This window comes from Mesorhizobium sp. M1348, assembly GCF_040317925.1.
Classification (GTDB): Bacteria; Pseudomonadota; Alphaproteobacteria; order Rhizobiales; family Rhizobiaceae; genus Mesorhizobium.
On the sequence record NZ_JAMYLH010000037.1, the window covers coordinates 1 to 49,974 of the forward strand.

The window sequence follows — 49,974 nt, forward strand, 5'->3', positions numbered from 1 at the left end:
CCGCGAAGCTCGCCCACGCCGCCGGGCGCGAAGTGTCGATGACCTTGTCGGACTCGTTCTGCGTCGACCGCTACCGCGACGAGTTCCTCGACCTGATGCGCTCCGGCACCGTCGATATCGTCTTTGCCAACAGTCACGAGATCAAGTCGCTCTACCAGACCGCGTCTTTCGACGAGGCGCTGGCCCAGATCCGCAAGGATTGCAAGATCGCCGCCGTTACCCGCTCGGAAAAGGGCTCGGTGATCGTGCGCGGCGACGAGACCGTGACCATCAATGCGACCAGGATCCGCGAGCTGGTCGACACCACCGGCGCCGGCGACCTCTATGCCGCCGGCTTCCTCTACGGCTACACGCAAGGCCGCAGCCTCAAGGATTGCGGCGATCTCGGCTCGCTGGCAGCCGGGCTGGTCATCCAGCAGATCGGCCCAAGGCCACGGCAGAATCTGCGCCGAGAGGCCGAGCAGGCGGGATTGCTGTAGGTGGCGAGCCAAGAACCAGCTGCCCAGCCTCCTTAATCCAGCCCGAGCCTTTTCTTCAGTTCCGCATTCTCCTTGCGGAGACGATCGGCAAGCAGGCTCTTTAGCCGCTTGTTTTCTTCCTCGAGCGCGACGAGATCCTTCAGCCCGTCACTGTCCGCCGCCGGCGCCGCCGCCTTCTTCCAAAGATAATATGTCTGTTCCGAGATGCCGGCTTGCTTCACCGCGCTCTTGAGAGTAGCGCCGCCGCCGATCGAGGTCTCGATCTGCGCCAGCTTCTGGGCACGATCCTTCGCGGAGTAGCTCTTTCGGCCTGTTCGCGCTGACGGCGGTGCTTCAGTGGTCGCGGATATCGGCTTGGCGCCCTCCTTGCGGGCAGGCGCGCTCGCCTCAGCTTCTGGCTTCCTCGACCGCCGCGCTCTCGTCTTCGGTTTTGGCGTTTCCGCTTTGTCTGCCGGTGCGCTAGGAACTACTGCTGACTCGGTTTCCAGGGGATTGGCCATGAAATGCTCCACTCGCGGTTTTTGCAAAGGTTCAGCATCAAGGGCCACTACAGTAGAGTCAATAAGCTGACGATTTAACGGCTCGACTTCCTTTGTTGTCTCGGCCATCGCCGCGGCGATGTCGAAATTGCCCCAGATGGAACGTGCGGATTTTTGATAATTGCGCTTTTGTTTGACTTCCACGGTGAATGGTCGCGTCTGCCGCCTCATAGTTCCTTCCTGAATAGGAGAATGAAGTCGCCGCTCGAATTTTTGGCGCTTGCTGCTTAGCGCGGAGCATTATCGTATAGCCGCTCAACGGGCAAGTGATGCCGGTCTTCGATGGCTGACCCATCTGGGGAGATTTGAGCGGCTTCGCGCGTCCTGCGCATGCCTGTAAGAGCCTGACTCGAAACTCGACGCACGACGTGGAGCTGCCATGCGGCGAAGCATGAGGGGGATCGAGGCGATGAAGATCCATGCCTCGGCGCTGGCGATGGTCGCCTCGAAGTCTTTGGCGAGCCGGCGACAACGTCCCAGCCAGGCGAAGGTTCGCTCGAGGACCCATCGTCGTGGCAGCATCTCAAAGCCCTTGGCTGCGTCGGAGCGCTTGATGATTTCGATGGTCCATGTGCCGAGATTGGCCAGAGCCTGCGACAGTTTTTCTCCGGCATAGCCGGCGTCGGCGAACAGATGGCGCAACCAGGGATAAGGCCGTCGAATGGAGGCGATGACGCCGACTGCCCCATCCCTGTCCTGGAAGTCGGCTGCGTGCACCCTCAGCCCGACCAAGTGTCCCTCGCTGTCGGTAATGATATGGCCCTTGCAGTCTTTGACCTTCTTGCCGGCGTCGTTACCGCGCAAACCGGCAACGTCCGTGGTCTTTGCCGATTGGCTGTCGATGACACCGGCGCTCGGGTTCGCCTCGCGACCAAGCGCCAGGCGTGCCGCAGCCACCAAGTGGAAGTTGATGGTCTTCCACAGCCCGTTGTCCCGCCAGGCATAGAAATAGCGTTGAACCGTCGAGACCGGCGGGAACCGATCCGGCAATGCCCGCCATTGGCAGCCGGTCCAGGCGATGTAGAGGAGCACGTCCACGACCGCCCGAAGTTCTGTCGTCCGCGGTCGTCCCGTTGTCTTCGTTCCCGGCAGGAACGGCTCGAGCAACGCCCATTCCCTGTCCGTCAACGCGTTTGCATCTCGCTGCCCCGCGCGGCAATATCGCCGGCGGGTGGTCTCCGTCCAAGCCATGTCGTTATCCCGTTCAAGTCTAGACAACTCAAGCGAATCACAACGGACGGGGCCACTCAACCGTTTCCACCCCCAAAACCGAGTTTCGGGTCAGGCTCTAAGGGCAAACACCATGCCATTGTGGGTGGTGGTTTGCGTGGCGAGACACGCCTGGTAAGGACCCTCGTGGTTCCGGTACGGCCCCTGATATCGTGGTCGCAATTGGGGTGGTAATGGTTTGGCGGGATTTGCTGACGCGAGAAAACGGTGTCGCTGCCGCCGCCGCAAACCTTCCTCGATGAAATCGCCGCCACTGCAGCCCTTTTCGCCTGCTTCACACCAATTGCAGGCGTAGGTTTCAGGATTCACGCCGTTTTTGCCGGTGGCGCAATACGGCGTCGGAAAATTACCCACATTGAACTGACCTTGAACATCGGCAAAGGCGATGCAGGCCTTCTTCCCTGTCTTGAACCAGCAACTGATCGCGTGCAGTCATCCGGATAAGCCGCCCCGCCGGAGGCCAAGCTGACTTGGTGACACACGAACGCATTATTGTCTTCCGGTCTGGCGGCAACAGTATCAGCAGGACGGCAAAGCTGACCGGCTGCAGCGAAGCGCAGGTGAAGCGCTGGGCTCGACATCAGAAGGAAAGCGGGAAGCAGGAAATGTTGTCGCAAAAGTTGAGTTCTGCGAGGTGCAAAAGTCAGTTGCAAATCGTCGCGACAGAGGCTCGGCAGCTCCCCGAAGTAGCCATTTCAGATTGCTTGCAGGTGCGGATAAAGTCCTTTATGCATCGGCACATGATCAAGTCCGCGCTCATCGCTGCAATCTATTATGCGACGCTTCCATAAGGAGCGGCGCGTTTCGATCATGCCTTGAAACAAGCCGCCGTCAGGCGGCTTTGTTCATTGAGAGGACCCCCTGGCGGCAATACCAGGAGGATTCCCTATGGCACTTCCCGATTTATCAACCGGTCATTCCAAACCATATTCGGCGGCTTTGAAGACGCTCATTGAGCGCGGCTATGTAAATCAAGGGACCGACCTGCCGGGTGTCGATGCCGCCTTTGAAGCAGGCATCGTACCCGCTTACGCTGGTTTCGATGCGACGGCTGACAGTCTTCATGTCGGCCATCTTCTTCTGATCATGGCGCTTCGTCATCTTCAGCAGACTGGCCATAAACCCATCGTTCTCATTGGGGGTGGGACCACCCGCATCGGCGATCCCAGCTTCCGTTCGGACGCGCGGCCGATGCTGACGGACGAGCGGATCGCCGCCAACATTGAAGGGATCAGAAAGGTCTTTGGCCGTCTCCTTGTCTTCGGAGACGGCCCGACGGATGCCGTGATGGTGAACAATGCCGACTGGCTGGACAGCATTCGTTGGATCGACATGCTGAGAGACGTCGGCAGGCATTTCTCCGTCAATCGGATGCTCTCTTTCGACAGTGTGAAGTCGCGGCTGGAAAAGCAGGAGAATCTGAGCTTCTTAGAATTCAACTACATGATCCTCCAAGCGTTCGACTTCCTTGAGCTAACCCGCCGGACCGGTTGCCGTTTGCAGATGGGTGGAGCCGACCAGTGGGGGAACATCATCAATGGCATCGACTTGATACGGCGGACGGATGGAAAGGAAGTCTTCGGAGTGACTACGCCGCTTCTGAAGACTCCTTCAGGTGTCAAGATGGGTAAGACGGCTGCCGGAGCTGTGTGGCTCAACGAAGATCGCCTTTCACGATTACTGGCAATTCTGGCGTAACACGGAAGACGCTGATGTCGTTCGGTTTCTGAAGCTTTTCACCGATCTGCCGATGAACGAGATCGAGCGATTTGGACAGGCTGAAGGAACCGAGCTAAACGCCGTCAAAGAACGTCTCGCCAACGAAGCTACGGCCCTGGCACATGGAACTAACGCCGCCAAACAGGCGGAGGCCACGGCTAGCCAAGCATTTGGGCAGGGCGAAGCCGCAGAGGGGCTACCGACGCTTCATCTAAATGACGCCGAGGGGTTGGCCGGAGTAGCCCTTGTGGATTTGCTGGTACGCGCCGGATTGACCTCCTCCAAAGGGGAAGCGCGAAGGGCGATCTCGGGACGAGGTGTGCGGATCAACGGCAACGTTGTCGAGGTTGATACAATGATATCTTCCCAAGACCTCCCGATCCGGCTTTCGCTCGGCCGGAAGCGCCACACTGTTGTAAAGTAGGGTTTCAGCAAATGCTGTCGCAGAAATTCTGCCCGCTTAGCGGATATTGCAGACATTCGCGTCGAGTTCCCTGAGGAATGTCGAGAGACACTCCTCAGGGGGTAGTTAAGGCCGCCAAGTTTTCTGGGTTAGCAGGCGCGCCACTGTGGCAGCTTGGCTTGTATGGCGAGGCCATGGTTGAGTGAGGCGAACCAAATCCAGCCCCGCGGTCGATCCCGAAGCTTCCCACAATGGCGAAGAGAACATCTTCACTGGTTCCCTTTCAGCACAAGACCTTCCGTTCGCTATGGTCGGCTGCACTCATTTCGAACCTTGGCACCCTAGTGGAAGGTGCGGCGGCAGCTTGGCTGATGACGAGCATCGCCACCTCCCATGGAATGGTGGCGCTCGTCCAGTCATCGACCACCCTCCCCTACATGATCTTCTCGCTCGCGGCGGGAGCGCTCGCGGACAAGTTTGACCGTCGCCGGATCATGTTGACTGCGCAACTGCTGATGGTCTGCGTATCCGCCTTCCTGGCGTTCCTGACCTATGCGGGGAATGACACCCTGGACCCTTCTGGGTCTCACCTTCCTAATCGGCTGTGGTTGGGCATTGCACGATCCCTCTTGGCAAGCCTCCATGGGAGATATCCGAACACCTGCCAAGCGGGGTTGCGCTCAACGGCATGAGCTACAATCTCATGCGCAGCATCGGGCCGGCGATTGGCGGCATAATCGTGGCCACGGCCGGTGCGGCCTTCGCGTTCCTCTTCAACGTCCTTTGCTACTTCGCTCTGATCGCTGCGCTGTTGCGATGGAAAGCCGAACGGGCACGACAAGCGCTGCCGCGGGAGGCTTTCGGCAGTGCGATGGCGGCGGGCTTCCGTTACGTGCTCTTGTCGCCGAACCTTCTCAAGGTGATGTGCCGGAGTTTCATTTTCGGCCTCACCGCCGTTGTCATTTTGGCTCTCCTGCCGTTGGTCGCTCGCGAACAGATCAAAGGGACCGCAGTCACCTACGGCGTGATGCTCGGCTTCTTCGGCCTGGGAGCGATTTGCGGCGCGCTCCTCATCGGGCGGGTCCGAGAAGTTCTCTCCAACGAATGGGTCATTCGCGGTGCGTTCTTTGTATTGGCGATCAGCTGCTTCTTTCGGGCATGGAGCGAGCACGTTGGGCTGAGCTGTCTCAACCTCATGCCAGCCGGTGCGGCCTGGATTCAATCATTCTCGCTGTTTAACGTCACAGTGCAGCTTTCGGCGCCGCGGTGGGTGGTTGGACGCGCCCTCTCTCTATCAGACGGCCACATACGGCGGCATGGCGGCGGGAAGCTGGCTTTGGGGCGAACTGGCGGATGTCCAAGGTGTTTCGGGAGCCTTGCTCGTCCGCCAGCTGGTTCTTGTCATTGGGGGACTGATGGGCATCCTTCTGCGTCAGCCGGATTTTGAAACGCTCAATCTGGATCCGACCAACAAGTTCAGCGAACCGACGCTGCAACTTGACCTGCGGCCACGAAGCGGTCCGATCATGGTGATGGTCGACTATCGTGTCGATCAGAGAGATCCAGACTCGCCCACAATAATTATCTGAATTTCAGCAGTAATTTTTGATCGCCCATTCGTGCTGTGTACCAGCCCTGTGTCTTGCGCAAGTGGTCACGAACGGCTGCCGGAGCCTCGAAGACGCCCTAAAAACACATGCTGCGATTTTTGAACACGCTTGACGATTAGATTAATTCATCCACAATGCGTGTGTTGAACACGCGAGGTGAGTTATGAACATGAAAGAGCTTAGGGTTCGACTGGGCATGACTCAAAAAGATTTGGCAGAGCAGATGGCAACGACGCAACAGACTGTGGCCCGTTGGGAAACAGGCAAAACGCAGTTGAACGTCGAGCAGATCAAGGACCTTTGTCTCACGTTGAAATGCACGGTCGAGGAGCTGCTGGGCTGGAAGATTGATGTCGAGGAGTGGCGCACGAGCCCGTTTGCAATTGCCGATGCCGAAACGCGATACGGCACGCTCAGAATCAAGACGACTGTTGGCAGCCGCCAATATCCTATCGATGAAAAGGCGCGTGAATCGATTTTACGTCAGTTGAAGGAACTTCATAATCTTCGTAGAAATAACACAAGCAGGCCATGGCTGTATTGTTGGAGCCTTGACAACAAAATACTCTTGATAAATCCGCAATATGTCCGCACCATTGAGCTTATCGGTGAAGATGTAGAGGAGATGCCAGAGTATTATCATCCAGAAATCTATCGGGCTTTGGATGACTGGGATAAGGGTGAGGTTTCAGGAAAGCTGAAGAAAGAATGCGATGCCATCATCGCAGAGATGGGTGATCAGGAAGCCGTGCGCATGGCCTCCTATGTTCGCGTCACATATGACGACGGAGAAGATGAGTGGAACTTCTTGGATGAAGAAACCGCTACGACTTTCTTCGGATTGGAAGCTGCGACCTTTGACGTTCCCCAGTGTAGTTTCGCCGAAGTGGAGGAAGAAGGTTACTACCGAGCGCGATACGCCAACCTTGATCGCGTCGCGGTGATGGAGGTTCCAAGCGACCGTTATCACAGATTGACCGCGCCCGAGGAAGCTTAGAACCATCCACGAAGGGCGCATGTTACATCTCGACCTTGCGTGGTGCGTTTTCAGTACGAGATGACGTTAAGCGTAGGTAGTGGCAGGTAAGAGTGCTCGACCAGAAGCTCAACTGCCTCCTCAATATCGCTGCCGATGTGCCGCAGGACACGTCCACGGGAGCGTGGATAGGCGTGAAGTTCCTGCACTCCACGGTCCGCTCTCCCATCGCCGGTGTGTGCCCGACGCCATCTTGTGGACGAGCTTGGCCGCCTGCACCCGGTTGTATTCCGGCTTGCGGTCCGCCTGGGGGGCCGCCGCGATGGCTATCTCCATGTCAATCGGCGCCGAACTTTGACTGCCCGCTGCTTTTGATGATTTGGCGAGGTCCCGCGCATAATCAGTCTTGGTCTTCTCCTTGAGGCCCTGTGTCGCGAACTTGTGGTCCAGCAGGGCAAACAGGTCCAAGTCCCCCTCCGCCCGTGGCGCTGGCTTGCCCTCACCGCCCTCGGCTTCCAATTGGGGAACCGCTTCTGCGCGCTGCACCGTGGCGATTGTCCGCCCAAGACGCATCACAAGATCGAACGCCAAACCGTGCGCGTGCACGACGATTTGCCGCTCAGGCCTCATTTGGACAGGACTTGAGCTGGCCCGGTGGTTTGAGCCGGGTTATCTTGAGCCGGTGGGCTGCGAACAAGCAGTTCGAGACATTGGCCTCGATCACTTCGCAACAGGCCGCTGCGCCGGGCCTCGGGGTGCTCCCCTCGAAATCGTTGTGTCGTATCACCGAGGGCATCACGGCCAACAGTTTCCACATGGGCAACAGCCTCGCCATTGAGCCGGATGTGGTCGCGAGCAGATCACCAACGAAGCGGTCGGAAGCTCGGAGCCGAAGTTCGACGCCGAGGTGGCGTTCGCATGATGCGGGAAGCAGCACCACGGCGCTTGCCGGTCGTTTGCCGCCGGCAGCCGACGAACTCCTATCCTCCTGGACAAGGGCGCCGTGCGTCATTGCTTTGATTTACCGGCCGCTCAAGGCTTCCACAGTTTTCGCTTTCGAGGCGACCTTTGCAACATGCCAACGGAAATTTAACATAACGACATAAACATTTCTTTATGCGGCGTTGACAAAGAAGCGAACTGCTGTAATTGTCTCCCGCGTCGTGGTTCTCCGTACGGCGCTGCCGCAGCGGAGCTAAGAGGGAAGCCGGTGCGATGCCGGCGCTGCCCCCGCAACTGTTAGCGGCGAGCCAACCCCACTCATGTCACTGAGGCGAATAGCCTTGGGAAGACGGGTAGAGGCTATGACCCCGCGAGCCAGGAGACCTGCCACGGCGAATTACGTCCACGGGCGGGGTGTCTCGGTGGCCGCTGCAGCCTGGCGTTCGTGCCGGCCTGCTAGCGCCTTCCTTGTCACCGACGCCCCAACCATCGGGGTCTGGCATGACTGTCTCTCAGCAAATTCCTGTAGCAACGCTCGGCGTGCCCCGCTTCGGTCGTCGGCGAGAACTGAAATTCGCGCTTGAAAGCTACTGGTCCGGAAAATCGTCCGCTGCCGAGCTTCTCACGACCGCGAAGGCGCTCCGTGCCGCTAGCTGGGAGGAGCAGCACGATCGCGGCGTGTCGAAAATCCCGTCGAACGACTTCTCGCTCTACGACCATGTGCTCGACACCGCAGCCATGGTCGGCGCCGTTCCATCCCGTTACGGCTGGAATAGCGGCGAGGTTCCACTTGACATCTACTTCGCAATGGCGCGGGGCAACCAGGGTCAGACGGAGGATTGTCGACACGCTGGTCACCACCAGGCGGCTCATCGGTCTGATGTAACCGCGATGGAAATGACCAAGTGGTTTGACACCAACTATCACTACATTGTGCCGGAACTCAACGATGATCAGACGTTCGCCCTCTCGTCGACGAAACCGGTCGATTACTTCATCGAGGCTAAAGCTCTCGGCGTTCACACACGCCCAGTCATCCTTGGACCGATCACCTTCCTCAAGCTGGCGAAATCGCCTGCCAAAGGATTCGATCCCATCGCGCTCCTGCCGCGGCTGCTGCCCGTCTACGAGCAACTCCTGCAGAGGCTGAAGCTGTCTGGAGCCGACTGGGTGCAGATCGATGAGCCAGCGCTTGTCCTCGATCTGAACCCGAACGAACGAGCTGCGTTCGAATTCGCCTATGGCCAGCTGTCGAAAGCCGCGCCCGAGCTGAAGATCATGCTGGCTACCTATTTCGGGCCGCTGGGAGACAATCTCGAAACCGCGGTTTCTCTGCCCCTGGCCGGGCTGCATATTGATCTCGTGCGCGCTCCCGAGCAGCTGGAAACGGTGGGTCGGCTCGCACCGAAGGATCTGGTGCTCTCGCTTGGCTTGATCGATGGCCGCAACGTCTGGCGTGCGAACCTGCCCGCCATTCTCGACCGCATCAAACCGATCGTCGCCGGCTGGCCCTTGGACCGCGTCGAGATCGCGCCTTCTTGCTCGATGCTGCATATACCGATCGACCTCCGCATGGAGACGGAACTCGACGCGGACATCAGGTCGTGGCTCGCCTTCGCGGCCCAGAAGACCGACGAGTTGGTGTTGCTTGCCCGGGCCCTGTCCCAAGGCAGGGATGCGGTGGCAGGCGCGTTGAAAGCGTCTGCCGAGGCTGCCGCCACTCGCGTGACATCCACGAAGATCCATGACCCGCTGGTTGAGGGGCGGATCGCCAGCATTGACGACAGCATGAAGCGACGAGAGAGCGCTTTTGCCGAGCGCTCCAGAGTCCAGGCCGGCACGCTCGGGCTGCCGCCGTTCCCGACGACGACCATCGGGTCCTTCCCGCAGACGCCGCAGGTACGCAGGGCGCGGGCCGCTCATGCGAAGGGCCAGCTGAGCTATGTCGACTACGAGACCTTCCTGAAGAAGGAGATCGAGGCTGCAATTCGCTGGCAGGAAGAGATCGGGCTGGACGTGCTGGTGCACGGTGAGTTCGAACGAAACGACATGGTACAGCATTTCGGCGAGCAGCTGTCCGGCTTCGCCTTCACCCAGCATGCCTGGGTGCAGAGCTATGGGTCGCGTTACGTGCGCCCCCCCATCATCTTCGGCGACGTATCGAGGCCCAAGCCGATGACGCTGCGCTGGTGGCAATTCGCCCAGTCGCTTACGGAAAACCCTGTGAAGGGAATGCTCACAGGCCCAGTGACCATTCTCAACTGGTCTTTTGTTCGCGACGACGTACCGCGCTCCGAAGCATGCCGCCAGATCGCGCTCGCCATCCGCGACGAAGTGACGGATCTCGAATGGTCCGGCGCAAGGATGATCCAGATCGATGAGGCCGCGTTTCGCGAAGGATTGCCACTGCGCCAGTCTGATTGGAACGACTATCTCGCCTGGGCTGTCGAATGCTTCCGGATCGCTTCAACGGGTGTAAAGGACGCGACTCAAATCCATACCCACATGTGCTATTCGGAGTTCAACGAGATCATCGACGCGATCGCTGAAATGGATGCGGATGTCATTTCGATTGAGACGTCGCGCTCGAAAATGGAACTGCTGGACGCCTTCACGAGTTCCAAATATCCGAACGAAATCGGGCCCGGAGTCTACGACATTCACTCACCACGTGTCCCGGAAGTCGGGGAGATTTCGGATCTCGTCATGCTTGCCCGCGAGCGACTGTCGGATTCCCAACTGTGGGTAAACCCGGACTGTGGCCTCAAAACACGCAAATGGGAGGAGGTCCGCCCTGCCCTCATGAACATGGTCGATGCAGCACGTGCGCTCCGGTAGAAAGTGTAGGCCGGAGGGTTTCCTGGTTGCTCACCATGTGGTGAGTGACCGGCTGCCGCATGTCGGCCGTGAATGTGCCAAAACGCGATCATATCCTTTGAAATAAGTCACTCGAGCGAGAATGTGCACTTTCCCTCGGCACGTGTATTAATCGCGCAGGAGTAAAGGGTACCGTTTTCTCCCTGTGACGTGTCGAGTTCGAAGGGGATGTGATTGGCGTCGAGACCGCTCCGGCCATGGGTTATCAGCATGCCAAGTGCACTGTTCTCGATCAGTTCGTAGAGGACTTCTCGGCTCGGTTCATCGAAATGCGCGGGTACATACATGACAGGTTCCTTCACTGGCCGCCGGGTTCGCTATTCACCGGTTGACATCCGATGGCAAGCGTTCCAACGCGGCGGCGATCTGGCGCTTCGCTGCTGAGGGCAGAGGCAGGATGGGACGCGGGGGGTCGGCACGGCAAATGTCGAGCAATTCGGCAAGTGCATAGACGACGCGAAGGCTCGAGAACTCCTTGAAGAGGCTCCAGAGCGGCGCAAGCGTGGCATCGATCCGTCGCGCTTCGGCCGCATCGCCCTGTTGCGCCGCCGTGACGATCTTCACGCAGACCTCGGGCAGGATGCCGGCGAGGACGCTGTACCATGTGTCGGCGCCGGCGATCATGGCCTCTGCGGCGTTCCAGTCGCCGCTGTAGCCGATCGAGAACCCTTCCGGCACAGTGCGCCTCTGGTCGGCCAGATGGCTCTTGATCGCATCGCCCTTCTCTGTCGGATTCTTGATGGCGACAATCCCACCCACCTTTGCCAGGCGGCTGACGAGTGCTGGGGTGAAATGGAAATGCGTCGTTCCTGGATTGTCATAGACGACGATCGGCAGGCCGCTCTCGCACGCCACCGTCGAGAAATGTTCGAACACCTCGTCATCAGTGAGCGGGGTGTAGGAGGCGGCGGCAAGCAACCCCGCGGCAGCCCCAAGGGCCTTAGCGTCCTGCGCGAGCCTCACTGCTTCGTCGGTGCGCAGCGCGCCCACACCCACCACGACCGGCATTTGTCCCCCGGTTTCGTCCAAGGTCTCGGCGAGCGCCCGTCGCCGTTCCTCGCGCGACAGATACATATAGGTGCCGGTGCTGCCGAGAAGACCGATGGAATCGACCTGAGCGGCGCAAAGCCTGGCAATCAGCTTGCGCAGAGCAACGGTATCGACACGGCCGTCACGATCGGTCGGCGTGATGGGAAACGCGGAAAGGCCGCTCAGGAATGCCATGGCGAGGCTCCGGGTTTGTACGCGACCGTGGGACTGGCCGGACGGCAGGTCATCACAAGACGTCCAGAGCCCGCCGCAGGTCGGCGATTAGGTCATCGGCGTCTTCAAGACCCACCGAGAGACGCATGAGGTCCTCGCCGACTCCATCGGCCAGATGCGCATCCTTGCGGATCGGCTGACGAGCACGGGTCAGGCTTGCCGGATGATAGATGAGGCTGTCGGCATCGCCGAGGCTGACAGCCCGGGTGATCAGGTTGAGCCGGTCCATCATCCGCCGCGCGCCCTCGAATCCGGCGTGGGGGCCAAAGGCCAACATACCCGACCCTTGGGACATCTGCTTTCGCGCCGTCACCTGATCAGGGTGCGAGTCGAGGAAGGGATAACTCACCCATGCCACCGCCGGGTGCGCCTCGAGTGCCTGAGCCACCGCAAGGGCTGTGGCGCTGTGCCGTTCCATGCGTAGCGTGAGCGTCTTCAGACCGCGCAGGATCAGGAAGGCTGACATGGGCGAGAGCGCTGCGCCGGTGATGTAGCGCAGGCCCGTCTCGTGCAGCGTGCGGAGCGTTTGCGCGTCGCCGAGAATCGCCCCGCCAAGGGCGTCACCATGCCCATTGATGTATTTGGTCAGCGAGTGGAGCACGAGGTCGGCCCCATGTTCGAGCGGCCGCTGGAGCGCGGGGGAGGCGAAGGTGCTGTCGACTGCAACCTTTACACCGCGCGCGTGGGCGCGCTCGGCAATGGCAGCGATGTCTAGGATGCGGCTCAGCGGATTCACCGGCGTCTCGAAGAAAACAAGCCGGGTCCGCTCGGTAATCGCGGCATCGAGATTTTGAGGATCGGACAGGTCGACCGCGACGACTTTGATGCCGAAGCGGGGGACCGCCTGTTCGACCATGGCAAGCGTGTTCGCATAAAGTGTCTTGTGGACGATGAGTTCATCGCCTTGGGACAGGAGCGACAGGATCAGCGTCCCGAAAGCCGCCATCCCCGAGGCAACGACCAGACCTGCCTCGGCTCCTTCCAGATTGGCGAGCCGTTGCTCGAGGATCTCCGTCGTCGGATTGTATTCGCGCGCATAGAGCCTTCCGCCAAGTGCGGCGGCGGCCTCGTTCGCTGCCACGCTTTCGAATCCATAGGTCGAGGTCAAGAAGACTGGCGGCTGAACGGCATTGGAAAAGCCGGCCGGATCGTAGCCATGATGGATCGCCCGAGTGGCGAATCCGGGACCGGTGTCGTTGAGCGACCGCGTGAGAGCATCCGTTTCGGATTGATAGGAGCGGGTCATTCGGCCTCTAAGATCTTTCTTGGGTTTCCGAAAGATTGACGGCAAACTGGCCAATGTGAAATATCCAGTTAGCAATGAATGAAATGGTCCAGTCTTCAAGTGCCGGTTCTGCAGGTCGCTCGCACGCGATGGGTGCACGCCAGATCTATGAGGCTCTTCGCGAGCAAATCCTCGGCGGCGTCTATGAAACCGGCAGTCAGCTGCCGTCCTCCCGAGGCCTCGCAAATGACCTTGGGGTTTCGCGAACGACGGTGACGGTCGCCTATGACCAACTGACCGCGGAAGGTTTCATCGAAGTCCGTCAAGGCGCACGACCTCGCGTTGCATCCTCGCTGAACGGTCCTGAGACGAGCCGCACGGTCGCGAAACGAGTCGGCCCGGTTCATCTGTCCGCCTATGGCGAACGACTGCGCGTTACGCCGCCCTGGCCGGATTATCTGCCGACTGGACTGAAGGTCGATTTCCGCTATGGCGACCTGGCGCCGTCAGACTTCCCCGCATTGGTCTGGAAACGTGCGATGAACGAGGCGATGGGGCAGCGCCCGTTGCGTCTTGCCTATGACGACCCTCGCGGCTCGCGCCGGCTGCGCCAGGCGCTCCAGGGCTATCTCTGGCGCGCCCGAACGCTGAGCTGCGACCTCGAGCAGATCATCATCATCAACGGTTCGCAGCAGGGCCTCGATCTGTGCGCTCGCCTGCTTCTCGATCCCGCCGACCGCTTCGTCATCGAGGACCCGTGCTACAGGATGGCGCGTCAGGTCTTTGCCAGTAGGGGTGCCTTGCCCATCCCCGTCACCGTCGACGAGGACGGGATGAAGACGGAGTTGCTGGCGGGGATCGGGGCGCGACTGGCCTATGTCACGCCATCGCATCAGTTTCCGCTGGGCGGCGTCATGCCGATCGCGCGCCGCCATCAGCTTCTGGAATGGGCGCGGCACAACAACGCCTATGTGATCGAGGACGACTACGACAGCGAATATCGCTACGACATCAATCCGGTCCCTCCGCTGCACAGTCTCGAGGACCACGGGGCTGTCATCTACCTCGGCACGATCTCCAAAACGCTCTCGCCGATGCTGCGTATCGGCTACCTCGTCGTCCCGCCGGAATTGCAGGAGGTCTTCGCAACCGCCAAACAATTCGCGGACCGGCATTCGCCGGTGGCTGAACAGGAGGCTCTGGCCTGTTTGATCGAGAGTGGCGGCTACGAAAGCCATGTGCGGCGTGTGCGCAGGCTGAACGGCGAGCGTCGGGAGACGTTGTTGGGCGCCTTGCGGCGCAGCTTCGGAGATCGCATCGCTGTCCAGGGAGCAGAGGCCGGTCTGCACGTCGTGGTTTGGTTCGACGAACTGCCGCGATCGCGGGAAACGACCCTGGTCGAAGCCGCCCGAGGCGCGGGCCTGGGGCTGCACCTGATCTCGCCCCTTTACGAGCGGCAATCGGACGAAGGCCACATCGATCGCGTGGGGCTTGTCATGGGCTATGCCGCCTTGAGCATTCGGCAAATCGAGAAGGGCGTTGAGATCCTGCGAGCGGTTGTCAAGCAGGTGCAAGACGCGTTGCCGGGACACGGTGGCTAAAACGGCGGGACGTGGCGTGCTGGCGAGGAAACCGACCCTTGGGCTGAACCGCATTTCGTCTTGCAAAGCCAACTGGACTGGGAATACGCCATGCAGCTGGTGCTGTTGATCAGGCCAGTCTGGCGGCAAGAATTTTCGTGCGAGACGAATTTCCGAAAGCGATGCATGACCCGGCAAGGAAAGCTGCTTCACATCCATATCGCGCCCGCTGCCTCCTATGAAATGGAGGATCTGGAGGAGGCGTAGCTTGTTGCCGGCCGAGGTGGGCTCGAGCACCCGCAAGACATAATCGACGATCTCTATCAGGCCTTGTCCACCGCCGAATGATGGAATTATCCAGCGCATGGTGCGGCATGCACCATGGCGACGCCAGAAGATCTGGACGCTAGACAAGCACCTTTCTTGAAACATTTCCCGAACCACCCGCAGCGCAAAGCCTCCCCATGAGAAAAGAGCATCCCATGTCTTTCACGCCATTGATTGCCCCGAGATCAAGGCCCGCTACCGGGATTTTCATCTGATCAGCACTGTGGTGCGGAACGCTGGAATCGACGTGCCGGATGCACAGGCGTTGAACGACACGATTGCGGCGGCGAAACAGGCGGCGCTTCGCGATGACGCCCAAAGGGACGCGCGTCTTGCGGCGTGGGCCGTTGCCTACGAGGCTTTCGGCACAAAGGCCAATCGAACGCCGTGCTCGGCCGCCGCGCTTCTCAAGCCGGTGCGGAAAGATGGCTCTCTCCCGCGGATTTCCCCACTGGTTGATGCCTACAATGCCGTCAGCGTGTTGTATGGCGTTCCGATTGGCGGGGAAGATCTCGATCTCTACCAGGGGTCCCGAGACTTTTAATTGCGAAGGGAGCGGAGCCATTCGACACGATCCAGCAAGGTGAAATGGTAACCGAGCATCCCGAACCGGGCGAAGTCATCTGGTGCGATGATTCCGGTGTCACGTGCCGCCGCTGGAACTGACGGCAGGGGCGGCGCACCATGGTCACGGTCGATACCCGCGCCATGTGGCTCGTGCTGGAAGCCCTCGGCCCAATGTCAGCTAAACAGATGACGGCCACCGGAGAGCATCTGATGGGACTTATCCAAGCGTTGTGCCCGGGTGCGCGAATCGAAACCGCGCGGATCGACGAATCCACTACATCTCGTGTTCTTTAGGGCATGGCCCCACCTTCCGGAGAAACACCCCACTCAGCCCTGTCCGGATCTGGCGCTCCTTGCTCGCTCCGCTGGCCTACACAGTTGATTGCGAACGACCCAGAACGGCTCTCGAAAACGAGCGTCGAACGAAATCAGATCACTGCTTGTTCTCCCTTAGCGTTGTTTGGCGTACTTTTATCGCGATGCCTCCAGTGGGGATGGTCCAAATTGCGCAAGCTCGGTCGAGTGATCGCGGAGAAGCTTAATGTCGACTAAATCGAAATTCATGGAGCGGTACGGACAACGGGTGCGAACCCGGGACGTCGTCCCCGTGTCGTCAGGCTCTCCCGTCCGACTGAGCCTCAGTTTTCTTCACGGCGCGAATACTCCTGAGGCCGCCCGGATTCTCGTTAAGAGACAGCTGCCGCTCAGGACGGCCCACGCGATACTCACGGAGATGGTCGATCACGGCAAGGCGTTCGTGACGGTTCCTTGCGTCGACGACCTATTGGCACTGAAGAATGAACTGTCGTCCGCAGGCGTGATCGCGAAGGTTCATGCGCCGCGGCCGATAAGTGTTCGCGAAGTCCGGGATCGCACGAAGCTCTCTCAGGAGGCATTCTCCGTGAGGTATGGCCTCGATCTGGCAACGCTTCGAAACTGGGAGCAAGGTCGCTCGAAACCGGATGCAGCGGCGAATACTCTCCTTTGGACCATCGCCCGGAATCCGGAAGCAGTCGAAGAATCGCTGGACATGGAGGACGGAGTGGCTGCCCCTTCGCCCTAAGGGGGCCGATCACTTCGGCGCGCGGCAATTCGGCCGCCAGCGCGATGACCGGCCGCCGCGCGGTATCGACAGCGCGCGAGCCTCATGCGTCAGACACCTTCCTTGGCATGTCGCACGCCAGATCCCAAACATGATTCCATCGCAACGAGCTGGTGACGGAAGCAGTGTCTGCACTTTGGAAACGAGCCATTTGCGTTCTCATGGACGTCGCGACTCGTCTCGTCCAGTAAAAGTCGCAATCATTGTCAATTGCGATGTTCCGCAGTCAGCTGGCCGTTTATTTTCCTAAGATCTGCGTTATAGGCCGGGGTGTTGTCGCCGTTTCGGCGGGTAAGATGGGATAGGCGACCTGGGGTGCCTTTCCGGTCAGCGAGTTGAGGAAGGCAACAAGCAGGTCGACTTCTTCGTCCGCCAGTACCACGCCAAGCTGGGTGGTTCCCATGATGGCAACGGCCTGTTTCAGATCCCAAACCTTGCCCGAATGAAAGTATGGCGCGGTGAGTGCAACGTTGCGCAGCGGCGCCACGCGGAAAACATAGGAATCGTCGGCTGCATTGGTGACCGCAAATCGGCCCTTGTCTTTTTCCGGCAGGACCTCGGCGCTGGGCTGTTCCACGAGGCCGAATGGGTAATAGGCTTCCCCACCAACGTTGATGCCGGCATGGCAGGACGAGCAGCCTTTGTCCATGAAAAGCGCCAGGCCCTGTTTCTGTTCGGAAGTCATGGCAAGCTCATCACCATTCAGGAAGCTGTCGAAGGGGGCCGGCGTGACCAGTGTCGCCTCGAAGGCTTCGATTGCCTTGGCGAAGTTGTCGAAGGTGACCCGATCGGCTTCAGCCGGAAAAGCTGCATCGAACCACTCGACATATTGCGGCATGGACTTGAGCGTGGCGATGACTTGGCCCGGTGTATTGGCCATTTCGATGCCGGCTTGGACCGGTCCCTTCCCCTGAGCCTTCAGGTCTGCGGCACGACCATCCCAGAACTGGGCGATGTTGAAGACAGCGTTCAGTACAGTCGGCGCGTTGCGCTGTCCCTTCTGCCAACCATGGCCGATCGAGGTTTCGTGATTGTCGTCGCCGCCGGTGGCCAGGTTGTGGCACGAGTTGCACGACAAGACGCCTGATGCAGAAACGCGTGGATCGAAGAACAGTGCCTTGCCGAGAGCGACCTTTTCCGGGGTGATCGGGTTGTTGGCGACTGCCGGCGTGGTGGATGGCAAAGCCCTGAAGGTGGCCAGTGCCGTTTCTCTGAGGTCTGCGGGGATCGAATCCGCAGCAAAAGCGGTGGCTGCCAGCAAGGGGACAGCCATCGTACTAAATAGGATTTTCATAAATGATCTCGCCGCATCGTGCACGCAGCCACTCTGGGATATGCGGCTCATGAACGCCCTGCGCTAGATCAGCTGCGGGAGAGGACCGGGGTCTGACACCTGTTTTCGCGGCAGAGATGGGACCGTCTCGGAAGTGAACGCTCTTCTCGATTGGATTTCAGGGAGCCGGGGGATCGCTGCTCGGCAAGCGGGGGCGCCGGAGCCGTGCTCCGGTTCTCTCTGCGCCTTCTACCATGAAGAAATCGGGTCCGCCGCTGTCTCAGATTTCGGTTCGGGTTATCTGTTCCGCTGCAGGTCCGGCTCGATTTCCGGCGTGCCTTCGCCAGATCGACGTTGGCCCAAATCGATCCGGGATCGCGTCTTGTAGCACGCTTTGCGGGACAATCTTACTTTCGACGTGGAGGGCCGTTTGGGCTGAGCGAAATTAACGAATTTCAAAGAGCGCCCAAGTAGCTGTTTTGATTGGCTTGTGAGGCCTATAGCCTCCATCGAGCGAATATTGGCAGACGACGGAGCACAATTTTGCCCTCGTTTATCAGCTTCATGGGACAACTGCTTTGCGATAATTACAGGGCAATTTACCGTCATGAATTTGAGAGAACCAAGTCCCACGCAGTGATTTTCACACCGGAAGCGTTGCAGTCCTGTCGCGAGAAGCTGATTTACAATAACAACAAGATGATTAACATCGTCATAGCGCGCAAGGCTATAGTACGCTCCAGATGCCGGCGAAATCTCGATACAATAACCCCATCGGCGTACCCGCTCCAGCCTCACACCGACTGACGACGCCTATACTTGCGCTTTTCCACTGTCCGACATGCAGGCAGCGAGCCATTGCATCGCGGAGGTTGCATCTTCCAATATGGCGACCTGTTCCCCAAAGCGGAAAAAAGTCTTGCGCGCTTCGCTCGCAGGTTTTCGTCCGTTGTATGCATCAAAGCACGCCCTGAGGGCGGCTTGGTAGATCCGGTCTCTGCGATCTTCTGGCCATTCGTTGAGAAAATCGATAGCATCCGCAGGACTGGCAATCTCTTGCACGATGTGCGCTGCACGCCTTACGAAAAGTGGGCTGCTGAAAGTCCCTGAGCTCATGCGTTCCTCCCGACCTGCTGAACCGCTAGTTTGCGTAAGGCGCCTCCTCTACACCCGCCCACCATTGCGGAATGTGTTGTCACAGCGATAGCGGTTCAATAGCAAAGCAGCGGCGTGATGTCCTCGGTTTACCAGCGGTCCAATCCCTAACATCCTGCTGCGAGAGCGGCTCACCGGATGAATCTACATCGTTTCGACCATTGCGAATCCACGCTTGATAGTTCCTCCACGCGCCACCAGGAAGCGGCCACTGCTCTGCCACCGATTTCACAGCCAAAGAGAGGATGGCGAAACAGAAATAGCCCGCTTCGTTTCGAGATTACTGGTCATTTCGGCGCAAAGCTTACGGCCGAGACGCGCCTGAAAATGCGCAAGCACCGCGGCAGGTCACCAACAACGGACGGATCAACGGTCACGACAGCGGGATACCGCGCCATAGATCTCGCTGGACGAGCATCGCAATAATCGTCTCGAGACCTTTGTTGCTTTCAGCGGCGACCGCCACTATGAAGCGACGCTTCGCCGACTGTGTTTCACGCCGCCTGGAGAGTTTCATGACAGAAGAAGCCGAAAAAAACATCGACACCCTCATCGAGCTCACGGCCGATGTCGTCTCAGCCTATGTCTCCAACAATCCGATCCCGGTGGGGGATCTCCCTGCCCTCATCGGCCAAGTGCACGCGGCTCTGAAAGGGACGGCGGAAGGTGTCTCTGCAAAAGAGCCGGTTGCCCTTACGCCTGCAGTCCCGATCAGGAAGTCGGTGACACCGGACTACATCATCTCGCTTGAAGACGGGAAGAAATTCAAATCGCTAAAGCGCCATCTGTCGACCCACTATGGGCTGACGCCGGATGGATATCGGGCCAAATGGGGCCTACCGGCGGATTATCCCATGGTCGCGCCGAACTACGCCGCGGCGCGCTCGTCATTGGCCAAGACAATGGGGCTCGGCCGCAAACCGAAAGCGCCGGAAGCGCCGGAGCCGGCGCCGACGAAGCGAACCCGCAAGAAGGTCGCGGCTTGATTTCGGCAATCGAGATTCGTTCTGGAGCGTTGCAGCCATCGGCTTAATCTGCTCGTCATATAAAAAGGCGGGGCCAACCCCGCCTTCCTTTCAAACAACTTTGTTTCATGAGGAATTCGCGACGCCTGCAGCAATCTGCTGCCCTCAGTTTTTGCTCGCTCTTATCGAGCGGCCGTGAGGACCTCCGGACCTACGCGCCCACTCTTGCCAAGACGCAGGAGAAAATTTCAACCAGCTTTGCTGAGGCTGCCAGCGGAGGACTTGCCGGTGCGGCGATCCTGCTCGATCTCATAGTTGATCTTCTGGCCGTCAGCGAGGGTCGAGAGGCCCGCGCGTTCGACAGCGGAAATGTGGACGAAAACATCCGGACCGCCATTGTCGGGCTGGATAAATCCAAACCCCTTGGTGCTGTTGAACCACTTTACCGTTCCAGTCGGCATATACGTGTTCCTCCTTAACAATTGCAACGTGGGCAGGCCATCAGGCCTGCCCGACTCATAGCCGAGACTTGGGCGCAGCAAAAAGCGAAAAATTGTTAAACCCCGATCAGCTGGCGCACTCCATTTTGGCCGTAGTCGCCAACAAGCACTGTCCTACACTACCGCTCGAGCATGGCCGGAAGCGCCCGATCCTTCCAACGCTCCTCAGCGGCACGTCTATGGCTGGTGCTTGGAGGCACGGGACGTAAGGCCGACCGCTGCTCGTGCCGCCAGGTCAAAGGCCGGGTAGTTCACGGAGCTACCTTCGTGCATAACGGCTTGGCAAGCGCTTGAAGGAGTTTCGAATTGGATTGTTTCAAGAGGGTCGAGGGGTTGACCGATGCCACCAGCGTGGAAGCGATCGATAACGCGCGCGTTTTGCTGCACCAGTTCAAGGGCAAGTCAGAAACAATCGCCCAAGCGATCGACCACTTCCTACTTGATTTCATGACCTTGCTGTTTGTGGTAGAAGCTACCCGCGAGCGGTTCCACAATCCGGCGAGGCGGTTGGCGCGCATCAGATTGAGCAGGATCAGGCTGTTACTCACCCGATGCTCTTGACCTTAGGGACCACGCCGCCAGGGATGCGTTTGCAGCCGCAAAGAAGGCAAAATCTGTTCGCCGGCAAACCGAGCACAGCCAGGCGGTATTTACGCAGATGAATTCGATCGCGACCGCCAAATTCTCCTGTTTGGTACCCAGCGACGACGGCAAGCGCGGACAGCTTCCGTGCTGCTGTCCTCCAGCGACAAACGTGCCTGCATGCCCCCATCCACGGCGAGCTCGACGATTATTTCTCACGTTTGACCAAGGTCCCGCGCAAACACTCCCCTTTCCCGCAGCAACTCATCAGGACGGCCTCGCGGCAGGCGCATTACGCCAGAAGCGCGCAACCGCATCGTTTTTTCCCGCCCGAGTCCTACGATCTTCGTTTTCCAGCGCCTCGCGGATATCGCCCAACTCGCTGATTTTTGGATCAGATCCGTCCTAGCGCGAGCAGGCTCCGCGCTCGAGTTGGCTGGGCTGCTCACGCCTCTGCCCTTCAGCATCGACCCGGTCTGGCTGTCGAGGACAGGGTTCCGCTGCGGCGACCAACATCTCCATTCTCACCGTCAGTGCAGCGGCCATTCGAAGCGCATCCTATACCCCTCCCCGGCAGCGCGCCCAATCGTCTTCCGAACGAAGAAGATATTCTCAGCCGCGCGCGTCGCGTTCGGCCCTGTCCGATGTCCGACAATGTCGGATGCGCAACATGGCAGAGCCCGATTTTTCCACTGCCTCGAACGGTTTTCTGATCTGGCACGGTGCATGCTTGGTCATCCGCAAGGCGTCGCGGACCAAGGAGAATCCGTCCCATGATCACCTCACCAAGAAATACCGCCGCAGGTCTCCTGGGTCCATCCAAAGATGAGGCTCGAGTAAGGCTTGGCCCTATGAAGAGCTTATTCATCTGGCTCGGCGCTGCCCGCCGATCCTCCCACGCGGGGAGACGGGGAGGCAGCGCCTTCATCAAAATTAGGAACAAATCACTTTGCCTCGAACCTTGCCTTTCGACCAGCCACCACAACCGGAGCCATCGATCGTCGCCCTGGCTGCGCAACGCGTTCATTGCCACCGCGGTGGCCCTGGTGACGACCGCTCCGGCTCTGGCCGCCACCGACGATGGCGAAGTGACGGATTTTCTGCTCGACAACGGCATGGAAGTGGTCGTCATCCCCGATCACCGCGCGCCTATCGTCACTCATATGGTCTGGTACAAAATCGGCAGCGCCGACGAGCCACCCGGCAAATCAGGCCTTGCCCATTTCCTCAAGCATCTGATGTTCAAGGCGACGACCAACCACGCCGCCGGCGAATTCGACCGAGCCGTCTCAGCCATCGGCGGCTACAATAACGCCTTCACCGCCTATGACTACACCACCTTCCTCGAGACGGTGGCGCCCTCGGCGTTGGGTGAGATGATGGGTTTCGAGGCCGATCGCATGTTCAACCTCATCCTCAACGACGATGATATCAAGACCGAGCGCGACGTGATCCTGGAGGAGCGCCGTTGGCGCACAGAGACGAACCCGCATGCTCTGCTGGACGAGGAGGTCAACGCGACGTTGCGGCAGAATCAGCCCTACCGCATTCCGGTCATCGGCTGGATGCAGGAGATGGAGAAGCTGAATGGCACCGACGCATTCACCATCTACAACAAATACTACCGACCGAACAACGCCGTGCTGGTTGTGGCCGGCGACGTAGAGCCTGTGACGGTGAAGGCGCTGGCCGAGAAGACCTATGGCAAGGTTGTGCGCGGGCCGGACCTGCCCCCGCGCAACCGTCCGGTCGAGCCGGAGCAGAACACCAGGCGCACAGTGACGCTGACCGATGCGCGCGTTTCGGTGCCGAGCTTTTCCACTCATTGGGTGGTGCCGTCCTATCATACGGCAGAGCCCGGCGAGGCCGAGGCGCTCGACCTGCTGGCCGAGATCCTCGGCGGCGGTAACCGCAGCCGACTATATCAGGAGCTTGTCGTCAAGCAAGGCATAGCCTCGGCGGCCGGCGCCTCCTTCCAGGGCACCATGCTAGACGACACCAATTTCACCATCTCCGGCTCGCTGCGCGGCGATGCAAAGCTCGTGGATCTCGAAGCGGCGGCCGTTGCCGTAGTCGCCCGGATCGCCAAGGATGGCGTCACCAGCGACGAGCTGGACAAGGCCAAAGACCGCTATATCCGCTCGGTGATTTTTGCGCACGACGAGCTGGACCACATCGCCAACATTTATGGCAAGACGCTCACCACCGGTGGCAGTGTGAAGGACGTGCTCGAGAGGCCGGACCGCGTCCGCAAGGTCACCACCGACGAGGTCAAGGCGGTCGCCGCGCGTTATCTGGTGCTCGACCATTCGACGACAGGCTATCTTTTGCCGCAGCAACAGGCGGGGAATAGATCATGAGCTCCATCCCCATGCAAATGCGCCGGCCGGTCTTCCCTCGGCGCGCCTTCGCCACCCTGTTCCTCTCCATCCTCTTTCTCATCTTGCGGGCGCTCGCCGGGTAAACGGGATCTATTTAAAGCCGCGAGGAGCGGTTTTCGCGGGCCTTGCCAGGCATTTGCCGGTTCAGGCGTCATTATTGGGGTGCGCTCCTCCTCAGGCCAGCCTCTCTTCGAGTGGATAGAATCGCCGATTCGGGGTCCGCAGATTGTAGGCGCAGGCCACCAGCATCCACTCCGCGCGGCTGGCGAAGCCGATGTCCGTTGTTCAATCGTTCGACTAGTAGAACCGCGAGGCATCTTCTAGCGTATTCAGGTATTCTCCGTTTCCAGTTGGGTACCGTGGTCTACCAGCTGTCTGGCCGAGGCCCTATAAGGAACCCGGACGTCGCGGAGTACACACCGCACCTGCTATATATACCTGCTGCGTTGAGGAGGAATCCGGTATTGCCCCTGTGCCTGCCGATGATCCGTCACCTGAGATCCGCTGACCTGTTTGGACCCATTGATCGCCTGCCGGCACTTGGCACGCGGACTAACGAGCGGACATTTGAGGTCCTCAACCCGTCGACTGGCGAAGTGCTGGCAGAACTACCCGACATGGGTGTCGAGGAGACATGCGCTGCGATCGACAAGGCCTATGTCGCTCAGCCTGGATGGGCAGGGTTGACCGCACGTGAGCGCAGCGACGTTCTATGGCGATGGCATCAGTTGATCATCGACCACGCCGACGATCTCGCCGAGATTCTCACCGCGGAGATGGGCAAGCCGCTTGCAGAAGCCAAGTCGGAGATATCGCATGCTGCGGCGTATCTGCAATGGTACGCCGAGGAGGCTAATCGCGTCTATGGCGAGACGATCTCCGCACCATCGATGGACCGCCGAATGCTGGTAATCAAGCAGCCCATCGGAGTTGTTGGCACGATAACGCCATGGAATTTCCCGGCCTCGATGGTGGCGCGCAAAATCTCGCCAGCCTTGGCGGCGGGCTGCACGATCGTCCTCAAGCCCGCTGAACAGACGCCGCTCGTAGCGGGAGCAATGTTCGCCCTCGCCCATCAGGCTGGCCTTCCCGAAGGGGTCGTCAACCTGATCTATGCGTCCGAAGGTGACGCGGTCGGCCGCGAACTTTGTACCAATCCCAAGGTCCGCAAGATCAGCTTCACCGGGTCGACTGAGATCGGGCGCCTTCTCATGCGCCAGTGCTCGGACCAGATCAAAAAAGTCAGCCTTGAGCTCGGCGGCAATGCACCTTTCATCGTCTTCGATGATGCCGATATCGATGCTGCGGTTGACGGTGCGATCCAGGCGAAGTTCCGCAATGCCGGCCAGACCTGCGTTTCGGCGAACCGCCTTTACGTCCAGTCGGGCGTTCACGACGAGTTCGTCGAGAAATTCGTGCAACGGGCTCGCCAACTTCAAGTTGGTGACGGTTTCGCTCCCGGAGTGGACATCGGACCGCTCATCGACAAGCACGCTTTAGCCAAGATCGAATCCCATATTGCCGATGCCGTCGCCAAAGGCGGCGCAATTCGATGCGGGGGCAAACGCATCGGCACGAATGGCACTTTTTTCCAACCGACAGTCCTGACCGGTGTCTCCAGCGAGATGACCGTCGCGCAAGAAGAGACATTCGGGCCGCTGGCACCGATTATTCGCTTCAAAGATGCGGATCAGGTCGTGCGTGAGGCCAACGACACGATCTACGGCCTCGCGGCCTACTTTTATGCCTCCAACCTGAAGCGTGTCTGGCGTGTGGCCGAGGCCTTGGAATATGGAATGGTCGGGGTAAATACCGGCCGGATGTCTTCAGAAGCGGCGCCGTTCGGTGGGATTAAACAGTCCGGCATCGGGCGGGAGGGATCCCGCCATGGCCTCGAGGACTACCTCGAAATGAAATATCTCTGCATGGGCGGCATCTGAATTTTCGGCTTGCAGGGTTCACAGACCGGGTAACCTAGCGAGCGATCTCCAAATATGTGAATTGTAGGATCGCTCCTCGATTGGGAACTGAGGGGCGGCTCCGTAGCCGAGCAAACACGCAATCCTGAAGGAGCACCCTGGCTGGGTTTATCTCTCGACGAGACAAGCGTCTGCATTGTCGGCGACGACGGCGTGCATGTGACGGAGGATACGCTTGCGAGGGATTTGGCGGCCCTCGCCGAGTATCTTCAGGCGACGGGCTGTCGTTGCGCGGGTCTGGTTGGAAGCTTGTGCACCATCGTGATCGGCGCACGATCCAGGGCGCGCCAGGTTGACCAAGCGCCTCGAACCGCATGACAGTCTTGACCGGCTGGAGGACGGAAATCCCGCGATGCCGAAGAGGTTGGTCAGCGCAGTCGAGCCCACACGGCATTTGCGGCACGAAACAGCAAGGGCTGGGAAGCGATCGGCCGAGCGGTCCTCGAAGGCGCGGGCCAGGGTGTCGACGATGCGTTGGTTCAGGTCCGCCAATCTGGTCTCTACCGTCTGATAGCGGGTTCGGTCGCCAGTGACAGCGAGTAAAGATATTTGGCATCATCGGCTTTGATTGCCGCGCAGATCTGGTCGAGATTGGGATAGCTCACTGATGCACCTTTGGGCTCACAGTGCTTCCTCCTCATCGAGATGAGGATTGCCGGATTTGGCGTAGAACACCAACACGGGTCCGAGATCAAAGCGCGTCCCGGGCGCAAGGCGCTGGACGGACCGGGGCCATGTTTCGGTTGAGACGCCATCGATGCCTCGCGCCAGCGTTTTGGCGAATCGGGGCATCAGCGGAGCGAGTGTCGGTACCAGGATCGCAGCGGCCGTCGTCTGAAGGGCTAGCGAAGTCCGATTGCGGGCGGGATAGAAACGTCGCGCCGCCGCATAGTCTCGCGCCCGACGGTAGATCACGCAATCGCGCACGAAATCGCAGACCTGAGCGGCCGCGCGCCGGACAGAGAAGCCTTCCTCCGAATAGGCGCGCTCCATCGCCGCGCGATAGATCTCTATCCGAGCAAAGAAGGCGCGGTCGACCGGGCCCCAGTCGCCTGCATCGGGTACACGGCCGGCAAAATCCTGCTTGATTTCCTGGTTCAACGCATCAAGCCAGTTCAGCCAAATCCCTTGGAACACCTCGTTCTCGGTGCGGCGCAGCGCGTCCAGCGTGAAATCCGTCCGCTCACCTTCCGGGCGTGTCAGGCCCAAATGGAGGCGCACGACGTCGACTGTCTTTGGGCTCAGAACCTCCTTGCCCCAGACCGCATGGCGGCAGCTGGTTGAGAACTTCTTGCCGTCGAGCAGGTAGAACTCGTTGACGTGATAGTGGATGCGTGGCGTCCAGTGGGAGAAGACCTCGGCGTAAAGAGCGGGGTAGAGTAGCGCGTGGTAGAACGAATTGTCGAAGCCGAAGAAATGGACAATCTGCCAGTCGTTGCCGGGCATCTCCGCCTTCCAGTCGCGACCCAGCAAGCGGCCGAGCGCCTGGATGTTGTAAAGAAAACCGAAGGCCATTTCCGGCCAGACCCAGATCACTTGCCCCGGGAACCCTTCGGCCGGCAGGCCCCAGTCCGAGGGGTGGGTAATGGGCACTGAAAAGTTGCCGCGTCGGCGTAGGCGCGCAAAGAGATCCAAGATCCGTAGCGGGACGCCCGACGCCCTTAGATGCCGGTCGATATTGTCGTAGCATCGGTCCAAGGCAAGTTCCGGGCGGTGGACGGAGCCGACCAGCGGCGCCTCGGCAGACTGCCGTGACCGGGCTGCACCCAAGTCGTGGCAAAGGTTTGGGGCGCCGCATTCCTCGCAGATGTTGCCACCGGCGGAGCCGCCGCAATCGGGGCAGAGGCCGCTAACATCCGGCTCGTAAAGATAGTGGCCTGTTACAGCATCGAAAAGCGCAGGGCTCTGACGCAGATCTACCGCCGTGCTGCTCAGAAGACTGCGGAAACACGCGGCTTGAAACTCACCGTAACCGTCATCGCCCATTGTGGGTTGGAAGCTGTGGACGTCACAATCGAGAAGTGCAAGCGTGGCGCGAATCTCGTCGGCGTAGTAGCGCGCCACGTTTTCAGGCGTCGACTGATCGGCATCGGCGCGTGTCGTGACGTAGCTCTGGTTGTCATCGCTTCCAGTGAGGTGATATGCGTCGACTCCTTTCATGCGCAGGAAACGAGTATAGACGTCGGCGCCGAAATAGGGGCCAGAAAGATGCCCCAGATGCAGATCGCCATTTGGCGTTGGCGGCGTGGAGAAGACGAAGATCGGCCCGCGTGGAGCCGTGGTCTTTGCAGCGGCATCAAGGGCGGCCTCGCCGTCTCGCCAGTAGACATCGACGAAACTTAGGTCTTCGTCCCCATCGTTGCGCAGCACATGCGCTTCAAAAGGGTGGAACAGAACGACATCGCCGGCCTCGACCGAGATTTCCCCACGGTCGGTCGTGACCTTGCCCGCGCCAGACAGGATCACGAAGGCCTCGATTTCGTCGTGCCGATGGGGCTCGGATGTGACGCCGGGTCCAACCTTTCCGAATGAAAACCCCCTGCGAGCGCTTCCCGTTCCAAGCGTGGCCATGTCGATACCGAACGCGCGCGACAGCTCCGTTCGAGAAAACGTGTATTTGCGCATGACGAACCTAAGCTGTTGAAGCAGTGGGATCTTCGGCTGCCAACGCAACAGCCTCCCGTGCAATTTCTGGAGAGAAACGGTAGCCCAACCCGTTGGCGGCCCCGGCCAGAATAATGCGGCTCTGGGCCGCCAGGCGGGCGACGAGGGGCGCGCCAGTCGGGCTGTAGGCGTCATAGAAGACCGGCCTGCGACCACCTCCACAATCCACGTGCCAAAGCGTCGTAACGGGCTGCGGTCGATGCTCCGCGAGCCCGCAAATCAGAACGCCATACTCTCCGCGCATTTTTGAGCGGTCGATCAGTTTCGTGTGCATGCCTCCGCCTGGCTGCGTGAGCTCAATCGCGATAGAAAATGCCATTTGGGGGCTTGAGTTTGTCGAGATCGGCCACTTTGCCCTCGGGCGGGTTAAGGGCGCGCTTAAGCACGTTATATTCAGCGCGGGTCGGTCCACCGGTTGAAGCACGCTGGAACACCAAGTAGAGTGTCCGCCGCGAACGATTGCTTTTGTTCGGTCGTGAGTAGTGCGGTGCGTAATCGTCGAAGATGAAGATGTCGCCAGCCTTCCATACTACGGGTTCCCAGGAGAACATTTCGGCGACTTGAGGATCGATCACCCCACCGGCATCCATGGGAAACACCCCCTTCTTGTGGTTGCCGGGGCTGAAGAAAAGCCCGCCGTTTTCCGGGTCGGAGTCGTCGATGCCTATGGCAACCACCGCATGGACCATCCGGTCGGGGAGTTTGTGTGGAATGTGATAAATGTCCTGATGCGGGAGATAGCCGCCGCTGTCGGGGTAGTGGAAAATCAGCAACTCCTTGAGCCTGCGCGAATCTTCGCCAAGCAAATCCTCGACCGCTGACTTTATGCGCTGATCTTCTAAGAGCAAATGACGCAATGGATTATGGAAGTCGAGAAAATTCTCGATCTTGGAGATGATCTTTCGATTGTCCGTCGTCTTCTCGAACCACATGAGCCATTTATCATCGCTGACATCCCAGCGTGACATATCTTCGACAAAAGTAGAGATATCTTCCTGAGCCGCTGGAGCGAAGAACCTTTCGAGCCTGACGTATCCGTCTTTCTGCCACTTTTCTCTTTGTGCATCAGTCAACATGCGAAAAGCCTCCTGTTGGAAAGACTGGTTGGTCGGACATCCCAATTAGGGCAGTCGGGCGCTGGTCAAGTTGCGGGTCCACGGAGACGGACTCACGTCATGTGGGACGGCGATGCTAAGTGCGTTCCGCTCCGGCGGATATTGTCCGCAGAAGCTCGGCGCGAGACTGCCTATGTCAGGCTCAGCCGGGTCCAGGGGTTCCGTAAACTGGGCCGGATCAATCGCTTCACCCGGTCCAGCCACGACACGCATCGCTAAAGGCCGGCACCATCCGCTGACCGCCGACCCAGCCATGGCCGCCAAGACCACGGCGCTCTTTCGAGTGAGCGACCTGGTACGGTCTTGACAACCGTAGGGGAAATGCACGCCCCCAGAATAATGCGATGCGCCGCTTGGTCCAAGGGCTTGTTCGGTCACGATGATTTCGGAGAAGCCTCCGGCCTTCGCCGCAGCGGAGGCGGACATCATTCCTAGGATGCCACCGCCGATGATCAAAAGTCTACGAGTCATATCCCGCTGCCCATTTCTTCGGCTGCGGGGGCGGGCCAGCTCTCGATCGAGGTATGGCTTATGAAGCCAGGATGCTCGGGGTTCGCGCATGGCGCGCGCCCAAGAAGGCTATCGAGGATGCGGCGCGCGCGCCAGGCCAGCAGGCTTAGGTTCGGATCGGCCAGGCCGCGCTGCCCGAGGCTCGCGTTTTGTACGAAGATGCGTCTGTCACACGGTCCGTCCCAGCTCACCGAAAAATCCTCGCGAATAGTTAATTCATTGTCGATCTGCTCCAGCCGGTGTGCGATGGGTTCCAAGAAGTCTGGCACCGCGTTCTCGTAGCCGGTGGCCAGGATGACCATGTCAGCCGTGACTTCTTCGACTTCGACCATGCCGTGCTGCAGGGTCAGCCTGTGACCCGCGCCGGCGTTGATGCAGTGTGAGACGGTGCAGCCCGGCCGCAGTGTGATGTCGGATCGGTTTGGCTCGAAAAATGCGTGGCGGTACAGCGCCTGATAGATCGCGCGCAACGTGCTTTCCGAAATGCCGTCCGAGGCAAGCACGAAACGCCGCAGGAGCAGCTTACGCTGCGACTCGCTCATCGCCGCGAAACGATCCGAAAAGCAGGGCATGAACAACTCGTTTGTGAACGGGCTGTTGTCCAGAGGCAGATAGTTTTCGCGCTGCGAGACCCAAGTGATCGAGGCAGGCCGCCGTTCTTTCGGCAGGCCGACAAGATGCAACATCACCTCGGCTCCCGACTGGCCTCCGCCGACCACGCAGACATGCTTTCTCCGCACCTCAGGGTGGATGTGCAGTAAAACAGATGAGTGGAACAGGTTGCGTCCAATCCAGCCCTGAAACTGAGGCGGGATTTGCGCCTGCTTGCCAATGCCAACCACGACGTTTCCGGCGCCGAGAACCGCCTTATCCGTCCGCACCCGAAACTCGCCGTCAAAGCGGATTTCGTGCACGGTCTCGCCGCCACGGACAAGTGGGTTCCTGTGGAAGGCCCAGTTCAGGTATTGCTCGAACTCAACTCTGAGCACGGCTTCGAACTGTGTGTTCAGGAAGTGATACAGACGCCCGTTCTCGTGCAGGAAGTTTACGAAAGTGTAGGCTGATCGCGGATTCACCAGCGTGACCAGATCCTTGAAGTGGCTGACCTGGAGCTCCGAGGAATCGAATGCGATGCCTGGATGCCAGCGGAAGTCGACCTGCCGATCCAGGAACAGTGCCCCTTGCCCAACTTGCTCGTGTATCTGACACGCAAGGCTCAAATTAGACGGCCCCGCACCGACCCCAACGCAAGATAACTCCACTTGCTTTCCTCCTATAGAGTCTTCCCACTAGGCGGCTTGTTCGCGGCGAGTATCGGCCATAGCCATTGGGCCCCCTCGCGGACGTTTCGAGCCCCGGTCCCGACCGGGTTTGCGAGAATTTGTCCAGCGCGTTCGGGTCGTCGAATGTAGACCCGAGCATTCCAGCGCGGTGACAATCGACGGGTCATACCGGCTACGTGGGGCAACGACGTATGTCCTTTCCGCCCGCTCTGGTGCCCGCGTCGCGGTCACGCGAACGCTTTCCAGCCCATTAAGGTGTTTGAGGCCGGCGCAATCGCCGCCTCGACCATGACGCGCCGCCTTTCGGCGGCTGATGGCAGGCGAGAGCGTGGTTTTCACTGCGGCGACGGCATTTTCGGTGCGCATGATCATGGAGGAGGTCTCGCTGATGCGTTCGCAGAACCCCATGCATGGGCCGTGCCAGAGAAGGAAAACTTTATTTAACAATGGGTTGGCGGATTTGCGAACCTGTTGGAAATCCGACATTGAGGGACGCCTCACGGCGGCGCTCGATTTGCACGTCGATGTCGTCTTTTTCCGAATAGCTAATCGGGCACTTTCTGCACCAGAATACTTCTCTTATGGAGACCAGCACGACGTCTTCATGAACGGACAGTGCAGAACGTTGCGTCTCTGCCGGACAGATCGCGATGTGCCTCTCCCATCGAGGTCGGCAGTTGCAAGAGCTGTCGCCCTATGGTGCCGTTGCACTGGCTCGATCCCGACATCCTCGGAGGCCGCGATCATGAAGAGTGACGCAATCTCATGTCCGCCGCGAGGGCTCTCTCAGGGGGAAGCAATTCTCTATGTTGGTGTCGGATCGATGCTCTTGATGAGATGGTTGCGGATGGGCGCATGCCCAGACCTAAGCGCATCAATGCTTTGCGCGATATGGGGCCTTCACCAACTGGATTGTCGAATCTTGTAAAGATAGCCGGAAGACAATTGCGTTATGGCCACTCTGCCGGTTCCAAAAGCACGTGCGCCATTCGGTCCCTGCGACTCAATCCAGGCGGAGGGATGAGGCCGCAAAGCAGCCTTTTGCGCGCCCACCGGTGGGCCAAGATGGAGCCATCGTAAACGCAGCTATTCGATGATCGCCGCCGCGGAGTCTTCAGGCTGTGCCGCGCCCGACACCGGCGACGTAGTGGCCGTCGATCGCCCCGTCGCCGATGTCGGTCCGAAGCTCGGCCAGTTTCGCGGTGAGATTCACTGCTTATTCCGCAGTGCCCACCGAGCTCGCACACGAGGTTCTATCAAGCGCTCACGGCTGCACTCGTTGTCGGATTTTCGACGATGTCGGACATGAGACACAGCGCGGTCAGGGTGATCGCATTGTTCTGAAATGATTTTCTCATTTGGCACGAGACCTGCAACGCAGTCCGCAAAACGCGCTGCGGCACGGAAAGAGGAGAAATCATCCCATGATCATGCGCGCCGAACATGCGGTCGCAGCGGCGAAAACTGAGCTTTCCCGGGACGGAAGACTTTCCGCCTGTTTTCCGGGCGACATCACACTTCGGGTTAGCCGGACATGACCGCATTCGATTTCCGCCCAACGCTGAATGCTCCCGACGATGATCCCTATCTTTGGCTCGAAGATGTAGAAGGCGAACGGGCACTTGACTGGGCCGCCAGCCAGTCGGCCAGAACCCTGGGGCACTTCGGTGTAACACAGTTCGATCGCGACCGTGACGCCCTGACAGCGATCTTCGACCGTCCTGACAAGATTCCCTTGATCACCCGCCGCGGCCCGTACCTCTACAATTTCTGGCAAGATGCCGGAAATCCGCGCGGACTGTGGCGCCGGACCACCCTTGCCGCCTACATGAAGAAGGATCCCCGTTGGGAGCTACTGCTTGATCTGGACGCCCTCGCCGCTAGCGACGGAGAGGACTGGATCTGGCGCGGCGCATCCCTTGAGCCGGAGAGACGGGAAAGAGCCGTTCTGGGCCTGTCGCGCGGCGGCAGCGAGGCGGTCGTGCATCGCGAATTCGATCTGGAGTCTCTTAGCTTCGTCGCCGACGGTTTCAACCTTGCGGAGGCCAAGGGCGGGGTTAATTGGCTCGACCCTGACACGCTTCTGCTTTCTAGTGCGCTTGGTGATGGCATGGCCACCCGCTCCGGCTACGCGCGCACCGTGCGGCTGTGGAAGCGTGGCGCGGATCCTCTCACCGCGCCGGTAATCTTCGAGACCGGTTCCGAATCCCTCGGCGTGTCCGGCCGTCTGGACCGCACCGCCGAGAGCGAGCGCCTCTGGTTCATCGAGCAGTCGACCTTCTTCGAGAAGATCGGCCGAATCGGTGACAGGAGCGGGCCGAAGATGCGGATCGACCTTCCTCGGGACGCCTCGTGGAGCGCCTTCGGCGATTGGCTGGCGGTAAAGCCGCGCAAGCCATGGGCAGTGGGAGGGATGACCCATGCCGCGGACGCGCTGATCGGCATCTCGCTTTCCTCCTTCATCCCCGGCGAGCGAAGTTTTGCCATCCTCTTTGAACCAGGCGACAGGCGCTCCCTGCAGTCATTCTTCTGGAATAACGGGAAGCTCATTATCTCCTACCTCGTCAACCTCGATTCGCGTTTCGAGATGTTCACCCCCGGCCGCCAGGAATGGACGCGCCGAGCGCTGGACACCGTGCCTGCCGAAGGGACTGTTCACCTTCGGTCGCTCGATGCGGAACGTCACGAGACCAATGGAGAGGTCCTCATTTCGGCTCAGGACCCGATCACGCCGCCGAAGCTTCTCCTATTAGACCTCAACGCCGCGGCGCCTCTCGGCGCTCCAGTAATCCTTAAGCGCAACCCGGAGAATTTCGACGCATCCGGGCTGGTGGTCACCCGCCGCGAGGCAGTCTCGACTGATGGTGAGATGATCCCCTATACGCTGGTCGGTCCGGCGAACGGGAACGGGGACGCCCCGGTTCACCTCACCGTCTACGGCGGGTTCGGCCTATCGCGCCTGCCCCACTACAACTCCTCGCTCGGCAAGCTGTGGCTCGAACGCGGCGGCACGTGCGTGGTGGCGAACATCCGGGGCGGCGGAGAGTTCGGCACCCGTTGGCACGAGGCTGGGCGCAGGGAGGGCAAGCGTCTCGCCCATGACGATTTCGCCGCAGTTGCCGCCGACCTCGTGCGAAGGGGCATTACGCTGCCGAGGCGGATTGCCGCCGAGGGCGGCTCAAATGGCGGCATTCTGATCGCCAATATGCTTACCCGCTATCCAGAGCGTTGCGGCGCACTGTTCTGCAAAATGCCGCTTGTCGACATGCGCCGCTACACCAAGCTTTTGGCGGGCGCGAGCTGGATTGACGAATATGGCGATCCCGACAAGCCGGAGGAATGGATTTTCATAAAGGAAATCTCCGCCTATCACGCCGCAACGCCGGGACATCCCTATCCGCCGATCCTGCTTGCCACCACCAAACGGGACGACCGCGTCCACCCGGGCCACGGGCGTAAGATGGCCGAAAAGCTGCAGGCTCTTGGCTATCCCGCTTACTTCTACGAGCCCAGCGCGGGCGGCCACAGCTGCGGCAAGGACAATCGGGAGCGGGCCGCATTCATTGCCTTGGGCACCAATTTCCTTCGCAGTGCGATCGGCTGGCAAGCTGATGGTGTTCGATAGGTGGTCGGGACCCAGACAAAGAGCAACCTTTCAATCAGTGAGTACAGGTCGATGTTGCGAGCACGGCGCGAATAATGTGTGCGCGGTCCCACGCAAACTGCGCTGAGCGCTCCGCCAATCTCACGCAATTCGAGCAAGACTTTTCGTAGTTCAGTGCATCATTTCTAAACAGCAAGGAGAGAATACCATGGCGAGAAACCAAATGCGCGCGGCGCGGGGAGTAACAGCGGCCGTTGTCCTCATCGTGATGGGACAGCAGGCCGTCGCGGCGGACCTTGCGCAAGCGGCGAGCGTCCCGCAGGCGGGAACCTCGGTCACGGAAGTGCCAAGCCCTTGGCAGATCCGCCTGCGTGCGTTGGGGGTCATCACTGAGGATTCGGGCTACGTCAATGGCGCGCCCGGCTCCGATCTTTCCTATTCGGACACCGTCACGCCGGAGCTCGATATCTCTTATTTCTTCACGGATAACATCGCCGCCGAGCTCATACTCGGCACCACCTATGCGAACATCGAGGGTCAAGGAACGATCGGCGGGCTGGGCAATATAGGCAAGGTTTGGCTGCTGCCGCCTACGCTCACATTGCAGTATCGTTTTACCAACTTCGGCGCTTTCAAGCCCTATGTCGGCGCCGGCGTGAACTACACGATATTCTATAACCAGGATGTCGGCAGCGCCGACGCTCTCAAGGTTAAGAACACGTTCGGCACCGCGCTGCAGGTCGGGTTCGACTACATGGTGGATCAGCACTGGGGGGTCAACTTCGACGTGAAGAAGCTTTTCCTGAAGCCAGACTTCGACGTCACCGTGGCCGGGGCGAAACTGACGGGAAAAGCGGCGCTCGATCCCTGGTTGATAGGCGCAGGTGTCGCCTACCGTTTCTGATAACCAAAGGCGAAGGCGGCTTGCCGACAGCCGATCTGAAATGAAGGGCGCCTTGTGCGCCCTTTTTACCCTGGCCCTGCACAGGCGAATCGACCCCGATCATTCGAACAGGCAGCCTATTGCCCATGGGCTGGGAGGTGCCGGAAAACAGGGGAACGTTCTGATCAATTCTATCGATGACCCCCGACGCATAGCGCCCGATTGTGGAGGCTTGCTGGTGAGCCATCGGCCCTCCGGTTGTCCTCCAACAGCGCGCGCCCTGACCGGTAGCGAATTTTCGCGAACAGTAACTTTGGAGAAAGCATATGTACTGTGAGTTATCTGCTGAACAAGTCGCGATTCGCGATCTGGCCCGTAGCTTCGCAAAGGCCGAGGTCGCAACCCGCGCTGCAGAAATTGACGAGTTGGCAAAATTTGATTGGGATTTGCATCGACGTTTAGCAGGATTAGGCTTCCTTGGTGTAACTGCTCCCGAAGAGTTTGGCGGGCAGAGCGCCGATACGCTTAGTTGGTGCATTGTAGTCGAAGAGATTGCAAGGGCGTCCTCTACCGTGTCCAACGGTATCACCCTCACCGACGGGATGATACAGTATATTTCTACGCGCGGGACCCGCGAGCAGAAGGAAAAGTATATACCGCCTCTGATCCGAGGGGAGAAGCTATGCTCTTTCGCCCTTACTGAGCCGGATACCGGTTCGGACGCCGCGTCGGTCCGCACAACCGCGCGCCATAAGGGAGACGAGGTCGTTTTAAATGGGCAAAAGATGTTCATTTCTGGCGCGGCATACGCGGACCACTTCATCGTCGTTGCGACCGTGGATCGAGAGCTACGCCACAAAGGCATTCGCACGTATATCGTTCCGCGCGACGCTCCGGGCCTGGTCGTTGGCGAGAAGCTCGATCTTATGGGCATTCGCGGTTTCGGCACATCCCCTGTCTTTTTCGATGAGTGTCGCATTCCGGTATCGAGCCAGCTTGGTGGAGACGAGGGTTTCCGGGTTGTCATGCAGGGACTGGATGGCCCAGGGCGATTGGGTGCGGCGTCGCAAGCAGTGGGGCTCGCGCAGGCCGCAATGGAGAGCGCACTCGCCTATTCACTCGAGCGGAGCCAATTCGGACAACTGATCTTTGACCATCAGGCTATCCAATTCATGTTAGCCGACATGTCGGCCGAAATAGAGGCGGCCCGATTGCTAATCTGGAATGCCGCCTGTCGTCGAGATGCTGGTCTGCCCTTCACCAAGGAGTCGTCGCATGCCAAGCTCTTCGCTGGCGATATGTGCGTGAGGAATGTTTCTAATGCTCTTCAAATATTCGGCGGCTATGGCTACTCCAAAGAATATCTGATCGAGCGGTTTTATCGCGATGCCAAAATCCATCAAATCTGGGACGGAACCAATCAAATCCAGCGCATGATTATTGCCCGTCAACTTAGAAAGCAAGCTGAAGCCGGAATTCTATGATGTCTAACGAGACGGTATTCGGCTGATTTTAATCGAGCAGGTTCGCAATTGTACAGTAAACGGGCAATAATAATAATTCCTGCGCGCTACGGATCAACTCGGTTTCCGGGTAAGCCCCTGGTCGACCTCAATAAAAGGCCGCAATCCTGCACACGATTGATGTCGCCTGGAAGGTCGGCGGCGTCGATGGAGTGTATGTTACGACCGACGACGATTGGATTTCGGCCGCAGTAGAAGGATACGGCTGCACGGCGCTGCTCACCGGCGCCTCGTGTCGCAACGAGACCGAAAGGGTGGCGGAGGCCGCCAGAATGTTTGGCCTCGATGATGACGATCTTGTAGTCAACCTTCAGGGCGACGCTCCACCTAGTGCCTTCGGGTTTCATCGCCAGTATTCTCAGCTTTCTGGATGAGCGACTCGAAGCTGACGCGGTCACTCCTGTCATCAAATGCAGCGCCGAAAGCTACCTTCGGATCGCCGAGGACATTCGCAATCACCGGATCGGTGCCACCACCAGCGTATTCGATGCAAGAAATCGCGCGCTGTATTTTTCAAAGGCGCTCCCCCGCTCGGTTCCTCGGCAGAGACGCTGGGGGACGTGCGCATATCATTACGTCGGTCTCTATATACCGAGTGAGATGTCTGAAGGGATTTGCCCAATTGCCTGTTGGTCCACATGAACGCTCTGAAAATCTCGAGCAACTGCGCTTCTTGGAAAATGGGCATACCATGCATGTGTAACAGGTTGCGGGCGACGGGCAAGAGTTTTTGGAACTCAACAATCCTAGCGACGTCGAACATCTGGAACGAGCGCTGCTATCGGGAAAATCCGCCCGACCGGAGACGGACCGATATTGAAACCAATATGCCTCAAGGATGGGGGCCGTGTTGAAGATCATGCCGGTACGCTGACTCAGCTCGTTAAGGCACTCTAAGATGGAACGTCGAAGTTCTGTCCACACTTGTCGATAACAAATCGTGGAGACTTCAATGAAACTTTTGGTCCAGTGAAACGCGTGGTTGATTACGACGTGAAGCCGCGCCTCAAGGAAGAGGCGATCCGGATGGAGGAAGCGGGCAAGGTGGAAGAGATCGTCGTGGTCTCAATCGGGCCGGCCCAGGCCCAGGAGACGATCCGCACCGCGCTCGCCTGGGTGCAGACCGCGGCCTCCTTAAGAGCGACGAGACGGTCGAGCTGCTGACGGTGGCCAAGATCCTCAAGGGCGCGGTCGAGGCGGAACAGCCCGGGCTGGTGATCCTCGGCAAGCAGGCGATCGACGACGACGCTAACCAGACCGGCCAGATGCTGTTGGCCCTGCTCGGCTGGAGCCAGGCAGCCTTCGCCGAAGATCGAGCTCGACGGCGACAAGGCCAAGGTGGCGCGTGAGGTCGACGGCGGCCTGCAGGCGGTCGAGTTGAAGATGCCGGCGATCGGGACCGCCGACCTGCGCCTCAACCAGCCCGCTACGCTTTGCTGCCTAACATCATGAAAGCCAAAAAGAAGCCGCTCCAGAGCCCGGCCGTCTTCGGTGTTGAGGTCAAGGCGCGCCGGAAGGCGGCGCTTGGAGTGTAGCTATCCGGCGCACAACGGATGCAGCACACTAAGGCCTGTTGAGATTCATCGTGAGTTTATGACGGCGGCAGCGAGATGGATGATGGCGTTGAAGCTCTGGTCGGTTTTGTCAGCTCGCATGGCGATGCGCTTGAACTCCTTGAGTTTGCAGAAGAAGTTCTCGATGAGATGACGCCATTTGTAGAGTTCGAGGTCGAGAGGCAGCGGCAGGGCGCGCCTCTGATGCTGCGAGATGACGATCTTGGCGCCGCGCTCGTTCAGATCGGCGATGATGGTGTTGCTATCGAAGGCCTTGTCGGCGATCAGCCCGCCGAAGGCGAGGCCGTCGATGAGCGGCGCGACGCCCACCGTATCGAAGCGATGCCCAGGCAGGAGAACGAAGCGCACGAGATTGCCGAGCGCATCGGTGAGCGCAAGAATCTTGGTGGTCATGCCGCCCTTGGAGCGGCCTATGGCCTGGCGTTGAGTCCCCCTTTTGCGCCCTGGCCGTGGCGGTGGACCTTGACGATGGTTGCGTCGACCATGGCGTACTCCATGTCCGGCTGGTCCGAACAGGCCTCGAAAAGCCGAATGAAAACATCGGCTTTGACCCAATCGCGGTATCGCTTGAAGACGGTGTTCCAGCTTCCGAAGAAGGCTGGAAGGTCACGCCACGGGCTTCCCGTACGCACGATCCAAAGCACGGCCTCGATGAAGCGGCGGTTGTCGCTTCCGCTTCGACCAGGGTCGATTGGCTTACCCAGGCAATGCGGTTCCATCTTCGCCCATTGGGCGTCAGTCAGCACAAATCGTTCCATCCAAAGCTTGAATCACAAACCACCGTCAGTGGAATCTGGAGGCTTCTGTGAGGTCCGCATGCTCGATGGGTCAGGCGCGCTCGGCGTCGGACCTCATTGTAAGCCGGATTGAGCGAAGCCGCGGGACGGTCTGGCACTATGGAGATTGTGGCGGTGCCGACTGTGCTGGGCTTTTGACGAATGGCTGTTGAACGCCATGGTCGCTGGTAGCCGGACGCTCGTCGATGGCGCCAGCGACGGCGTTGTGCCGATGGTCCGGTATGATGTTGCCGCCAAGGGTGCCGCTCATCGATCCAGCTTGTCGTGTTGCATGGCGTCGGTCGACAGGGGATTGCCGGCGCGCGTGAGGGCCGGTGCTGAACTTCCGTGTTCCTGACGCGTTTGGTGCGATCATGACGTGTCCTTCCAGAAGCGGTGCGGAGATGCATCTCCACACCGCCAGATGCTGAGCGTGATCATCTGACCGCCGCAACAGGGGCATCGCCGTGCTTCCGAGATGGCGGCATCACCATGGGCGGCGTGAGATAGGCTTCCTGTTGGCGCATCCAGCAGCCTGCGACACAGTTCAAGCTTTGTGGCGCGATGACCGTTTGCGAGGAAGCCGTAATGACGGATGCGGTGGAACCCATCCGGCAGGGTGTGCAGCAGGAAGCGCCGGATGAACTCGTGAACGTCGAGCTTCATGACCTTTGCCTTGCCGCGATGACGATAATCTCTCCAGCGGAACGCGATCCGATCGTCGGCCATGCTGACGAGCCTGGAATTGGCGATTGCGACGCGATGGGTGTAACGGCCGAGATAGGTCAGCACCTGTTGCGGCCCGCCGAACGGCGGCTTGGCGTAGACGACCCATTCGACACGCCGGACCTCGGCAAGCCGGCGCCTGAAGGCAACGGGCCCTGCCAGTTCGGCGAGGTCGCCGAAGAAACTCAGCCGACCTGCGTCATAGGCGGCCTGCAGTTGCTCCATGAAGAGCCGCCGAAACAGGCGCGACAGGACGCGCACCGGCAGGAAGAACCCCGGCCGGCAAGCGACCCAACGTGTGCCGTCGGGCGAAAGGCCACCTCCCGGCACGATGCAGTGGATGTGCGGATGGTAGTGCAGGTTCTGGCCCCAGCTATGCAGCACCGCGATGAGACCGATCTCGGCTCCCAGATGTTTGGGGTCGGCGCCGATCGTGCGCAACGTCTCGGCCGCGGTCTTGAACAGGATCGTGTAGATTGCCGCCTTGTTCTGGAACGCAATCGCAGCGATCTGCGCCGGCACGGTGAAGACGACATGGAAATAGGGAACCGGCAGGAGTTCGGCCTCGCGCGCGGCAAGCCATTCCCGGCATGCCTGCCCCTGGCACTTCGGGCAATGCCGGTTGCGACAGGAATTGTAGGCGATGCGGATCGTGCCGCAGGACCGACATCCTTCGACATGGCCACCAAGCTCAGCGGTGCGGCACAGTTCGATCGCACTCATCGTGCGGCGCTCGACCCGCCCGAGATGGCCGTCATTGACCTGCCGATATTGCTCGCCGTGGCGGCGGAAAATGTCCGCCACCTCCGGTCTCGCCGACATGGCGAGGCTAGCTCAGCCGGGAGGCACCACCTCCAGCTTCAGCCGGTCGAGCGGACTTTCCGTCCGCCGGATGAGACCGTTCGAGACCTTCGTGTAGCGCGCCGTGCTCGACAGGTGGTTGTGGCCGAGCAGAACCTGGATGATGCGGATATCGGTGCCGTTCTCCAGGAGGTGCGTGGCGAAGCTGTGTCGCAATGTATGGACTGTCACGCGCTTGTCGATCCCGGCGGCCGCACGCGCCGAACGACAGGCCGAATAAAGAACCTGCACATCGATGGGGCGATTTGCGTCGCGATCCGGAAACAGCCAATCCTTCGGCTTTGCCAGCCGCCAGTAGACCCGAAGAATCCGAAGCAGCTGCGCCGACAGCATCACATAACGGTCTTTGCCGCCCTTGCCATGCTCGACCAGGATTACACCGCGTTCGCTGTCGATGTCGCCGACCTTCAGGCCAACGGTCTCGGAGGCGCGAAGTCCCGCCGCGTAGGCCGTGGTCAATGCCGTGCGCGTCTTCAGACTCGGCACCGCTTCGAGGAAGCGAACGACCTCATCGGCGCTCATAACCACCGGCAGCGTACGCGGTGCGCGGGCATAGGCGATGCGTTCCGGGATATCGGCATGGCCAAGCGTCACGCCGTAGAAGAACCGCAGCGCGCACACCGTCTGGTTCAGCGCCGGCCACGATATCCCGGTCGAAACGAGATACACCTGGAAGGCGCGGACATCCTCAAGGCCAAGCCGCTCGGGCGATCGGCCAAAATACCGGGAAAACTTCGCCACCGCGTGAATGTAGGATCGTTGCGTTGCCGGCGACAGATTGCGGACCGTCATGTCCTCGATCATGCGACGGCGCAGAGGGCTCAACTCGGCCATCTCTCATCTCCTGTTCTCAAGATTGCGCTTCAACAGCCGCAATCCTTCAAAACAGAAGCGTCATCCGCAAACCCTCGCACCAAATGCCGCGGCAGCGGCTTCGTTCAATCCTGAATCTCAACAGGCCTTAGAGCACGTCCTGTTTAATCCGGTTCATATCCTGCGGCTTTGAAGTAGTTGGCACATTCGGCTGGGGTGAAGAGGTCGACGACCGCGCCGACCGCGTCCCAGAGAGCCTTGATGGTTCTCTCGGCCTTTGCTCGCAGCAGCGCCTTGAGTTTGGCGAAGGCGTTCTCAATCGGATTGAAGTCGGGACTGTAGGGCGGCAAGTAGAGCAGGCTCGCGCCTGCGGCCTCAATCGCGTCGCGCACGCCGGCGGCCTTGTGGGCGGGCAGGTTGATGGGGTGGACGCCCCCTCACGGCATCGCTGTGCCAAAGTGGTGTCGTTGATCATCACTTGAACGGAGGCGTCCATGTTGGAAGTTAACATAATCGGATTGGACCTGGCGAAGAACGTGTTTCAGGCGCACGGCTCGGATGCGTCGGGAGCCACCCTGTTCCGCAAAAAGTTGCGCCGCGATCACGTGCTTCGGTTCCTAGCTGAGCAGCCGGCTTGCACGGTGGCGATGGAGGCGTGTGCCGGCAGCCATTATTGGGCGCGGGAGATCGCAAAGCTGGGTCATGGCGTCCGGCTGATCGCTCCGGGCTACGTCAAGCCTTTCGTCAAGCGGCAAAAGAATGATGCAGCCGACGCGGAAGCGATCTGCGAAGCGGCCCAGAGGCCGACCATGCGTTTCGTGGCGGTGAAGAGCGAAGAGCAACAGGCCGCGGCCATTGTGTTCCGCGTCCGCGATCTTGTGGTTCGCCAGCGGACCCAGACGATCAATGCCTCTTCCACATCACTAAACTTGTTACGGCGATCGAGCAGATGGACCCCACTGTCCCCGAAGCCGCCCGCCCGATCCTGTCTTTACTCGTTGAGCAGTTGCGGTCGCTGGATGCGAGAGTGGCCGAGCTCGACCGAGAGATTGGCCGGCGCGCCAGAGAGGATGCGGAAGCCAAGCGCTTGATGACGATTCCCGGTATAGGACCGATCACCGCGACGGCGCTTGCCGCGTTGGCCCCGTCCGCTCGGACCTTCAAGAGAGGTCGGGACTTCGCGGCATGGCTCGGACTAACGCCGCTGCAACGTTCTTCGGGCGGCAAGCAAAAGCTCGGCGAGAAATCCCGCATGGGCGAGCGAACCCTGCGACGGCTGCTGATCATTGGGGCCAGCGCCGCTGTGCGCTGGGCCATGCGGAAGGGGTCGACCGGGGATTCGTGGCTTTCGCAGATGCTTGAGCGCAAGCCACCCATGCTGGTCAACGTCGCCTTGGCCAACAAGATGGCGCGCATCGTGTGGGCATTAATGGCCAAAGGTGAAACCTATCGAACGCCGGCCATAGCAGGATAGTCCGCTCCTCGAGCGGGCTGCCATGGTGTGAGAAGGTCGAACGGAGAGTATGGCGCATCGGTCAACGAGACGGGATCGGGAAAACCAGATCATGGATACGCGCCTTGAGCGCGCCAGGTTGAATTGGACCCGATCCGCGAACTCCCATACGGGCCCGCGGCATGTAACAGCCGCAACAGAGGCCGGACACATGTCAGCACCCGACCACGCTCCGCGCTCTTCGAAAAATTCTTCTTGCACCAACGGGGGCGTCCACACATGTCCATGACGACTACGTCGCCCTCCGACAATGTAGGGACCAGCACCTGCTCGACATAGGCCAGGAACAAGTTGCCGTTCATGGCGCCGTCGTAGACGAAGAGCGCAGTCATGCCCGTCAGCCGCAGCGCTCCGGTGAAGGTCGTGGTCTTCCAGTGGCCATGCGGCACGCCGGCCCGGCAGCGCTCGCCGCGCGGCGCTCTTCCACGCAGGCGGGCCATCTTTGTGGAGAGGCCGGTCTCATCGATGAACACGAGCTTCGCCGGATCAAGATCGAGCTGGCCGTCGAACCAGTCCCGGCGCCGCTTCAGGATGTCGAGGCGACCCTGCTCCAGTGCGTGCGCGGACTTTTTTTGAATGTCCAGCCGTGACCGCGAAGCCAGGCGCTCAAGGCGCTGCGGCTGATCCGCACTGACTGCTCGGCGACGAGCCGCTCCACCATCTCGTTCAGCGTGATGTCCTTGCGCTCCTCGAACAGCCCGACGATGAAGGCTTCATGCGCATCGAGGCTGGAGGCGCGGCGGCGGCCCTGCGGGCGTGGCGCGCCAGTTCGCCGATCTTCGCCCGCGCAATCCAGCGGATCGCGCTGGACACTCCCACGCCGAACCGCGCCGCCGCTTGCCGCGCCGACATGCCCTCGTCCGAAGCCTTCGAGACCCGCGACCGAAGATCACCGCTCAATGCTCTTCCCATCGTCCACCTCCATCGAGGTGGATGTTGAATCAGCACAAAACGCAGCCGTCACATCACAATCGATTCATCGATCACAGGACGTGCTCTAGTGATCAACGGTCACGAAAGCGTGCTGTCGGTGCGAACCGGCATCCGCTTTCAATGACCCTTGCCAAAGCGCGAGCCTTTGCCTGTCGGGGTTCTCGGCCTAAGTTACCACCGGCATGTCCAACACGTCTCAAAGAGCCCGGCAGAAGATTTCTCGCTGCCGGGCCGGTCTGCCTTGGGAGGAGACAACACCAGCAAAGCAAACATGAGCGGCTCAAAGCGCCTTTTGCAGTTCCGGCAGAATGACGAAGAGATCGCCGACGAGACCGTAGTCGGCGACCTGGAAGATCGGCGCTTCCTCGTCCTTGTTGATGGCAACGATCACCTTCGAATCCTTCATGCCGGCAAGGTGCTGGATGGCACCGGAGATGCCGACGGCAATATAAAGGTCGGGCGCTACCACCTTGCCGGTCTGGCCGACCTGCCAGTCGTTCGGCGCATAGCCGGCATCGACGGCGGCGCGAGATGCGCCAACCGCCGCACCGAGCTTGTCGGCGACCGGCAGGATGACCTCCTGGAACTTCTCGGAGGAGCCCAGCGCACGGCCGCCCGAGATGATGATCTTGGCCGAGGTCAGCTCTGGACGGTCGGTCTCGGAGAGCTTGTTCTCGACAAAGCTCGACAGGCCGGGATTGGCCGCCGCCTGGACCGTCTCGACCGGCGCGGAACCGCCCTCGGGCGCTGCCTGGAAGGAAGCGGTACGCACCGTGATGACCTTCTTGGCGTCACTGGACTGCACCGTCTGGATGGCGTTGCCGGCATAGATCGGCCGCTTGAAGGTGTCGGGCGACACGACTTCGATGATTTCAGATATCTGGGCGACATCGAGCAGCGCCGCCACGCGGGGCGCGACGTTCTTGCCCGACGAGGTCGCCGGCGCGATGATCGTCTCGTATGGCTCAGCAAGCGAAACGACGAGTGCCGCCAGCGGTTCGGCGAGACGCTCGGTCAGTTCGTCGGCGTCGGCGAGCAGCACCTTGGTGACGCCCTTGAGCTTGGCGGCGGCATCCGCTGCCGGCTTGGCACCTTTGCCGGCAACCAGCACATGCACGTCCGAACCGATCTGCAGCGCCGCCGAAAGCGCCTTGGCGGTCTGGTCGGAAAGCGCAGCGTTGTCGTGTTCGGCAATCAGAAGAATAGCCATGATGTTTTCCTGACTTTCGTCTTCGAGGCTCCTGAAATCCGGTCAGGCCGAGTCGAAAACGGTTGGTTTCGAGAACCGGAGCGGAGCGTACTTCAGTACGTGTTGGGGTGGACGGCCCCCGACGGCATCGTGATGTGCCAGAATGAGGTCGTTGAAGATCTCAAACAAGGGAGACCGTCCGTGGATAAACTTATTCGCCTTGGCATGGATACGTCAAAGAGCGTTTTCCAGTTGCATGGGGTGAATGAAGCCGAGCAGCCGGTGCTGCGCAAGAAACTGCGACGCAGCCTGGTGCTTGCGTTTTTTGCTCAGCTTCGGCCGCTGAAGGTGGGCATGGAAGCCTGCGGAGCGGCGCATTACTGGGCGCGCGAATTGCGTGCGCTGGGCCATGAGGTGGTTCTGTTGCCGCCGCAATATGTGAAGCCCTATGTCAAGCGTGGCAAGTCGGATGCGGCGGACGCCGAGGCCATCTGCGAGGCGATGAGTCGGCCGAACATGCGTTTTGTGCCGGTCAGGAGCGCCGAAAACCAGGGAGCGCAGATGCTGGCGAAGCTGCGCGCGCAGTTCATCGGCCGGCGCACGCAGCTTGCCAATTCGATACGCGGCTTTGCGGCAGAGTTCGGCCTTGTCGCGCCCAAGGGGCTTTCCCGTCTCGGCGAACTGCTGGCCGACATCCGCGCCGATACGACGCTCCCGGACATGGCCAGGCAGATGTTCGAGACATTGGCGCGCGATTATGCGCGGATCGCCGAGGAGATCGCCGCGCTCGATGAACAGCTTCTGGCGCTTCACAGGCAGAACGAAATGAGCCGGCGGCTGGCCGTCGTGCCGGCGATTGGTCCTGTCGGAGCGACGCTTCTGGCGATCAAGGTACCGGAGGCGCATGGCTTCAAGTCGGGGCGAGACTTTGCCGCCTGGCTCGGGCTGACGCCGAAAAACCATTCGACAGCCGGCCGCAACCGGCTTGGGGTGATCACCCGCGCCGGCGACGAGATGCTGCGAAGTGTGCTGGTGGCGGGTACCACCGCTCTCATCCAGCACATGCGGCGCGGCAGCAAACGGGTCTGGCCGTGGTTGCAGGCCTTGATTGCGCGCAAAAGCCCCAAGCTGGCGGCGGTGGCGCTGGCCAACAAGTTGGCCCGCATTGCTTGGAAAATGATGGTCAGCGGCGAGCATTATCGCCCCATGAGCGACGCCGTGTCCGAAGCCGCGTCGGCGCGACCATGAGGCAGGCAAAACGTTTGGCGTCAGGCGCTCGCGCGCGGCGCTGAAGGCCGGAACTTGCAAGCAAAGGAGAAGATGGTGTGATCGGTCGAACCGGGACAGGCGAGACATTCCGAGGTGCTCACCGGCAATCAATGCCGTGTCCGTGTTTGGAACTCTCCGTCCGCGAAGCCCATCTTGGCCAGCGGCCGCAATGACCGCGAAAAAAGGCCGGACATATGAGCGCAAGAGATCCGACATACGATCAAATCCAATCCTTGCAAGCAGGGGGCCGTCCACATATGAGCACCGGAAGCGGAGAAACCGGCCGTTTGCAGGCCGGCCTCATCGGATTTCCTTAGAGCACGCCGGCTTCGTTCTTCAGCTTGTCTACCAGTTCGGCGACGCTCTTGACCTTGACGCCCGCCTTGCGGCCGCCCGGCTCCTCGGTCTTGATCACTTTAAGCCGCGGCTTGACGTCGGCGCCGTAATCGGCAGGGCTCTTCTCGTCGAGCGGCTTCTTCTTGGCCTTCATGATGTTGGGCAGAGACGCGTAGCGTGGCTGGTTCAGCCGCAAATCGGCCGTGACGATCGCCGGCATCTTCAGTTCCAGCGTCTGCAGGCCGCCATCGACCTCGCGCGTCACCGTGGCCTTGTCACCGTCGAGCACGATCTTGGAGGCGAAGGTGCCCTGCGCCCAGCCGAGAAGTGCGGCCAGCATCTGGCCGGTCTGGTTGGAATCGTCGTCGATCGCCTGCTTGCCGAGAATGACAAGGCCGGGCTGTTCTGCCTCGACGACGCCCTTCAGCACCTTGGCGACGCCCAGCGGCTCGGTCTGCTCGTCGGTCTTGACCAGGATGGCGCGGTCGGCGCCCATGGCGAGCGCCGTGCGCAAGGTCTCCTGTGCCTGCTGCGGCCCGATCGACACGACGATGATCTCTTCGGCCTTGCCAGCTTCCTTCAGCCGGATCGCCTCTTCGACCGCAATCTCGTCGAACGGGTTCATCGCCATCTTGACGTTGGCGAGTTCCACCGCCGAACCGTCCGCCTTAACCCGGACCTTGACGTTCGCATCCACAACCCGCTTCACGGGCACAAGGATCTTCATGAAACAATTACCCTTCGATTTGTGAAATCAACACTGCACCGGTTAACTCAACTATCGTAAGTGTCTCTTATAACAGCGCCCAAGATACATTTTCCGTTCTGTGCCGTTACCGCCGGATAAACTTCGCCCACCTTCGGACTCCTCGAACCCATCATAGGATTACTTTTTAAGCCATTTTCCAGCCGCGATACGATAAAGCACCTGACGTCGCAACGGATGCCCTTCCGCTCTACCTGGAAGGTCAAAATCGTCTCGTGGATGATGGCTCATTCCTAGCCGCTCCATAACGCGTGTTGAAGCCGAATTGCCAACAGCTGCATTGGCAACAACTTCGCTTAATGCAAGGCGCTCGAAACCAAACGAAAGCGCAGCGGACGCTGCCTCAGTTGCATAGCCTAGCCCCAATGGGCTGGGTCCGACCGCCAGGCGATCTCGACGGCCGGCCTGAAGTGCGCTTGGAAAGGAACATTAACAAGGCCGCAGAAGCCGAAAAGCCCGTCATTACCCGAGCCTCGAGCGCCCAAAGGCCATATCCATGTTTTTTGAAATGGTCACGTTGGTCGTCTATCCATGCCTCCATCCTTCTGCAGGACCCACGCCATCGCGACGTCCGCCATAGAGACATTGCGCTCCTTAGATACCTGTTCCACCGCGGCGACAATCTCCTTGTCGTTCGCCTCGTTGCGTTCGTACATCTGTGAAACATGTCCGTAGTTGAACGATCAGTTTCGGTGCTCCACGGCCGCGTCAGCTTTCCGCTTCCAAGCGGGGACTACGGGATGACCCCGACCTCATCTGCCCTGCAAAAGCATCTCGCGCTCTTCCTCGCGATAGTTCAGGCTCACTTCTGCATCGAGACGAACTTGGTCCACGTATTTGCTCGGCGGTGTGTTGATACTTGAGGAATTGCCAAGCATACATCGACGAGGCGCCGATATAACGCGCTTTGCCTGCCTTCACCACTCGTGGAGCGCCTCCATGGTTTCCTCGAACGGCGTTGCCGGGTCATAGCGGTGGATCTGGTAGACGTCTATGTAGTCGGTGCCCAAGCGCTTAAGGCTGCAATCGATCTCCGAAAGGACCGCCTTGCGGGACAACCCGCTCCATTCGGGCCAGGTCGCACGCGGTTGAACACCTTTGTCGCCAGCACGATCTCGTCGCGCGGCGCCAGTTCCTTCAGCAGAAGGCCCGTAATCTCCTCGGACGTGCCTTCCACATAGACGTTAGCTGTGTCGAAGAAGTTAATGCCGCCTTCCCAGGCCGCCCGGAGCAGCGGCCGCGCATCTTTACCAAGCACCCAAGGGCGCACCTCGGACTTGTTGCCGAACGACATGGTCCCGAAACAGATTCGGCTAATCTCGAGACCGGACTTTCCTAGTCGCGTATAATCCACGGCCTAAAATTCACTTTTGCTCTAATTTCTGTGTGCAACCCGGATGCCCGCGAGCTGCGACACTTCGTTAGGTGGTCAACGGAGGGCGGGTTGGAAACCTATCGTCGGAGAACAACAGTTTGGCTTTGCCGACCCAGGCCATCGGCCCCTAACTCCACCACGTCGCCGGGCTTCAGAAATACCGGCGGCTTCATTCCAAGCCCCACGCCGTGCGGAGTGCCGGTCGTGATAATGTCTCCGGGCTCTAGTGCCATGAAACGTGAGATGTACGAAATTAAATGCCTGAATGAGAAAATCATCTTGGCTGTCGATCCTGCTTGCCGAGTGATCCCATTCACCGTGAGCCAGAGAGTCAGGTTTTGAGGATCGGGGATTTCATCCGGCGTCACAAGCCAGGGTCCAAGTGGGCCAAAGCTCGGCCAGGACTTGCCTTTTATCCATTGCCCCCCACGATGTAGCTGAAACTGGCGCTCGGAAACGTCGTGGCAGACAAGATACCCTGCTACAACCGATAACGCATGCTCTTCAGCCAGATCAAAAGCATGCTCACCAATGACAACGGCAACTTCCGCCTCCCAGTCCAGCATCCGTGAGTCTCGAGGCATCAA

At 59.8% G+C, this 49,974-nt stretch carries 38 protein-coding genes, 9 pseudogenes and 1 riboswitch; of the genes and pseudogenes, 24 read left to right on the forward strand and 23 right to left on the reverse strand.

The window, feature by feature from the left end; genetic code table 11:
• Positions 1-479 (forward strand): adenosine kinase (locus tag NKH13_RS31795; RefSeq protein WP_352916764.1); only part of this gene is annotated, 479 nt, incomplete at its 5' end.
• 32 nt (positions 480-511) lie between these two features.
• Here NKH13_RS31795 and NKH13_RS31800 read toward each other — a convergent pair.
• Together NKH13_RS31800 and NKH13_RS31805 are read right to left on the reverse strand one after the other, a co-directional pair.
• Positions 512-1,189 (reverse strand): transposase, encoded by a 678-nt coding sequence (locus NKH13_RS31800; protein WP_352566745.1) that lies wholly within the window; start codon positions 1,187-1,189, stop codon positions 512-514.
• A gap of 204 nt (positions 1,190-1,393) precedes the next feature.
• Positions 1,394-2,209 (reverse strand): annotated as a pseudogene (locus NKH13_RS31805) (IS5 family transposase); the annotation flags it as partial.
• Between the two features lie 246 nt (positions 2,210-2,455).
• Between NKH13_RS31805 and NKH13_RS31810 the strand changes: the two are divergent.
• The 5 genes and pseudogenes from NKH13_RS31810 to NKH13_RS31830 all read left to right on the forward strand — a co-directional run bounded on the left by NKH13_RS31810 (position 2,456) and on the right by NKH13_RS31830 (position 6,977).
• Positions 2,456-2,692 carry a hypothetical protein gene (locus tag NKH13_RS31810; protein ID WP_352691541.1) on the forward strand — a complete coding sequence of 79 codons (237 nt, stop codon included), beginning with the start codon at positions 2,456-2,458 and terminating at the stop codon, positions 2,690-2,692.
• A 26-nt stretch (positions 2,693-2,718) separates the two neighbouring features.
• Positions 2,719-3,039: a hypothetical protein gene (locus NKH13_RS31815; protein ID WP_352772259.1), complete on the forward strand. Its 321-nt coding sequence runs from the start codon at positions 2,719-2,721 to the stop codon at positions 3,037-3,039.
• A 97-nt stretch (positions 3,040-3,136) separates the two neighbouring features.
• Positions 3,137-4,391: pseudogene (gene tyrS / locus NKH13_RS31820) on the forward strand (tyrosine--tRNA ligase).
• Between the two features lie 230 nt (positions 4,392-4,621).
• Positions 4,622-5,932, forward strand: a pseudogene (locus NKH13_RS31825) (MFS transporter); the annotation flags it as partial.
• A 211-nt stretch (positions 5,933-6,143) separates the two neighbouring features.
• On the forward strand, positions 6,144-6,977 hold the full coding sequence (locus tag NKH13_RS31830; RefSeq protein WP_352566750.1) for a helix-turn-helix transcriptional regulator: 834 nt from the start codon (positions 6,144-6,146) through the stop codon (positions 6,975-6,977).
• Positions 6,978-7,097: 120 nt separating this feature from the next.
• On the opposite strand, the gene NKH13_RS31835 is transcribed toward NKH13_RS31830, so the two are convergent.
• Positions 7,098-7,424, reverse strand: a complete 327-nt coding sequence (locus NKH13_RS31835; RefSeq protein WP_352566752.1) for a hypothetical protein — start codon at positions 7,422-7,424, stop codon at positions 7,098-7,100.
• Positions 7,425-8,103: 679 nt separating this feature from the next.
• Positions 8,104-8,304, forward strand: a riboswitch (cobalamin riboswitch).
• Positions 8,305-8,399: 95 nt separating this feature from the next.
• Between NKH13_RS31835 and metE the strand changes: the two genes are divergently transcribed.
• Positions 8,400-10,736, forward strand: a complete 2,337-nt coding sequence (gene metE / locus NKH13_RS31840; RefSeq protein ID WP_352916766.1) for a 5-methyltetrahydropteroyltriglutamate--homocysteine S-methyltransferase — start codon at positions 8,400-8,402, stop codon at positions 10,734-10,736.
• Positions 10,737-10,843: 107 nt separating this feature from the next.
• Here the strand turns inward: metE and NKH13_RS31845 are convergent, their stop codons facing one another.
• From NKH13_RS31845 to NKH13_RS31855, 3 genes are read right to left on the reverse strand one after another with little or no spacing between them, the layout of a single operon-like run.
• On the reverse strand, positions 10,844-11,062 hold the full coding sequence (locus tag NKH13_RS31845; RefSeq protein WP_352517525.1) for an FMN-binding negative transcriptional regulator: 219 nt from the start codon (positions 11,060-11,062) through the stop codon (positions 10,844-10,846).
• 34 nt (positions 11,063-11,096) lie between these two features.
• On the reverse strand, positions 11,097-11,999 hold the full coding sequence (locus NKH13_RS31850; protein WP_352916768.1) for a dihydrodipicolinate synthase family protein: 903 nt from the start codon (positions 11,997-11,999) through the stop codon (positions 11,097-11,099).
• A 52-nt stretch (positions 12,000-12,051) separates the two neighbouring features.
• Entirely contained in the window at positions 12,052-13,284 is a 1,233-nt protein-coding gene (locus NKH13_RS31855) for a trans-sulfuration enzyme family protein (protein ID WP_352566758.1), read from the reverse strand.
• Between the two features lie 83 nt (positions 13,285-13,367).
• On the opposite strand from NKH13_RS31855, the gene pdxR reads away from it, so the two are divergent.
• The 5 genes and pseudogenes from pdxR (at position 13,368) to NKH13_RS31880 (ending at position 16,800) form a co-directional block, all read left to right on the forward strand.
• Entirely contained in the window at positions 13,368-14,864 is a 1,497-nt protein-coding gene (gene pdxR, locus NKH13_RS31860; protein WP_502914602.1) for a MocR-like pyridoxine biosynthesis transcription factor PdxR, read from the forward strand.
• A 165-nt stretch (positions 14,865-15,029) separates the two neighbouring features.
• A pseudogene (locus NKH13_RS31865) lies at positions 15,030-15,107 on the forward strand (MOSC domain-containing protein); the annotation flags it as partial.
• Positions 15,108-15,435: 328 nt separating this feature from the next.
• Positions 15,436-15,714, forward strand: coding sequence for a phenylalanine--tRNA ligase beta subunit-related protein (locus NKH13_RS31870; RefSeq protein ID WP_352916771.1), 279 nt, complete (start codon positions 15,436-15,438; stop codon positions 15,712-15,714).
• 140 nt (positions 15,715-15,854) lie between these two features.
• Positions 15,855-16,031, forward strand: a complete 177-nt coding sequence (locus tag NKH13_RS31875) for a hypothetical protein (protein ID WP_352916773.1) — start codon at positions 15,855-15,857, stop codon at positions 16,029-16,031.
• Positions 16,032-16,470: 439 nt separating this feature from the next.
• Positions 16,471-16,800 (forward strand): helix-turn-helix domain-containing protein, encoded by a 330-nt coding sequence (locus NKH13_RS31880; RefSeq protein WP_023679674.1) that lies wholly within the window; start codon positions 16,471-16,473, stop codon positions 16,798-16,800.
• A gap of 277 nt (positions 16,801-17,077) precedes the next feature.
• Here NKH13_RS31880 and NKH13_RS31885 read toward each other — a convergent pair whose 3' ends face one another.
• Positions 17,078-18,133 (reverse strand): cytochrome-c peroxidase, encoded by a 1,056-nt coding sequence (locus tag NKH13_RS31885; protein ID WP_352916804.1) that lies wholly within the window; start codon positions 18,131-18,133, stop codon positions 17,078-17,080.
• A 792-nt stretch (positions 18,134-18,925) separates the two neighbouring features.
• A complete protein-coding gene (locus NKH13_RS31890; protein ID WP_352916775.1) occupies positions 18,926-19,228 on the reverse strand; it encodes a DUF982 domain-containing protein in 303 nt (100 codons plus the stop codon).
• A 554-nt stretch (positions 19,229-19,782) separates the two neighbouring features.
• Between NKH13_RS31890 and NKH13_RS31895 the strand changes: the two genes are divergently transcribed.
• A complete protein-coding gene (locus NKH13_RS31895) occupies positions 19,783-20,253 on the forward strand; it encodes a Ros/MucR family transcriptional regulator (RefSeq protein ID WP_023679671.1) in 471 nt (156 codons plus the stop codon).
• 227 nt (positions 20,254-20,480) lie between these two features.
• On the opposite strand, the gene NKH13_RS31900 is transcribed toward NKH13_RS31895, so the two are convergent.
• The gene (locus NKH13_RS31900) at positions 20,481-20,693 is read right to left on the reverse strand and encodes a cold-shock protein (protein WP_023679670.1); all 213 of its coding nucleotides are present in this window, start codon (positions 20,691-20,693) and stop codon (positions 20,481-20,483) included.
• 372 nt (positions 20,694-21,065) lie between these two features.
• On the opposite strand from NKH13_RS31900, the gene NKH13_RS31905 reads away from it, so the two are divergent.
• From NKH13_RS31905 to NKH13_RS31915, 3 genes are all read left to right on the forward strand, one after another.
• Positions 21,066-21,293, forward strand: a complete 228-nt coding sequence (locus NKH13_RS31905; protein ID WP_352916777.1) for a hypothetical protein — start codon at positions 21,066-21,068, stop codon at positions 21,291-21,293.
• A gap of 1,064 nt (positions 21,294-22,357) precedes the next feature.
• Positions 22,358-23,674, forward strand: a complete 1,317-nt coding sequence (locus NKH13_RS31910; protein WP_502914603.1) for a M16 family metallopeptidase — start codon at positions 22,358-22,360, stop codon at positions 23,672-23,674.
• Between the two features lie 485 nt (positions 23,675-24,159).
• Positions 24,160-25,635, forward strand: a complete 1,476-nt coding sequence (locus NKH13_RS31915) for an NAD-dependent succinate-semialdehyde dehydrogenase (protein ID WP_352916807.1) — start codon at positions 24,160-24,162, stop codon at positions 25,633-25,635.
• Between the two features lie 660 nt (positions 25,636-26,295).
• On the opposite strand, the gene NKH13_RS31920 is transcribed toward NKH13_RS31915, so the two are convergent.
• From NKH13_RS31920 to NKH13_RS31935, 4 genes are all read right to left on the reverse strand, one after another.
• On the reverse strand, positions 26,296-28,299 hold the full coding sequence (locus tag NKH13_RS31920) for a class I tRNA ligase family protein (protein ID WP_352916778.1): 2,004 nt from the start codon (positions 28,297-28,299) through the stop codon (positions 26,296-26,298).
• A 7-nt stretch (positions 28,300-28,306) separates the two neighbouring features.
• Positions 28,307-28,612, reverse strand: coding sequence for a hypothetical protein (locus tag NKH13_RS31925; RefSeq protein ID WP_352916780.1), 306 nt, complete (start codon positions 28,610-28,612; stop codon positions 28,307-28,309).
• Between the two features lie 22 nt (positions 28,613-28,634).
• Positions 28,635-29,414, reverse strand: a complete 780-nt coding sequence (locus tag NKH13_RS31930) for a phytanoyl-CoA dioxygenase family protein (protein ID WP_352916782.1) — start codon at positions 29,412-29,414, stop codon at positions 28,635-28,637.
• A gap of 506 nt (positions 29,415-29,920) precedes the next feature.
• A complete protein-coding gene (locus tag NKH13_RS31935; protein ID WP_352916784.1) occupies positions 29,921-31,183 on the reverse strand; it encodes a lysine N(6)-hydroxylase/L-ornithine N(5)-oxygenase family protein in 1,263 nt (420 codons plus the stop codon).
• A gap of 1,597 nt (positions 31,184-32,780) precedes the next feature.
• Here NKH13_RS31935 and NKH13_RS31940 point away from each other — a divergent pair.
• The 6 genes and pseudogenes from NKH13_RS31940 to NKH13_RS31965 all read left to right on the forward strand — a co-directional run.
• Entirely contained in the window at positions 32,781-34,871 is a 2,091-nt protein-coding gene (locus NKH13_RS31940; protein WP_352916786.1) for a prolyl oligopeptidase family serine peptidase, read from the forward strand.
• A gap of 187 nt (positions 34,872-35,058) precedes the next feature.
• Positions 35,059-35,754: an OmpW/AlkL family protein gene (locus tag NKH13_RS31945; protein ID WP_352916788.1), complete on the forward strand. Its 696-nt coding sequence runs from the start codon at positions 35,059-35,061 to the stop codon at positions 35,752-35,754.
• Between the two features lie 305 nt (positions 35,755-36,059).
• Positions 36,060-37,217, forward strand: a complete 1,158-nt coding sequence (locus tag NKH13_RS31950) for an acyl-CoA dehydrogenase family protein (protein WP_352916790.1) — start codon at positions 36,060-36,062, stop codon at positions 37,215-37,217.
• A gap of 48 nt (positions 37,218-37,265) precedes the next feature.
• On the forward strand, positions 37,266-37,451 hold the full coding sequence (locus tag NKH13_RS31955) for a cytidylyltransferase domain-containing protein (protein ID WP_352916791.1): 186 nt from the start codon (positions 37,266-37,268) through the stop codon (positions 37,449-37,451).
• The gene (locus tag NKH13_RS31960; RefSeq protein WP_352916808.1) at positions 37,373-37,630 is read left to right on the forward strand and encodes a cytidylyltransferase domain-containing protein; all 258 of its coding nucleotides are present in this window, start codon (positions 37,373-37,375) and stop codon (positions 37,628-37,630) included. The genes NKH13_RS31955 and NKH13_RS31960 overlap by 79 nt, the downstream gene beginning before the upstream one ends.
• A 578-nt stretch (positions 37,631-38,208) precedes the next feature.
• A pseudogene (locus tag NKH13_RS31965) lies at positions 38,209-38,773 on the forward strand (electron transfer flavoprotein subunit beta/FixA family protein); the annotation flags it as partial.
• 63 nt (positions 38,774-38,836) lie between these two features.
• Here NKH13_RS31965 and NKH13_RS31970 read toward each other — a convergent pair.
• From NKH13_RS31970 to NKH13_RS31985, 4 genes and pseudogenes are all read right to left on the reverse strand, one after another.
• Positions 38,837-39,588 (reverse strand): IS5 family transposase gene (locus NKH13_RS31970; RefSeq protein ID WP_352916793.1). Its coding sequence is split into 2 segments (ribosomal slippage): positions 38,837-39,258 and positions 39,258-39,588, totalling 753 coding nucleotides; the frame shifts between segments, so codons are not numbered across the junction.
• A gap of 390 nt (positions 39,589-39,978) precedes the next feature.
• On the reverse strand, positions 39,979-41,154 hold the full coding sequence (locus NKH13_RS31975) for an IS91 family transposase (RefSeq protein WP_352916795.1): 1,176 nt from the start codon (positions 41,152-41,154) through the stop codon (positions 39,979-39,981).
• A 12-nt stretch (positions 41,155-41,166) separates the two neighbouring features.
• On the reverse strand, positions 41,167-42,027 hold the full coding sequence (locus tag NKH13_RS31980) for a site-specific integrase (protein ID WP_352916796.1): 861 nt from the start codon (positions 42,025-42,027) through the stop codon (positions 41,167-41,169).
• A 143-nt stretch (positions 42,028-42,170) separates the two neighbouring features.
• Positions 42,171-42,425: pseudogene (locus tag NKH13_RS31985) on the reverse strand (transposase); the annotation flags it as partial.
• Positions 42,426-42,500: 75 nt separating this feature from the next.
• Here NKH13_RS31985 and NKH13_RS31990 point away from each other — a divergent pair.
• Positions 42,501-43,480 (forward strand): annotated as a pseudogene (locus NKH13_RS31990) (IS110 family RNA-guided transposase).
• Positions 43,481-43,740: 260 nt separating this feature from the next.
• On the opposite strand, the pseudogene NKH13_RS31995 reads toward NKH13_RS31990, so the two are convergent.
• Both NKH13_RS31995 and NKH13_RS32000 read right to left on the reverse strand, forming a co-directional pair.
• Positions 43,741-44,431, reverse strand: a pseudogene (locus NKH13_RS31995) (IS630 family transposase); the annotation flags it as partial.
• A gap of 301 nt (positions 44,432-44,732) precedes the next feature.
• Positions 44,733-45,662 (reverse strand): electron transfer flavoprotein subunit alpha/FixB family protein, encoded by a 930-nt coding sequence (locus tag NKH13_RS32000; protein ID WP_023677946.1) that lies wholly within the window; start codon positions 45,660-45,662, stop codon positions 44,733-44,735.
• A gap of 180 nt (positions 45,663-45,842) precedes the next feature.
• On the opposite strand from NKH13_RS32000, the gene NKH13_RS32005 reads away from it, so the two are divergent.
• Positions 45,843-46,889, forward strand: a complete 1,047-nt coding sequence (locus NKH13_RS32005) for an IS110 family RNA-guided transposase (RefSeq protein ID WP_352916798.1) — start codon at positions 45,843-45,845, stop codon at positions 46,887-46,889.
• A gap of 334 nt (positions 46,890-47,223) precedes the next feature.
• On the opposite strand, the gene NKH13_RS32010 is transcribed toward NKH13_RS32005, so the two are convergent.
• The 4 genes and pseudogenes from NKH13_RS32010 to NKH13_RS32030 form a co-directional block, all read right to left on the reverse strand.
• The gene (locus tag NKH13_RS32010; RefSeq protein ID WP_023677947.1) at positions 47,224-47,973 is read right to left on the reverse strand and encodes an electron transfer flavoprotein subunit beta/FixA family protein; all 750 of its coding nucleotides are present in this window, start codon (positions 47,971-47,973) and stop codon (positions 47,224-47,226) included.
• Between the two features lie 159 nt (positions 47,974-48,132).
• On the reverse strand, positions 48,133-48,378 hold the full coding sequence (locus tag NKH13_RS32015) for a GNAT family N-acetyltransferase (protein ID WP_352916800.1): 246 nt from the start codon (positions 48,376-48,378) through the stop codon (positions 48,133-48,135).
• 176 nt (positions 48,379-48,554) lie between these two features.
• Positions 48,555-49,306, reverse strand: a pseudogene (locus NKH13_RS35805) (aldo/keto reductase); the annotation flags it as partial.
• Between the two features lie 158 nt (positions 49,307-49,464).
• Positions 49,465-49,974, reverse strand: a 510-nt coding sequence (locus NKH13_RS32030; RefSeq protein ID WP_352916803.1) for a fumarylacetoacetate hydrolase family protein, incomplete at its 5' end; no start/stop codon positions are given.

Coding starts and splice junctions, on each gene's coding strand:
- NKH13_RS31800 (WP_352566745.1), bottom strand. CDS start 1,189: ATGAGGCGGCAGACGCGACCATTCACCGTGGAAGTCAAACAAAAGCGC.
- NKH13_RS31830 (WP_352566750.1), top strand. CDS start 6,144: ATGAACATGAAAGAGCTTAGGGTTCGACTGGGCATGACTCAAAAAGAT.
- metE (WP_352916766.1), top strand. CDS start 8,400: ATGACTGTCTCTCAGCAAATTCCTGTAGCAACGCTCGGCGTGCCCCGC.
- NKH13_RS31845 (WP_352517525.1), bottom strand. CDS start 11,062: ATGTATGTACCCGCGCATTTCGATGAACCGAGCCGAGAAGTCCTCTAC.
- NKH13_RS31850 (WP_352916768.1), bottom strand. CDS start 11,999: ATGGCATTCCTGAGCGGCCTTTCCGCGTTTCCCATCACGCCGACCGAT.
- NKH13_RS31855 (WP_352566758.1), bottom strand. CDS start 13,284: ATGACCCGCTCCTATCAATCCGAAACGGATGCTCTCACGCGGTCGCTC.
- pdxR (WP_502914602.1), top strand. CDS start 13,368: ATGGTCCAGTCTTCAAGTGCCGGTTCTGCAGGTCGCTCGCACGCGATG.
- NKH13_RS31875 (WP_352916773.1), top strand. CDS start 15,855: ATGGTCACGGTCGATACCCGCGCCATGTGGCTCGTGCTGGAAGCCCTC.
- NKH13_RS31880 (WP_023679674.1), top strand. CDS start 16,471: ATGGTCGATCACGGCAAGGCGTTCGTGACGGTTCCTTGCGTCGACGAC.
- NKH13_RS31885 (WP_352916804.1), bottom strand. CDS start 18,133: ATGAAAATCCTATTTAGTACGATGGCTGTCCCCTTGCTGGCAGCCACC.
- NKH13_RS31890 (WP_352916775.1), bottom strand. CDS start 19,228: ATGAGCTCAGGGACTTTCAGCAGCCCACTTTTCGTAAGGCGTGCAGCG.
- NKH13_RS31895 (WP_023679671.1), top strand. CDS start 19,783: ATGACAGAAGAAGCCGAAAAAAACATCGACACCCTCATCGAGCTCACG.
- NKH13_RS31900 (WP_023679670.1), bottom strand. CDS start 20,693: ATGCCGACTGGAACGGTAAAGTGGTTCAACAGCACCAAGGGGTTTGGA.
- NKH13_RS31920 (WP_352916778.1), bottom strand. CDS start 28,299: ATGCGCAAATACACGTTTTCTCGAACGGAGCTGTCGCGCGCGTTCGGT.
- NKH13_RS31925 (WP_352916780.1), bottom strand. CDS start 28,612: ATGCACACGAAACTGATCGACCGCTCAAAAATGCGCGGAGAGTATGGC.
- NKH13_RS31930 (WP_352916782.1), bottom strand. CDS start 29,414: ATGTTGACTGATGCACAAAGAGAAAAGTGGCAGAAAGACGGATACGTC.
- NKH13_RS31940 (WP_352916786.1), top strand. CDS start 32,781: ATGACCGCATTCGATTTCCGCCCAACGCTGAATGCTCCCGACGATGAT.
- NKH13_RS31945 (WP_352916788.1), top strand. CDS start 35,059: ATGGCGAGAAACCAAATGCGCGCGGCGCGGGGAGTAACAGCGGCCGTT.
- NKH13_RS31950 (WP_352916790.1), top strand. CDS start 36,060: ATGTACTGTGAGTTATCTGCTGAACAAGTCGCGATTCGCGATCTGGCC.
- NKH13_RS31975 (WP_352916795.1), bottom strand. CDS start 41,154: ATGTCGGCGAGACCGGAGGTGGCGGACATTTTCCGCCGCCACGGCGAG.
- NKH13_RS31980 (WP_352916796.1), bottom strand. CDS start 42,027: ATGGCCGAGTTGAGCCCTCTGCGCCGTCGCATGATCGAGGACATGACG.
- NKH13_RS32000 (WP_023677946.1), bottom strand. CDS start 45,662: ATGGCTATTCTTCTGATTGCCGAACACGACAACGCTGCGCTTTCCGAC.
- NKH13_RS32010 (WP_023677947.1), bottom strand. CDS start 47,973: ATGAAGATCCTTGTGCCCGTGAAGCGGGTTGTGGATGCGAACGTCAAG.